This window comes from Rhodovulum steppense, assembly GCF_004339675.1.
In the GTDB taxonomy this organism is placed as follows: domain Bacteria; phylum Pseudomonadota; class Alphaproteobacteria; order Rhodobacterales; family Rhodobacteraceae; genus Rhodovulum; species Rhodovulum steppense.
Window position 1 is genome coordinate 1 of the sequence record NZ_SLVM01000012.1, and the last position, 52930, is coordinate 52930.

The 52930-nt window shown below is 68.7% G+C and carries 61 protein-coding genes, 1 other RNA gene and 1 pseudogene (1 of these 63 cut by a window edge); 23 read left to right on the forward strand and 40 right to left on the reverse strand.

Annotated elements, in window-relative coordinates:
• Positions 1–124: 124 nt before the first annotated feature.
• Together EV216_RS09435 and EV216_RS09440 are read left to right on the forward strand one after the other, a co-directional pair.
• Entirely contained in the window at positions 125–466 is a 342-nt protein-coding gene (locus EV216_RS09435; protein WP_132694913.1) for a hypothetical protein, read from the forward strand.
• Between the two features lie 322 nt (positions 467–788).
• Positions 789–1601, forward strand: coding sequence for a TIGR00282 family metallophosphoesterase (locus EV216_RS09440; protein ID WP_132694915.1), 813 nt, complete (start codon positions 789–791; stop codon positions 1599–1601).
• A gap of 4 nt (positions 1602–1605) precedes the next feature.
• Here EV216_RS09440 and EV216_RS09445 read toward each other — a convergent pair whose 3' ends face one another.
• Positions 1606–2460, reverse strand: a complete 855-nt coding sequence (locus tag EV216_RS09445) for a LysR family transcriptional regulator (protein WP_132694916.1) — start codon at positions 2458–2460, stop codon at positions 1606–1608.
• A 109-nt stretch (positions 2461–2569) separates the two neighbouring features.
• On the opposite strand from EV216_RS09445, the gene EV216_RS09450 reads away from it, so the two are divergent.
• Together EV216_RS09450 and EV216_RS09455 are read left to right on the forward strand one after the other, a co-directional pair.
• Positions 2570–2788, forward strand: coding sequence for a DUF1127 domain-containing protein (locus tag EV216_RS09450; protein ID WP_132694917.1), 219 nt, complete (start codon positions 2570–2572; stop codon positions 2786–2788).
• Positions 2789–2939: 151 nt separating this feature from the next.
• On the forward strand, positions 2940–3725 hold the full coding sequence (locus EV216_RS09455; RefSeq protein ID WP_132694919.1) for a Bax inhibitor-1/YccA family protein: 786 nt from the start codon (positions 2940–2942) through the stop codon (positions 3723–3725).
• A 73-nt stretch (positions 3726–3798) separates the two neighbouring features.
• On the opposite strand, the gene EV216_RS09460 is transcribed toward EV216_RS09455, so the two are convergent.
• The 9 genes from EV216_RS09460 to gatC all read right to left on the reverse strand — a co-directional run bounded on the left by EV216_RS09460 (position 3799) and on the right by gatC (position 10601).
• Positions 3799–4920, reverse strand: a complete 1122-nt coding sequence (locus EV216_RS09460; RefSeq protein WP_132694921.1) for a baeRF11 domain-containing protein — start codon at positions 4918–4920, stop codon at positions 3799–3801.
• Positions 4921–5124: 204 nt separating this feature from the next.
• Complete coding sequence (gene rpmG / locus EV216_RS09465; RefSeq protein WP_132694922.1) at positions 5125–5292, reverse strand: 50S ribosomal protein L33; 168 nt, start codon at positions 5290–5292, stop codon at positions 5125–5127.
• Between the two features lie 103 nt (positions 5293–5395).
• A complete protein-coding gene (locus EV216_RS09470) occupies positions 5396–6112 on the reverse strand; it encodes a DUF533 domain-containing protein (protein ID WP_132694924.1) in 717 nt (238 codons plus the stop codon).
• A gap of 117 nt (positions 6113–6229) precedes the next feature.
• Entirely contained in the window at positions 6230–6937 is a 708-nt protein-coding gene (locus EV216_RS09475; protein WP_132694926.1) for a DUF533 domain-containing protein, read from the reverse strand.
• Between the two features lie 94 nt (positions 6938–7031).
• An RNA gene (gene rnpB, locus EV216_RS09480) (RNase P RNA component class A) lies at positions 7032–7416 on the reverse strand.
• Positions 7417–7427: 11 nt separating this feature from the next.
• Positions 7428–8111 carry an N-acetylmuramoyl-L-alanine amidase gene (locus EV216_RS09485; protein WP_132694927.1) on the reverse strand — a complete coding sequence of 228 codons (684 nt, stop codon included), beginning with the start codon at positions 8109–8111 and terminating at the stop codon, positions 7428–7430.
• 4 nt (positions 8112–8115) lie between these two features.
• Positions 8116–8784, reverse strand: a complete 669-nt coding sequence (locus tag EV216_RS09490; RefSeq protein ID WP_132694929.1) for a hypothetical protein — start codon at positions 8782–8784, stop codon at positions 8116–8118.
• Positions 8785–8825: 41 nt separating this feature from the next.
• Positions 8826–10307: an Asp-tRNA(Asn)/Glu-tRNA(Gln) amidotransferase subunit GatA gene (gatA, locus tag EV216_RS09495; RefSeq protein ID WP_132694931.1), complete on the reverse strand. Its 1482-nt coding sequence runs from the start codon at positions 10305–10307 to the stop codon at positions 8826–8828.
• A 6-nt stretch (positions 10308–10313) separates the two neighbouring features.
• The gene (gene gatC / locus EV216_RS09500; protein ID WP_132694932.1) at positions 10314–10601 is read right to left on the reverse strand and encodes an Asp-tRNA(Asn)/Glu-tRNA(Gln) amidotransferase subunit GatC; all 288 of its coding nucleotides are present in this window, start codon (positions 10599–10601) and stop codon (positions 10314–10316) included.
• Positions 10602–10771: 170 nt separating this feature from the next.
• Here gatC and purU point away from each other — a divergent pair, with 170 nt between their 5' ends.
• Positions 10772–11632, forward strand: a complete 861-nt coding sequence (gene purU / locus EV216_RS09505) for a formyltetrahydrofolate deformylase (RefSeq protein WP_132694934.1) — start codon at positions 10772–10774, stop codon at positions 11630–11632.
• Between the two features lie 136 nt (positions 11633–11768).
• Here purU and EV216_RS09510 read toward each other — a convergent pair.
• Both EV216_RS09510 and EV216_RS09515 read right to left on the reverse strand, forming a co-directional pair.
• A pseudogene (locus EV216_RS09510) lies at positions 11769–12625 on the reverse strand (integrase core domain-containing protein).
• A gap of 49 nt (positions 12626–12674) precedes the next feature.
• Entirely contained in the window at positions 12675–13334 is a 660-nt protein-coding gene (locus EV216_RS09515) for a hypothetical protein (RefSeq protein ID WP_132694935.1), read from the reverse strand.
• 74 nt (positions 13335–13408) lie between these two features.
• Here EV216_RS09515 and EV216_RS09520 point away from each other — a divergent pair, with 74 nt between their 5' ends.
• Complete coding sequence (locus EV216_RS09520; RefSeq protein ID WP_132694936.1) at positions 13409–14101, forward strand: metal-dependent hydrolase; 693 nt, start codon at positions 13409–13411, stop codon at positions 14099–14101.
• A 42-nt stretch (positions 14102–14143) separates the two neighbouring features.
• On the opposite strand, the gene EV216_RS09525 is transcribed toward EV216_RS09520, so the two are convergent.
• From EV216_RS09525 to EV216_RS09535, 3 genes are all read right to left on the reverse strand, one after another.
• Positions 14144–14644 carry a GNAT family N-acetyltransferase gene (locus EV216_RS09525; RefSeq protein WP_132694938.1) on the reverse strand — a complete coding sequence of 167 codons (501 nt, stop codon included), beginning with the start codon at positions 14642–14644 and terminating at the stop codon, positions 14144–14146.
• 1 nt (position 14645) lies between these two features.
• A complete protein-coding gene (locus EV216_RS09530; protein WP_132694940.1) occupies positions 14646–14909 on the reverse strand; it encodes a YjhX family toxin in 264 nt (87 codons plus the stop codon).
• Between the two features lie 306 nt (positions 14910–15215).
• Complete coding sequence (locus tag EV216_RS09535; RefSeq protein ID WP_132694941.1) at positions 15216–15668, reverse strand: nucleoside deaminase; 453 nt, start codon at positions 15666–15668, stop codon at positions 15216–15218.
• 74 nt (positions 15669–15742) lie between these two features.
• Here EV216_RS09535 and EV216_RS09540 point away from each other — a divergent pair, with 74 nt between their 5' ends.
• From EV216_RS09540 to EV216_RS09570, 8 genes are all read left to right on the forward strand, one after another.
• Positions 15743–16546, forward strand: a complete 804-nt coding sequence (locus EV216_RS09540; protein ID WP_132694943.1) for a pseudouridine synthase — start codon at positions 15743–15745, stop codon at positions 16544–16546.
• 156 nt (positions 16547–16702) lie between these two features.
• Positions 16703–17617, forward strand: a complete 915-nt coding sequence (locus EV216_RS09545; protein ID WP_132694945.1) for a 5-bromo-4-chloroindolyl phosphate hydrolysis family protein — start codon at positions 16703–16705, stop codon at positions 17615–17617.
• 5 nt (positions 17618–17622) lie between these two features.
• Positions 17623–18801: a toxic anion resistance protein gene (locus EV216_RS09550; RefSeq protein WP_132694946.1), complete on the forward strand. Its 1179-nt coding sequence runs from the start codon at positions 17623–17625 to the stop codon at positions 18799–18801.
• 7 nt (positions 18802–18808) lie between these two features.
• Entirely contained in the window at positions 18809–19747 is a 939-nt protein-coding gene (locus EV216_RS09555; protein WP_132694948.1) for a DUF2927 domain-containing protein, read from the forward strand.
• A gap of 81 nt (positions 19748–19828) precedes the next feature.
• On the forward strand, positions 19829–20929 hold the full coding sequence (locus EV216_RS09560; RefSeq protein ID WP_132694950.1) for an SPFH domain-containing protein: 1101 nt from the start codon (positions 19829–19831) through the stop codon (positions 20927–20929).
• An 18-nt stretch (positions 20930–20947) separates the two neighbouring features.
• Entirely contained in the window at positions 20948–22084 is a 1137-nt protein-coding gene (locus EV216_RS09565) for a primosomal protein N' (replication factor Y) - superfamily II helicase (RefSeq protein WP_132694951.1), read from the forward strand.
• Between the two features lie 130 nt (positions 22085–22214).
• Entirely contained in the window at positions 22215–22358 is a 144-nt protein-coding gene (locus EV216_RS18260; protein WP_165899212.1) for a hypothetical protein, read from the forward strand.
• Positions 22359–22387: 29 nt separating this feature from the next.
• Complete coding sequence (locus tag EV216_RS09570) at positions 22388–22969, forward strand: YrbL family protein (RefSeq protein ID WP_243642034.1); 582 nt, start codon at positions 22388–22390, stop codon at positions 22967–22969.
• Positions 22970–22991: 22 nt separating this feature from the next.
• Here the strand turns inward: EV216_RS09570 and EV216_RS09575 are convergent, their stop codons facing one another.
• The gene (locus EV216_RS09575; protein ID WP_132694954.1) at positions 22992–23411 is read right to left on the reverse strand and encodes an Hsp20/alpha crystallin family protein; all 420 of its coding nucleotides are present in this window, start codon (positions 23409–23411) and stop codon (positions 22992–22994) included.
• A 154-nt stretch (positions 23412–23565) separates the two neighbouring features.
• On the opposite strand from EV216_RS09575, the gene EV216_RS09580 reads away from it, so the two are divergent.
• Genes EV216_RS09580 through pdeM form a run of 4 tightly spaced genes read left to right on the forward strand, consistent with a single transcriptional unit; the run spans position 23566 to position 28120 of the window.
• Positions 23566–24489, forward strand: coding sequence for a carbohydrate kinase family protein (locus EV216_RS09580; RefSeq protein WP_132694956.1), 924 nt, complete (start codon positions 23566–23568; stop codon positions 24487–24489).
• Positions 24486–24923, forward strand: coding sequence for a D-aminoacyl-tRNA deacylase (dtd, locus tag EV216_RS09585; protein ID WP_132694957.1), 438 nt, complete (start codon positions 24486–24488; stop codon positions 24921–24923). Before EV216_RS09580 ends, dtd begins: the two co-directional genes overlap by 4 nt.
• A 51-nt stretch (positions 24924–24974) precedes the next feature.
• The gene (locus EV216_RS09590) at positions 24975–27377 is read left to right on the forward strand and encodes a ligase-associated DNA damage response DEXH box helicase (protein WP_132694959.1); all 2403 of its coding nucleotides are present in this window, start codon (positions 24975–24977) and stop codon (positions 27375–27377) included.
• A 38-nt stretch (positions 27378–27415) separates the two neighbouring features.
• Positions 27416–28120 (forward strand): ligase-associated DNA damage response endonuclease PdeM, encoded by a 705-nt coding sequence (pdeM, locus tag EV216_RS09595; protein WP_132694961.1) that lies wholly within the window; start codon positions 27416–27418, stop codon positions 28118–28120.
• Here the strand turns inward: pdeM and EV216_RS09600 are convergent.
• Positions 28038–28823 (reverse strand): LytTR family DNA-binding domain-containing protein, encoded by a 786-nt coding sequence (locus EV216_RS09600; protein WP_132694962.1) that lies wholly within the window; start codon positions 28821–28823, stop codon positions 28038–28040. The two genes, pdeM and EV216_RS09600, sit on opposite strands and share 83 nt — an antisense overlap.
• A gap of 182 nt (positions 28824–29005) precedes the next feature.
• Between EV216_RS09600 and EV216_RS09605 the strand changes: the two genes are divergently transcribed.
• On the forward strand, positions 29006–29440 hold the full coding sequence (locus tag EV216_RS09605) for a PaaI family thioesterase (protein WP_132694963.1): 435 nt from the start codon (positions 29006–29008) through the stop codon (positions 29438–29440).
• Positions 29441–29446: 6 nt separating this feature from the next.
• Here EV216_RS09605 and folD read toward each other — a convergent pair whose 3' ends face one another.
• The 16 genes from folD to ruvC form a co-directional block, all read right to left on the reverse strand.
• On the reverse strand, positions 29447–30349 hold the full coding sequence (gene folD / locus EV216_RS09610; protein ID WP_132694965.1) for a bifunctional methylenetetrahydrofolate dehydrogenase/methenyltetrahydrofolate cyclohydrolase FolD: 903 nt from the start codon (positions 30347–30349) through the stop codon (positions 29447–29449).
• Positions 30346–30654, reverse strand: coding sequence for a chorismate mutase (locus EV216_RS09615; protein ID WP_132694967.1), 309 nt, complete (start codon positions 30652–30654; stop codon positions 30346–30348). Before EV216_RS09615 ends, folD begins: the two co-directional genes overlap by 4 nt.
• A gap of 73 nt (positions 30655–30727) precedes the next feature.
• The gene (locus EV216_RS09620) at positions 30728–32404 is read right to left on the reverse strand and encodes a formate--tetrahydrofolate ligase (protein WP_132694968.1); all 1677 of its coding nucleotides are present in this window, start codon (positions 32402–32404) and stop codon (positions 30728–30730) included.
• A gap of 190 nt (positions 32405–32594) precedes the next feature.
• The gene (gene ftsH / locus EV216_RS09625; RefSeq protein ID WP_132694970.1) at positions 32595–34505 is read right to left on the reverse strand and encodes an ATP-dependent zinc metalloprotease FtsH; all 1911 of its coding nucleotides are present in this window, start codon (positions 34503–34505) and stop codon (positions 32595–32597) included.
• Between the two features lie 78 nt (positions 34506–34583).
• Positions 34584–35795: a tRNA lysidine(34) synthetase TilS gene (gene tilS / locus EV216_RS09630; protein WP_207893996.1), complete on the reverse strand. Its 1212-nt coding sequence runs from the start codon at positions 35793–35795 to the stop codon at positions 34584–34586.
• Between the two features lie 5 nt (positions 35796–35800).
• Positions 35801–36631, reverse strand: a complete 831-nt coding sequence (gene ybgF, locus EV216_RS09635) for a tol-pal system protein YbgF (RefSeq protein ID WP_132694972.1) — start codon at positions 36629–36631, stop codon at positions 35801–35803.
• A 10-nt stretch (positions 36632–36641) separates the two neighbouring features.
• Positions 36642–37157: a peptidoglycan-associated lipoprotein Pal gene (pal, locus tag EV216_RS09640; RefSeq protein ID WP_132694973.1), complete on the reverse strand. Its 516-nt coding sequence runs from the start codon at positions 37155–37157 to the stop codon at positions 36642–36644.
• Positions 37158–37246: 89 nt separating this feature from the next.
• Positions 37247–38578 carry a Tol-Pal system beta propeller repeat protein TolB gene (gene tolB / locus EV216_RS09645; protein WP_132694975.1) on the reverse strand — a complete coding sequence of 444 codons (1332 nt, stop codon included), beginning with the start codon at positions 38576–38578 and terminating at the stop codon, positions 37247–37249.
• Positions 38579–39808, reverse strand: coding sequence for an energy transducer TonB (locus EV216_RS09650; protein WP_132694976.1), 1230 nt, complete (start codon positions 39806–39808; stop codon positions 38579–38581).
• A gap of 8 nt (positions 39809–39816) precedes the next feature.
• Complete coding sequence (gene tolR, locus EV216_RS09655) at positions 39817–40293, reverse strand: protein TolR (protein WP_132694978.1); 477 nt, start codon at positions 40291–40293, stop codon at positions 39817–39819.
• A gap of 1 nt (position 40294) precedes the next feature.
• The gene (gene tolQ / locus EV216_RS09660) at positions 40295–40990 is read right to left on the reverse strand and encodes a protein TolQ (protein WP_132694979.1); all 696 of its coding nucleotides are present in this window, start codon (positions 40988–40990) and stop codon (positions 40295–40297) included.
• Between the two features lie 108 nt (positions 40991–41098).
• Positions 41099–41506 (reverse strand): tol-pal system-associated acyl-CoA thioesterase, encoded by a 408-nt coding sequence (gene ybgC / locus EV216_RS09665; RefSeq protein ID WP_132694981.1) that lies wholly within the window; start codon positions 41504–41506, stop codon positions 41099–41101.
• Positions 41503–42144 carry a hypothetical protein gene (locus EV216_RS09670; RefSeq protein ID WP_132694983.1) on the reverse strand — a complete coding sequence of 214 codons (642 nt, stop codon included), beginning with the start codon at positions 42142–42144 and terminating at the stop codon, positions 41503–41505. The genes ybgC and EV216_RS09670 overlap by 4 nt, the downstream gene beginning before the upstream one ends.
• A gap of 72 nt (positions 42145–42216) precedes the next feature.
• Positions 42217–43245, reverse strand: coding sequence for a Holliday junction branch migration DNA helicase RuvB (gene ruvB, locus EV216_RS09675; protein WP_132694985.1), 1029 nt, complete (start codon positions 43243–43245; stop codon positions 42217–42219).
• Between the two features lie 3 nt (positions 43246–43248).
• Positions 43249–43905 (reverse strand): Holliday junction branch migration protein RuvA, encoded by a 657-nt coding sequence (gene ruvA, locus EV216_RS09680; RefSeq protein WP_132694987.1) that lies wholly within the window; start codon positions 43903–43905, stop codon positions 43249–43251.
• Complete coding sequence (gene ruvC / locus EV216_RS09685; RefSeq protein ID WP_132694989.1) at positions 43902–44408, reverse strand: crossover junction endodeoxyribonuclease RuvC; 507 nt, start codon at positions 44406–44408, stop codon at positions 43902–43904. The genes ruvA and ruvC overlap by 4 nt, the downstream gene beginning before the upstream one ends.
• A 326-nt stretch (positions 44409–44734) precedes the next feature.
• On the opposite strand from ruvC, the gene EV216_RS09690 reads away from it, so the two are divergent.
• The gene (locus EV216_RS09690) at positions 44735–44968 is read left to right on the forward strand and encodes a DUF1127 domain-containing protein (RefSeq protein ID WP_132694991.1); all 234 of its coding nucleotides are present in this window, start codon (positions 44735–44737) and stop codon (positions 44966–44968) included.
• A 224-nt stretch (positions 44969–45192) separates the two neighbouring features.
• Here EV216_RS09690 and EV216_RS09695 read toward each other — a convergent pair whose 3' ends face one another.
• The 5 genes from EV216_RS09695 to EV216_RS09715 all read right to left on the reverse strand — a co-directional run bounded on the left by EV216_RS09695 (position 45193) and on the right by EV216_RS09715 (position 48294).
• On the reverse strand, positions 45193–45543 hold the full coding sequence (locus tag EV216_RS09695) for a hypothetical protein (protein ID WP_132694993.1): 351 nt from the start codon (positions 45541–45543) through the stop codon (positions 45193–45195).
• A 62-nt stretch (positions 45544–45605) separates the two neighbouring features.
• Positions 45606–46481: a 50S ribosomal protein L11 methyltransferase gene (locus EV216_RS09700; RefSeq protein ID WP_132694995.1), complete on the reverse strand. Its 876-nt coding sequence runs from the start codon at positions 46479–46481 to the stop codon at positions 45606–45608.
• 33 nt (positions 46482–46514) lie between these two features.
• Positions 46515–47072: an AAA family ATPase gene (locus tag EV216_RS09705; protein ID WP_132694996.1), complete on the reverse strand. Its 558-nt coding sequence runs from the start codon at positions 47070–47072 to the stop codon at positions 46515–46517.
• A 12-nt stretch (positions 47073–47084) separates the two neighbouring features.
• Positions 47085–47735, reverse strand: coding sequence for a peptide-methionine (S)-S-oxide reductase MsrA (gene msrA / locus EV216_RS09710; protein ID WP_132694997.1), 651 nt, complete (start codon positions 47733–47735; stop codon positions 47085–47087).
• A gap of 67 nt (positions 47736–47802) precedes the next feature.
• Positions 47803–48294 carry a GNAT family N-acetyltransferase gene (locus EV216_RS09715; RefSeq protein ID WP_132694998.1) on the reverse strand — a complete coding sequence of 164 codons (492 nt, stop codon included), beginning with the start codon at positions 48292–48294 and terminating at the stop codon, positions 47803–47805.
• Between the two features lie 72 nt (positions 48295–48366).
• On the opposite strand from EV216_RS09715, the gene EV216_RS09720 reads away from it, so the two are divergent.
• The 3 genes from EV216_RS09720 to EV216_RS09730 all read left to right on the forward strand — a co-directional run bounded on the left by EV216_RS09720 (position 48367) and on the right by EV216_RS09730 (position 50600).
• Complete coding sequence (locus EV216_RS09720; protein ID WP_132695000.1) at positions 48367–48972, forward strand: flavin reductase family protein; 606 nt, start codon at positions 48367–48369, stop codon at positions 48970–48972.
• Between the two features lie 92 nt (positions 48973–49064).
• Entirely contained in the window at positions 49065–49937 is an 873-nt protein-coding gene (locus tag EV216_RS09725; RefSeq protein WP_132695002.1) for an S-methyl-5'-thioadenosine phosphorylase, read from the forward strand.
• A 123-nt stretch (positions 49938–50060) separates the two neighbouring features.
• Positions 50061–50600: an adenine phosphoribosyltransferase gene (locus EV216_RS09730; protein ID WP_132695004.1), complete on the forward strand. Its 540-nt coding sequence runs from the start codon at positions 50061–50063 to the stop codon at positions 50598–50600.
• A gap of 159 nt (positions 50601–50759) precedes the next feature.
• On the opposite strand, the gene EV216_RS09735 is transcribed toward EV216_RS09730, so the two are convergent.
• Positions 50760–52178, reverse strand: coding sequence for an FAD-binding oxidoreductase (locus EV216_RS09735; RefSeq protein WP_132695006.1), 1419 nt, complete (start codon positions 52176–52178; stop codon positions 50760–50762).
• A gap of 51 nt (positions 52179–52229) precedes the next feature.
• Positions 52230–52930, reverse strand: the 3' portion of a protein-coding gene (locus EV216_RS09740; protein WP_132695007.1) for an MBL fold metallo-hydrolase. Its footprint extends 130 nt past the window's final position; only the last 701 of its 831 coding nucleotides appear in the window; its start codon lies off the right edge, out of view; it ends in the stop codon at positions 52230–52232.

Genomic DNA, 52930 nt, shown 5'->3' on the forward strand with positions numbered 1-52930 from the left:
GCGAGGTTCAACAGCCGGGCGATCCGCGCCGTGAAGTTCTGCCCGGCGGCCATCGGGTCCTCCATCGAAGCGGCCAGGGGGGTGAGACGCAGGGCGGGCGTGTGCACATGTCCCGGCGCGGGTCTTGGAGACGGCCGAGAGCAATATGGTTGCGGTGCTGACGCCTCCGGTCGATTGGGGTCCATTCCAGAATTGGGCGTTTGGGTTGGCACTCCTGCGATATACGAAAGTGATGGCACACGAAGTTGATGGACTTGATTTGCATCAAGCCCTCAGAGCAGCAGGAGCCACACGCGCGTTCTTTGCCATTCTGGGCCAAGCTGAGGGGGCGATCCTCAATCACCAACAGAGGGCCAATGTCAGCTTCGAGACTGCAACAGCGATGGCCCTTCACGACGACTTGCGGGACCCGGAAGCCGCCTTGCAGCGCGACCTTCGCATGCTGCAGGAATACGACGCCCTCTAGCGTGTGGGGTGTGGGCGTATTTGCCCACACGTTCTGAATCGGTCTATTGATTTCATTGGTTTTTTGCTACTGCAAGATTGAGTGTCTCGCCCCGTTCCCGGCGCCGATCCTGCCCAGCGGTATCAAACCTTGTGAACCAGCCCCATCGCAACCCACTGAAAAGGCGATATATTTTTTCGGCCCGGTATCAAACCAACTGAACCGCGTCACCCGTCCTTGCGGACTCCCCCCGGGGTATTTGCACCAAGAAGAAGGACAGGGGCGGGCGCAGCGGCCCGGAACGCCTTGCCCTCGGGCGCGCGCCGTCCTAGGGGTTCTCACCATGAAATTGCTGTTTCTCGGGGATGTCATGGGCCGGGCGGGGCGCGATGGGGTGATCGCGCGGCTGCCCGGCTTGCGCGCGGACTGGGCGCTGGATTTCGTCGTGGTCAATGGCGAGAACGCGACGTCGGGGGCGGGGCTCAGCCCGGCCCATGCGCGCGCGTTGCTCGACGCCGGGGCCGATTGTCTGACGCTGGGCGATCATGCCTTCGACCAGAAGGACATGATGGCTTTCGTCGAGCAGGAGCCGCGCATCCTGCGGCCGCTGAACTATGCCAAGGGGGCGCCCGGCAAGGGCGCGCGGCTGTTCGAGGCGCGCGGCGGGCGCAAGGTGCTGGTGGCGCAGGCGCTGGGCCAGATCTTCATGAAGCGGCCCTTCGACGATCCGTTCTCGGCCATCGAGCCGGTCCTGAAGGCGCATCCGCTGGGTGGGCTGGCGCAGGCGGTGCTGGTCGACATGCATTGCGAGGCGACCTCCGAGAAGATGGCGATGGGCCATTTCTGCGACGGCCGCGCCAGCCTTGTGGTCGGGACCCATACCCATGTGCCCACGGCGGACGCGCAGGTTCTGCCGCGCGGCACGGGCTATCTGTCCGATGCGGGCATGTGCGGCGATTATGATTCGGTGATCGGCATGGAAAAGGACGAGCCGATGCGCCGTTTCATCACCGGCATGGCCAAGGGCAGATTCACACCCGCCGCGGGCGAGGCCACGCTGTCCGGCGTCTACATCGAGACCGACGACCGCACCGGGCGCGCCACGCGCATTGCCATGGTGCGCCAGGGCGGGCGGCTGGCGCAGGCCGGTCCCTGAACCCTCAGCCCGTGCGATAGGCCTGCCGGATCAGACCGGCCAGCGCCTCCAGCGTCGGGCCCGGCGCGACATCCGAGACATAGAGGTCGATCAGGGTGCGCGGCAGGTCGGGCAGCGCGCCGCCATGGCTGATGCGTTCGACATAAGGCGGCATCGCGCCTTCGACGACGGTGTGCACGGCCAGATCGGCGCTGACGCTGGCCTCGACCGTGCGGATCGAGTCGCTTTCGACGGCCATCTGCCAGGGGATGCCGGCCCGGTCCAGCGCCTCCTCGACGTCCTGGCGGAAGATGCAGGCATGTTCATAGGCCAGCCGCAGCGGGCGCTGCTTCCAGGCATGACCGCCGATCGCGCCGACCCAGACCAGCGGCAGTTCGGCCAGCGTCTCGCCGCCCGGGCCGCAGCGATCCTCGGTGGTCAGGATCAGGTCCACCTCGCCGCGGCGGAACTGCTCGCGCAGCCGCGTGGTGTAGGACGAGATCAGTTGCACCCGGACGCGGGGAAAATCGGCGGCAAAGCGGTTCAGCACCTGCGGGATCGCCGGATAGACGATGTCATGCGGCACGCCCAGAACGATCTCGCCCTCGTAATCCTGCGCCGTCATGCGGGCATAGACCTCGTCGTTCAGCGCCAGCAGGCGGCGGGCATAGCCCAGCAGCTGTTCGCCCGCCGCGGTCAGCCGCACCCGGCGTTCCGAGCGGTCCAGCAGGTCGAGCCCCAGCGCCTGTTCCAGCCGCTTGAGCTGCATCGACACCGCCGATTGCGTCAGGTTGAGAAAGCCCGCGGCGCGGGTCACCCCGCCCGCTTCGGCCACGGCCACGAAGGAACGCAGGGCGGTCAGGTCCAGATGGCGCGGCATATCACGATCCCTGATTAAAAGCATAACAATCATTCGTTTGAAGAATGAAACACGATGCGCGATAAGCTGCAAGCAGAGAGAACGGTCAGCACCACAAGGAGGCACGGCCATGGCCCATATCGGCACCGACACCATCCGGGGCGTCCGTCTTCCCGCGCTGCGGGGTCTGCTGCGCCGTATCGGACTTGGCCTTTGCGCCGCTCGCCAGCGTCACCGCCTGGCCGAGCTGGACGACACGATGCTGCGCGACATCGGCCTGACCCGGGACGAGGCCCTGGCCGAGGCCCGCCGCCCGGTCTGGGACGTGCCGCAGACCTGGCTGCGCTGAACCGCGCGGCAGGCTGACGGAAACGTTAAGGAACCACGCCCTTTTCACACGGGCGCGGGTTGAAAAGGTTTCTCCCTTCGCCGATATTCCCCCGCAATGGCGGGGCCCGGATTATCCGGTCCGCCGGGTGTGAAAATCTGAGGAGGCAGCGATGGCTGACTACAACACGAACACGATCCGCGCGGGCCAGACGGCGGGCATCCGCTCTGCGGCGCAGATCGACGCGGGCCTTCGCGCCCACATGAACAAGGTCTACGGCACCATGTCGGTCGGCATGGTGATCACCGCGCTGGCCGCCTGGGCGATCTCGGGGCTTGCGGTCACCGACGTGCCCAATGCGGCACAGATCGGGACCGACAAGTACCTGACCGGGCTTGGCATGGCGATCTACGCATCGCCGCTGAAATGGCTGATCATGTTCGCGCCGCTGATCATGGTCTTCGGCTTCGGCATGGTCGCGAACCGGATGTCGGCGGCGGCCGCGCAGCTTTACTTCTACGGCTTCGCCACGCTGATGGGCCTGTCGATCAGCTCGATCTTCCTGGTCTTCACCGGGCTGTCGATCGTGCAGACCTTCCTGATCACGGCGATCGCCTTCGCTGGCCTGTCGCTCTGGGGCTACACCACCAAGAAGGACATCTCGGGCTGGGGCTCGTTCCTGATCATGGGCGTGATCGGCCTGATCGTCGCCTCGATCGTGAACATCTTCCTGGGCAGCCCCGCGATCATGTTCGCGGTGTCGATCATCGGCGTGTTGCTGTTCTCGGCGCTGACCGCCTATGACACCCAGCGGATCAAGACCGACTACATCCAGCACGCGCAGTCGATGGACAGCGAGTGGCTGGCCAAGTCGGCGATCATGGGCGCGCTGAACCTCTATCTCGACTTCATCAACCTGTTCATGTTCCTGCTGCAGTTCCTCGGCAACCGCGAGTGACCTGAACGGGCGGACAACGCGAAAGGGGCCGGTGGTGACACCGGCCCCTTTTTTTCGTGCCCGAAGACCCGGTTCAGATCGCGTAGCGCAGGATCGCGGCCAGGTCGCCACCCTCGGGAATGTCGCCGCGCCGAAGCCCCAGGACCCGACCGCCATTGGCCAGCACCCGGCCCGCGATCTCGTCGATCACGCCGTAATTGGTGGCATCCAGCGCGTCGTGAATCTGGATCGCGCCGGTTTCCTCGTCAACCAGCCCCGGCACCACCACGTCGATATCCACCATCAGCGTCTCGATGGCGCCGAAGGTCGCGGCACGGGCGGCGCGCGCCAGTTGCGTCGTCGCGCGGCCCTCGTTCTCGCGGCGCGCATAGAGATCCTTCAGCCGCGCCACCTCGTCGGCATGGCGCGCATCCATCACCGCACGCGCCGCCTGCCCCAGATCGGCCGCGACGACCCGCGCCGGGCTGCCCTCGATGATGCGCTCCGCAAGGTTCGGATAGGTGCAGACTGCGCGGAAGAGCGTCGCCAGCGGCTCGGCCGCGGCCAGGATCAGCGGTTCGCTGCGGCCCGCCAGCACCGGACGCAGCGCGGCATCGACCTTGCGGCAGAACTGCGTCAGCAGCACTTTCTGCCCCTCGCTGCCGCCGATCCGCCCCGAATAGCTGCGCGAATTGACCGAGGCCGTCCCGACCGCCGAGGCCGCATCCTTAGGCATCCCCGGCACGCGGATCTCCACCCCCGCCTCCCCCTCGGTCACCTCGACCAGCCGCACCTCACCCTCGGCCAGCGCCAGCACGAAGGCGTGCTGCGGCACCGTGGTCGCGCGCAGAAGCGGCTTGAGGAAGAACCGATCCGAGACCTCGACCATCTCGGTCAGGTGGTTGGGCAAACGATGCGTAACGATCCGCTCGGGCGTCACGAAGATCGCCAGCGCATTGGCCTGATGCGCCCAGAAATCGTTGTCATCCATCAGGTCGTGGACCTGTCCGGCAATCGGCCAGATCGTGCGCTTGGCGGCCCCCGCCTCCTCCAGCTTCGCCTCGGCCTGCTTCAGCAACTGGCCCAGCCGGGTGCGCGCAGCGTCGATATTCTGCGTCTCGGGCGTGGTCGGCAGATAGACCGTGACGAAGGCCTCGCCCCGTGCCGCGACCAGCGCGGCAAGTTCGGTCGGGGTGGGAATGTCGACGTAAAGCATGAAATCTTCCCTTGCTGTGGCAATGCCTTTTCGGATCGCGTGATCCAGACCGAGAGTGGGCACCCGGTACCGCGGCTTCAACCCGCCCGGTTCGCAACGCGGCGTCGGCGACGGCCTTGCGGGCCATCCTCTGCCCGCCCCGCCGCAACGCAAAAGGGCCGCGCCAATGGCGCGGCCCCGTACAGGACACCCGGAAAGCAGGCGTTACTTGATCTTGCCTTCCTTGTACTCGACGTGCTTGCGCACGACGGGGTCGTATTTCTTGATCACCATCTTCTCGGTCATCGTGCGGGCGTTCTTCTTGGTCACGTAGAAATGCCCGGTGTCCGCGGTCGAGTTCAGGCGGATCTTGATGGTCGTCGGCTTCGCCATGTCTCATCTCCGTCTCGCGGGGAGCATCGCCGCCGCCCCACCAAATTCCATGAAGTCCGCCTTTTAGCGATCCCCACCCGCGAGTCAAGCGGCTTCGGCAGGTTCAGCCCAGCACCTGCGGCAGCCGCATCGCCTGGTGGATCCGGGTGCGCGCGGCGATGCCCAGATGCAGCGCGGCGGCGAGCCGGTCGAGATAGGCGATCCCGGCGGGGTCGGTGATGTCGATCATCAGCACCGAGGCCGCATAGACCGCCGTGCGCTGGTAGCTGCCGGTCTCGGCGGCCAGCGCGTCGATATCGACGGGCCGGGCCAGCTCGGCCTCGACATAGGCGCGCTCCTCCTCGCTCTGGTCGCCCAGCAGGTCGAACAGGCGTGCCCGTTCGCCCGCGTCGATCTGGCCATCGGCTTTTGCCGCCTGCACCATCGCCCGGATCATCAGCCGGGCCTGGCGTTCCAGCGTGGCGCCGGGCGGCGTGCCGCTGCCCATCGCGGCGCCGAGGTCGCGCGCATCGCCCGAGCCCGCCCATGTGGCCGCCCAGAGCGCCGACATCAGCCCGGCCACGCCCAGCACCGCGCTGTCGCCGGCCCCCCGCGCCCGCGCGCCGATCCAGCCCAGGTTCCGCTCCAGCCCGGACGCGCCGCCCTGGACCTGCATACGCTCCAGCAGCGCACCGACCTGGCTGGCGATCGCTGCGCGCGAGGCGGTGGATTGCATCGTGCGCGCCAGCCCCGCGCCGCCGCCGGTCTTCTGGAACCTGTCCATGCCCCTGGCCGCGGCATAGCCGACGACAAGGGTCGCCATCGTCCTGACAAAACTCATGCTCTCTCCATCCCGCTGTCCGGTGCGCCGTCGGGGAAGCCCCCCGGGCGCCAGACTAGCGGCAGGACCGCCCTGCCCCAACGGCCCCGATGTCGCGCATCGGGGCCGCAGGTGGGATCAGGCCGACAGCCCCATCATCTTGCGGATCTGCGCCACCTTGGCGTCATCGAGCCCCAGCGCCGAGGCAAGCGAGGCCAGATAGGCCTCTTCGGCGGGGCTGTCGATGCGGCCCATGCTGGCGGCCGAGGCATAGACCTGCGCGCGCATCGCCTCGGACGTGTCATTGGCCAGCGCGACGGGATCGACCGGCGCGGCCATCTGGGCCTCGACAAAGGCGCGCTCCTCGTCGGTCGCGTCGCCCAGCGCCTCCATGATCTTCGCGTGTTCCGCGTCGTCGATCTGGCCATCGGCCTTGGCCGACTGGATCATCGCCCGGATCATCAGCTTGGCGTTTTCCTCCATCGACGAGGTCGCCACCGAACTGCCGGTCATCGCGTCGATCATCTGGCTGGCCTGCGCCGTGCCCGCCGCCGCGGCACTGCCCAGCGCCGCCATCAGCCCGGCAACGCCCGCCGTCGCGGCCTCGCCGGTGCGGTCCATGCCGCGCCCCATGCTGGCCATCATCTCCTGCAGCTTCGCCGTGCCGCCCGGCAGGCCCATCCTCTCCATCATCGAGTCGAGCTGGCCGGTCATCTGCGACAATTGCTCGTTCGACTTCATCTTGTCCTGCAGGCCGGCCATGCCGCCCATCTTCCTGTACTGCTCCACCCCCTTGGCAGCGGCAAAGCCCGCAGCCAGCGTGGCCATGGTCCTGACGAAACTCATTGGACAATCCTCCTCGGCGAAAACGGCGCGACTGCGCGCGCACCCAGCCTAGCGGCTTTCGCATGCGTTAACGACGATTCGGCGAAGATCGAGGATGCGCGGACGGCCTGTAAGCCGGATTCTGTCCCCCCCGGACCGGGGTCCGGGGCTGGATGACCATTCCTCTACGCGCCGCGTTACCGCGCCGCTTGAGCTGCCAACCCGGACCCCTGGGCCGAAGCCGCCCTGCCACAGATGCGGCGCGGGGTCCCTATTTGGCATTGCTCCCGGTGGGGCTTGCCGTGCCGGTCCTGTTGCCAGTCCCGCGGTGGGCTCTTACCCCACCGTTTCACCCTTGCCGCCGGGCAAGCCCGGAGGCGGTCTCGTTCTCTGTGGCGCTTTCCCTGGGGTTGCCCCCGCCGGGCGTTACCCGGCACCGTTGCTCCGTGGAGTCCGGACTTTCCTCGGACGTCGCCGCCCGCGGCCATCCAGCCATCCGCGCCCTGTGTAGTTAGAAAGCCGCGCCCCCCCGGTCAACGGGAAAGCGCCGCGCCAGGTCCAGCATCGCGCCCATGTCGCCCGCTGACAGCGGCCCCGTGGCCCAGGGCCGGAAGCGTTGGCGAAAGGCGTCCAGCACCGCGTCCATGGGCCAGTCCGCGCCATAGCCGAAGCGCAAGGCCGCCGCGCGGAACGCCGCCGGGTCCGGCGCGGCGCTGCCGGGACCGGGCCAGACCGACAGCCCCGACCGCGCCAGTCGCCGCCAGTCGAACCGCCGCCCCGGATCGCCCTTGCGGCCCGGCGCCATGTCGGAATGGCCGATCACCCGTTCGGGCGGCATGGCCCAGCGCGCCATCACCCCGCCAAGCAACGCCTCCAGCGCGGCCATCAGCGGCGCGGCAAAGGGCTCGTCGCCCCGGTTGTCCAGTTCGATCCCGATCGAGCGGGAATTGACATCCCCGACCGTCCCCCAACATCCCGCCCCGGCATGCCAGGCCCGCTCTGCCTCGTCCACCAGATGATAGACCCGCCCATCGCGCGCGATCAGGTAATGCGCCGAGACCTCGGCCGCGGGATCGCAGAGCCGGTCCAGCGCACCCGCCAGCGGCATCGCGGTATAATGCAGAACGATCAGATCGGGCCGGGCGCCGTTCCGCCGTGGCCCGAAATTCGGAGAAGGCCGCCAGAGCGGCGCCATCACCCTAGCGCCGCACGGCCGCCCGGAACGGTGCGGGATCCCAGAAACAGGCGAACCCGTCGCCATCGGGGTCCAGCCCCAGCCGGTCACGCTCGGGTCCGCCTGCGGCCAGGAACGCCTCCTGCGCCAGATCGGCCGAGCCATATCTTGCGCAATTGCTCAGATAGCGTTCATGGCTGACGCGGCCCAGACGGCGATGGACCGGCTGACCCACCCGGTTCGTGGTGCTCAACGCATATTGCGCGATATTCGGCCCCGCGCCGGTCGGCCGCTCCGGCACCGGCTCGGGCGCGACCACGGCATATTGCTGGCGCTGCCGCTCCAGCCGCTCGCGGTCGCTCTCGATCGACTCGCGGGCCGCGACGGCGTCGAAATTCTGCTCGTCGGACAGACCGGGATTGCTGGACCGCGGCGCAGGATCGCCGGGGGCGGGCGTGATGACCGGCGCGGGCCCGGCCTCGTCGGGGCGCAGGGTCGCCAGCGCCTGCGCGGCGATCGCGGCCCCCTCGGACGCGGGCGCGGCGGCCACGCCGTCCCCGCCACGCAGGGCGCGTTCACGATCGACGCTGTAGGCGGCATAGCTTTCAAAGCCCACCCCGGCCGCGGAATCCGGCACCTGCGGGGCGCAGGCGGCCAATGCCAGCACCGCCAGCCCCGAAAGACCAACACGCATCCCGTTCATCCTGCTCTCCCGATCCATGTAGGGACGCGCTCTTACCACCATTTCGCGGGCCGGGAAACAAAGCCCGCGGCATCCTCAAGCACTTGTGCGGTGTTCAACAGATCGCCCTCCTCCCAGGGCCGGCCGATCAGTTGCAGGCCAAGCGGCAGCCCCTGCGCGTCCAGCCCCGCGGGCACCGCGATGCCCGGCAGCCCGGCCAGGTTGACCGTCACCGTGAACACGTCGTTGAGATACATCTCGACCGGATCGGCATCCTGCATCTCGCCCAGCCCGAAGGCGGCGGAGGGCGTCGCGGGCGTCAGGATCGCATCGACCCCTTGCGCGAACACTTCGTCGAAATCGCGCTTGATGAGCGCCCGCACCTTGCGCGCGCGGTTGTAATAGGCGTCGTAGAAGCCCGCCGACAGGACATAGGTCCCGATCATCACCCGGCGCTGCACTTCCTTGCCGAACCCCTCGGCGCGGGTCTTTTCGTACATCTGCACGATGCCGTCGCCTTCGGCCAGTTTCGCGCGATGGCCATAGCGCACCCCGTCATAGCGCGCGAGGTTGCTGGACGCCTCGGCGGGTGCGATGACGTAATAGGCGGGCAGCGCGTATCTGGTGTGCGGCAGGCTGATATCGACGATCCTGGCGCCCGCATCCTTCAGCATCTCGGCGCCGCGGCTCCACAGCGCCTCGATCTCGGCGGGCATGCCTGCCATACGATATTCCGATGGAATTCCGATGGTTTTTCCACGGATGTCACCGGTCAGCGCGGCCTCGAAATCCGGCACGGGAATGTCGGCAGATGTCGAATCCTTCGGGTCATGCCCGGCCATCGCACCCAGCATGATCGCCGCATCGCGCACGGTGCGGGTCATCGGCCCGGCCTGGTCCAGCGAGGACGCAAAGGCCACGATTCCCCAACGGGATACGCGCCCATAGGTCGGCTTGATCCCGACGATGCCGGTAAAGGCCGCGGGCTGGCGGATCGAGCCGCCGGTATCGGTGCCCGTCGCCGCCAGACACAGATCGGCCGCAACGGCAGCGGCCGAGCCCCCCGACGAGCCCCCCGGCGTCAGGTCGCGATCATCGACCTTCCACGGATTGACCGCATTGCCATAGGTGCTGGTCTCGTTCGAACTGCCCATGGCGAACTCGTCCATGTTCAGCTTGCCCAGCATCACCGCGCCGGCATCCCACAGCTTCTGCGTGACGGTCGATTCATATTCGGGCCGGAACCCGTTCAGGATATGTGACGCAGCCTGCGAGGGCACGCCCCTGGTGCAGAAAAGATCCTTGATCCCCAGAGGCATGCCGCACATCGCGGGCGCTTCGCCTGCCGCGATCCGGGCATCCGCCGCGCGCGCCTGATCCAGCGCGATCTCGGGCGTCACACGGACAAAGGCGTTCAGCCGCGCGGCGCCCTCGATCTCGGACAGGCAGGCCTCGGTCAGCGCCAGCGATGTCGTCTCGCCCTTCCTGAGCGCGTCGCGCGCCGCGGCCAGGGTCAGCTTGCTCAGCTCGCTCATCGGCCGTTACTCCACCACCTTGGGAACCGCAAAGAACCCCTCGCGCGCATCGGGGGCGTTCGACAGGATCTGTGCCGCATAGCCCCCGTCCGTCACCACATCCGCCCGCCGCTTCAGCCGCATCGGCGTGACGCTGGTCATCGGCTCTACGCCCGAAACATCGACCTCGTTCAACTGTTCCATGAAGGTCAGGATGCCCGACAATTGCTGCGCAAGCGCGGGCAGGTCCTCCTCGGCCACGGCGATCCGGGCCAGATGCGCCACGCGCCGCGCGGTGTCGATGTCGATGGACATGGGGCCGCCTTTCGTTCCGGGGAAAATCCGCCCCCGCGTTTAGCCCTGTGTCGCGCCCGCCGCAAGGGCGGCGCGACGGCAAGGCGCTTGCACTCGCCCGCCGTCTGGCCCAGACCGGCCGCGCCCGGTCCCGGGCGCCTGCCCTCCCGCATGAAACGAAAAGGCCCGCGATGCCCTCTACCCGGTTTATCCTGACGCTCACCTGCGACGACCAGCGCGGCATCGTCGCCGCCGTTGCCAACGCGCTGACCGCGCTCGGCGGCAACATCCAGGACAGCGACCAGTTCCGCGACCCCGAAAGCAACCGCTTCTTCATGCGCATCGCCTTCGAGACCGAAACCCCGGCCGAGCCAGACGCGATCCGCACCCGGCTGGCCCCGGTCCTTGCGGGCTACGGGATGCAGGCCGATCTGGTCGATGCCGACCGGCGGCCGAAGATCGTGCTGATGGTGTCGAAATTCGACCATGCGCTGCTGCACCTTCTGTACCAGATTCGGGTCGGCTGGATGGAGGCCGAGGTGGCGGCCATCGTCTCGAACCACGAGGACAGCCGCCCCACCGCCGAGGCGCATGGCATCCCCTATCATTGCTGGCCGGTGAGCAAGGCCAACAAGGCCGAACAGGAGGCCCGCCTGTTGGCGCTGGTCGCGGAAACCGGCGCCGAACTGGTGGTGCTGGCGCGCTACATGCAGGTTCTGTCCGACGATCTGTCCCGTGCGCTGGCGGGGCGGGTCATCAACATCCACCATTCCTTCCTGCCCTCGTTCAAGGGCGCGAAACCCTATCACCAGGCGCATGAGCGCGGCGTCAAGCTGATCGGCGCGACGGCGCATTACGTCACCGCCGATCTGGACGAAGGTCCGATCATCGAGCAGGAGACCGAGCGGGTGAACCACGCGCTGTCCGCCGAGGATTACGTCGCCGTGGGCCGCGACATCGAAAGCCGGGTACTGGCGCGCGCGGTGCGGCTCCATCTGCAACGGCGCGTGCTGGCGAACGGGCACAAGACGGTGGTGTTCATGCCGGGCTGACGGGGGCTGGGGCTGGGGGGCGCTCCCGCCACCGGCCTGCACGGGGCTTGCGCCCTGTGCAGGCCGGTGTTGGGCGTGGCGCGGCCTGACGGCCGCGCGGGGGTATTTGGACCAAGAAGAAGCAGAGGGCGGACACCTAGCTGTTCAGTCCCGGCATCTGGTGGATCGGGCCTAGGATGAATCGATCCGGCTCTGATGTCCAGATTTTGCAGATGTATTCGTAGGGCGTGAGGCCACCGAGCGTCTTGAGCCGGCGGGCGAAGTTGTAGGCTGCCATGAAGTCGGCGAGGTGGATGCGCAGCTGATCGTGGCTGTCGTAGTGGAAGCGTTTGACCGTAGCGTCCTTGATCGTCCGGTTCATCCGCTCGACCTGACCGTTGGTCCATGGATGGTTCGGTTTGGTCAGCCGGTGCTCGATCCCGTTCGCCTCGCAGATCATGTCGAAGCGCATCGGCCGGGAGTAGATGGTGTTCCGGTTCCGGGGTTGCTCGGCGTACCGGATGCCATTGTCAGTGAGGACCGTGTGGACCTGGTAGGGCACGGGCTGCAGGAACTCCCAGGCCGTCTTTCCGTCAGCCGTTGCAACGCGTTGAGCGACGGCGAACCTGGCCGTCCGGTCGATTCCGACGAACAGGTAGAGCTTGCCCTCGGCAGTCTGCACCTCGGCAATATCGATGTGAAAGAAGCCGATGGAGTAGCGCTTGAACTTCTGGCGCTTGGGCTTGTCGCCTTCGACATCCGGCAGGCGCGAGATGCATTCGCCATGGTGCTCGAACCAGTGGCGCACCATGGCTCAGCGATGCAGCGCCGACCGTGTCAGGTGCAGGATTGGCCGACTGCCGGTTTCGTGGACACGAAGATAAGATCGTGACCACGGAAACGGAGATCGGACATGGTAAGACGCAAGTTCACGAAGGAGTTCAAGTTTGAGGCTGTGAAGCTGGTGACAGAGCGGGGCGTTGCGGTGGCGCTGCCATGACGAACCTGTCCCATAGTGCCTCCTTCCATCCCTGCGAAAGGATCAAACCATGGGGTCAAACACCTAGGCTGGGCGCAGCCGGGTTTCGTCAGTGACATGTCGGCGATGGACCTCGATCATCCAGCCCAGCATCGCGGCGTTCAGGATGTGCCACAGGAAATGCGTCCCCAGGGGAAGCAATGCACAAAGCGGTTCGTCCAACGTGCGGAAGGTCAGCGACAGCACCAGAAGCCCGCCGCCCAGCGCCAGCCCCCGCGCCGTCGCGGGCGCCCGCCGTGCCAGCAGCCCCGCATGGATCAGGATCAGCAGCGCCACCGGCGCATAGCCCGCCGACGAGCCCAGAAAGCCAAGCTGTCCGAACAGCCAGCCCGCCCCCGCCGCATAGGGCAGGAACAGCGCCGTCAGCCCAAGCGCGGGCCAGAGCCCAAGCCCCCAGAAATCCCGATGCGCGGCAAACAGGTAAAGCAGGATGAAGCCAAGGATCGGCAGAACATCCGCCATCGCTGCCCAGACCGTCGCATGGGTGTGGAACAGGAAGCTTCCCACCCCGATCACCGCCAGCACCACGCAGAGCGCCCGGCCCAGCACCAGCCCGCCGGTCCGGCGCCACATCACCGCCGCCGCGACCAGGAAGGCCGCATTCGTCACCGCGTTCACCGGCTCGGACCAGTAGCCCGCATCGATGCGCTCGCAATAGGCGTTCACCTGGGCCATCCAGTCCATGGAAATCGCCTCCCGCTCTGCTAGTCTTGCCCCAGACCTAGGCCGCAGGGCCGCCAGATCACAGGGAGGCAGACATGAAAATCACCTGGCTCGGCCATTCCGGCTTCCGCATCGAGATCGCAGACCAGGTCCTGCTGGTCGATCCTTGGCTGGTCGGCAACCCCATGTTCCCCGAGGACCGCCGCGCCGAGGCCATCGCGGGCGCCACCCATATCCTTGTCACCCATGGTCATTTCGACCACATCGCCGATGCCGTCGCCATCGCGCGCGAGCTGTCGATCCCCTGCGTCGGCATCTACGACCTGATGAGCTGGTGGGAGGAAAAAGAGGGCATCGCCACCATCGGCTTCAACAAGGGCGGCACCGTGGCGCTGGGCGAGGTCCGCGTGACCATGGTCAACGCCACCCATTCCTCGTCGGTCTCGGGGCCGCAGGGGCCGGTCTATACCGGCACCGAGTCGGGCTTCATGATCGCGGGCGAGGGGCACATGATCTATGTCTCGGGCGATACCGATGTCATGGCCGACATGGAGCTGTTCAATGACCTGCACGCCCCAGATATCGGCATTCTCTGCGCGGGCGGGCATTTCACCATGGACATGAAACGCGCCGCCTATGCCGCCCGCACCTTCTTCGACTTCCGCATGGTGATACCCTGCCATTACCGCACCTTCCCGCTGCTGGAACAGAACGCCGACGCGCTGCGGCAGGGCCTGCCCGACGTCAGGGTGGTGGAACCCGAGGTGCTGGTGCCGATCGAAATCTGAGCGGTCGGACTGCACCGCCTGGGGATGCAGCCCGACCTTCTGTCACGCCTTCTGGCCCAGGCCGAATGCCGGGTGATGGATCAGCTCTCCGCGGGGCGCGATGCCGTCGAAGGGCAGGGCCTGAACCACCTCGGGCGGACATCCGGCGACGCCGAGGCCGGGAAAGGCCCGAAAGCCGAAGCGGCCATAATAGGCGGGGTCGCCCACCAGCGCCGCGCCCCGGCTTGTCGCCCGCAGCCTGCAAAGGGCGTCTTCCATCAGGGCCGTGCCGATACCCTGGCGATGCCGCGCCGGCAGGACGGCAAGCGGGCCGATCAGGCTCCACCCGTCCCGGATCCCGATCCGTGCGGGCGAGGCGGCCAGATACCCGACCACCTCGCCCTCCTCCTCGGCCACGAGCGAGAGGGTCAGCCCGCCCGCCGCGCGCAGCGCCTCGACGATGCCTGCCTCGGTTCCCGTGGATTGCGCGAGCATCGACAGGGCCCGGGTGACGACCCGGCCGATCGCCGCGACGTCGTCGGCTGTTTCATTGCGGATCAGCATGTCATGCCCCCTGATTGTCGAGTTGCGCGCGGACCGACATCCGGCCGCGTTTCGAGATGCGATAAGGGCCGCCTGACCGGGATTCGATCAGCCGCTTGCGCCGCAATCGTCCGAAGGTGGCCAGGTCGAAATCGGCAAGGATCATCCCCTCGCGCGTTATGCAGGCGACTGCGGTGACCTTGGGGCCGTCGTCCCGCTGGTGCCGGATGCAGCCGCCAAGGGCCAGAACGTGCAATGCACGCTGTTCGTGTCGTGAGATATTCATGGAGGTCTCGTGTGATGGACGTGACAAAAGCCCGGGCGCACATGCGCTCGGCGGTCCTGACTTCACGCGGCTCTCTGAAACTCAGAGAGCCCTGTCACACAAGCTCTGACATCCAGTCCCCATTGACCGAACGGCGCAGGCTGGGGCCGCTCGTGCTGGTGACCTAGCAACCGCGCAGCCCTGAAACAATTCCGAAAAATGACGCACCATGGCGCATGAGCGGCCGGTCCGGGGACTGGCCGCTCCACCCCGCGTCCCGAGCGTCGCCGCCCCCATCACCACCCGGCCAGCCCCGCAAGGGCTGGATCAACGGCGGGTAGCGAAGAAGGTCTTCAACAGGCGCTCGGCTTCGGCGGCATTGATTCCGTCATAGATTTCAGGGACATGGTGGCATTGCGGATGCTCGAACACGCGCGGGCCCTGCGCCACGCCGCCCGATTTCGGATCCGCCGCCCCGTAATACAGCCGCCCGATCCGCGCCTGGCTGATCGCCGAGGCACACATCGGGCAAGGCTCCAGAGTGACATAAAGATCACACCCCCCCAACCGCTCGGATCCCAGCACCCGACAGGCCGCCCGGATCGCCAGGATCTCGGCATGCGCCGTGGGGTCGCGCAACTCGATCGTGCGGTTGCCCGCGGCGGCGACCACATCGCCCCGGGGCGAGACGACCACCGCGCCCACCGGCACCTCGCCCCGTTCGGCGGCGGCGCGGGCTTCGGCAAGGGCGGTTTCCATATGGCTGCGAAACGGGCTCATGCGCCTTCATCGCCCCTGCCCTGCCCCCGCGCAAGCCGCTTTCCCACGCCCCGAAACCCGCGTAAACGGGGCGCATGGAACAGGATAACCCCCAGGGCGATCGCATCGCCAAGGTGCTGGCGCGGGTCGGCATCGCCTCGCGCCGCGAGGCCGAGCGCATGATCGAGGCCGGCCGCGTCGCGGTCAACGGCAAGCGGATCGACAGCCCCGCGCTGAACGTGACCGCCAGCGACCGGATCGAGGTCGACGGCCAGCCCATCGCCGAGGCCGAGCCCCCGCGGCTGTGGCTTTATCACAAGCCCAGCGGGCTGGTGACCACCGAGAAGGACGAAAAGGGCCGCCCCACCGTGTTCGACGCCCTGCCCGAGGACATGCCGCGGGTGATGTCGGTGGGTCGGCTCGACCTCAATTCCGAGGGGCTCTTGCTGCTGACCAATGACGGCGCGATCAAGCGACGGCTGGAACTGCCCTCGACCGGCTGGCTGCGCAAGTACCGCGTGCGGATCAAGGGCACGCCCTCGGACGAGACGCTGGCCCCCCTGCGCGCGGGCATCACCGTCGATGGCGAGCGGTTCCAGCCGATGGAGGTGAGCCTTGACCGCCAGCAGGGCGCGAATGCCTGGCTCACCGTGGGTATCCGCGAAGGCAGGAACCGCGAGATCCGCCGCGCGATGGAGGCGGTGGGGCTGGTCGTGAACCGGTTGATCCGCGTGGGCTATGGCCCGTTCCGGCTGGGCGATCTGAAACCCGGCGAGGTCGAGGAGGTCCGCTCGCGCGTGCTGCGCGACCAGTTGGGCCTTGACCGCGATTTCCAGCCGGCGACACCCCCGCGACCGAAGCGCACGGCGCGCAAGTCCGGGCCGCCGAAGCGGCGCTGAGGCTCGCGTCGGGCTTGCTTTTCGCAGCGCGCTCGCATCCCATATGATGGGGAGAGCGAAACGGGATGGGTCGATGTCCGAATCCGGGCTTCAGAAACTGGCGTTCTTCCTGCTGGTCGCGCTGGTCCTCTATGTCGCGATCGTGGGGGGCGGCTGATGGCACAGCGCTATGGCGGGAAATACAGCCCCGATCCGCGGCCCGGCGACGGGAGCGCGCCGCCGCCGCGTCACCCGTTCCAGGGCCAGCGCGCCGCCCGGTCCCGCGGCCGGGCCAACCTGATGTTCGTGGTGCCGCTGGCCCTTGTGCCGCGCGCCTTCCTGTCCGATCCGACCGGGATGGCGCTTACGCTGATGGCGCTGGGCGTGCTGCTGCTGGCGGCCTGGCTGACGCGCGAGGGGCTGAAGGCCGAGGATGTCTGGGCCGTGCGCAAGGTCGCCCGCCGCCCGGCGATCCCGCGCAAGATGTTCGGCTCGGCGCTGACCGGGGCGGGACTGTTCCTGGCGGGCATGACGCCCGGCGCCGGGTTCCTGGCGCCAGCGATCTTTGCCGTCCTGGGCGTCGTGCTGCACAGCGCCGCCTTCGGGGTCGATCCGATGCGCGACAAGGGGATCGAGGGCGCCGACAGCCTGCAACGCGAGCGCGTCGCGCGGGTGATCGACGAGGCCGAAAAGCACCTGCGCACGATGACCGATGCCATCGCGCGCGCAGGCGACCGGCGGCTTGAGGCGCGGGTCGAGCGGTTTCAGGGCACCGTGCGCGAGATGTTCCGCACCGTCGAGAACGACCCCCGCGACCTGACCGCCGCGCGGCGCTACCTGGTGGTCTACCTGCTGGGCGCGCGCGATGCGACGGTCAAGTTCGCCGAGCTTTATGCCCGGACCCGCGACGCGGGCGCGCGGGCGGATTACGAGGCGCTTCTGACCGATCTGGAGGAGAATTTCACCGCGCGCACGCGGACGCTCCTGCTGGATGACCGCGCCGATCTGGATATCGAGATTGAAGTGCTGCGCGACAGGTTGCAGCGTGAAGGCGTGCGCACCGCGTCCGCCATTCCAAATTCTGGAGAGTGAGAATCATGTCCGAGACCGTGAGACAGAAGGCCCAGGCCGCCCTTTCCGAGGTCGAGCAACTCAGCGCCGTGATCCTGCCCGCGCCTGCCGCCGAAGTGGTGCCGCTGGGGGCCGCCGACGACAAGCAGGCGCTGGGCATCCGCACCCGCATGGCCGAGATCGACATGGCCGACAGCGGCTCGATCATCGCCTTCGGCGCCTCGGCCCAGGCCGAATTGCAGCAGATCAGCCAGGCGATGCTGGCCGATGTGCGCAACAAGGATGCAGGGCCCGCGGGCGACAGCCTGCGCGAGATCGTGACCACGATCCGCGGCTTTTCGGTCACCGAACTGGATGCCGGGCGCAAGCGCAGCTGGTGGGAGAAGCTGACCCGCCGCGCCCGGCCCATCGCGAATTTCATGGCGCAGTTCGAGACCGTGCAGGGCCAGATCGACAAGATCACCGACGATCTGCTGACCCACGAACACCGGCTGCTCAAGGACATCAAGTCGCTGGACAAGCTTTATGAAAAGACGCTGGGCTTCTATGACGAGCTGGCGCTCTACATCGCGGCCGGGGAGGCCAAGCTGGCCGATCTGGACAGCCGCGACATCCCCGCGCGCGAGGCCGCGGTCAGCGCCGCGCCCGAGAACGACCAGGTGATCCGCGCGCAGGAATTGCGCGACCTGCGCGCCGCGCGCGACGACCTGGAACGGCGCGTGCATGACCTCAAGCTGACCCGCCAGGTCACGATGCAGTCGCTGCCCTCGATCCGGCTGGTGCAGGAGAACGACAAGTCGCTGGTCACCAAGATCAACTCGACGCTGGTCAATACCGTGCCGCTTTGGGAAACCCAGCTTGCCCAGGCGGTGACGATCCAGCGCTCGCGCGAGGCGGCCGAGGCGGTGCGCGCGGCCTCCGACCTGACCAATGACCTGCTGACGGCCAATGCCGAGAACCTGCGCGAGGCCAACAAGATCGTGCGCGAGGAGATGGAGCGCGGCGTGTTCGACATCGAGGCGGTCAAGAAGGCCAATGCCACGCTGGTCGCCACCATCGAGGAAAGCCTTCAGATCGCCGACGAGGGCAAGACCCGCCGCGCGAAGGCCGAGGAAGACCTCAAGAAGATGGAGGCCGAACTGCGCGACACGCTGGCGGCCGCGAAATCCCGGGCTCAGGCCGCGGGCGCCGTTCCGGGGGTCTGAAACCTCGGTGAAGCTGCGCCTCCGCCCCCTTCTGGTCCATGCTGTCGTCCTGGGGGCGCTGGCCGGCTGTCAGGTCGTGCCCCCGGCAACCAGCCCCCGCCCCGTGCCGCGGCCCGATCTGGTGCGCCCCGCGCCCTCGCCCGAAAGCGAGGCGATCGCCCAGCATTTCGCCCGGGTCGAGGCCGACCTTCTGTCACGCGGGCTGCTGCGCACCGACGCGACAGCCCCCGACGCGCCCTTCTCGCGCCGGGCGGTGGTCGAGAATTTCGTGCGCATCGCGCTTTACGACGAATATGTCGCGCGCGCGGGCGCGCTCGTGCCACGCGAAACCCCCAGCCGCCTGCGCCGCTGGGAACAGCCGATCGGGCTGGGTCTGGTCTTCGGCGAAACGGTGCCCGAGGCGCAGCGCACAAAGGACCGCGCCGAGATCGACGCCTATGCCCGGCGGCTGTCCGCGCTGACCGGGCTGGCGATACGGCGGGTCGAACCGGAGCAGGCGAATTTCCACGTCCTGATCCTGAACGAGGACGAACGCCGCGCCATCGGACCCCGCCTGCGCGCGATGGTGCCCGGCATCGACGCCACCGCCATCCGCACGATCGAGGGCATGCCGCGCTCGACCTTCTGCCTGGTGCTGGCGTTCTCGCGCGGCGAGTCGAGCGTCTATTCCCGCGCCGTCGCGGTGATCCGGGGCGAACATCCCGACCGCCTGCGCCGGTCCTGCATCCACGAGGAACTGGCCCAGGGGCTGGGGCTGGCCAATGACAGCCCCGCCGCACGGCCCTCGATCTTCAACGACGACGAGGAATTCGCGCTGCTCACACCGCATGACGAGCTGCTGCTGCGCATCCTCTACGACCGCCGCCTGCGCCCCGGCATGCGCGAAGCCGAGGCCCGCCCCATCGTCGAGACCATCGCAACGGACCTGATGGGCGGCGAAAGCTGAACGGCGGGATCGCGCTTGTGCGTGACCTGAGCGGGGCGTCGCGCGTATACTCGGGGCAACCCGACCCGAAGGACCAGACCCATGCGCATCTTCGACTTCCTGTCCGGCGAGTTCATCGACGTCATCCACTGGGTGGACGATACCCGCGATACCATGGTCTGGCGGTTCGAGCGGCAGGGCCATGCGATAAAGTATGGCGCCAAGCTGACCGTGCGCGAGGGGCAGGCCGCCGTCTTCGTCCATGAGGGGCAGTTGGCCGATGTGTTCACGCCCGGGCTCTACATGCTGGAAACCAACAACATGCCGGTGCTGACCACGCTTCAGCACTGGGATCACGGCTTCCGCTCGCCCTTCAAGTCCGAGATCTATTTCGTCGCCACCACCCGCTTTCCCGGCCTGAAATGGGGCACCAAGAACCCGGTGATCCTGCGCGATCCGGAATTCGGGCCGCTCAGGCTGCGCGCCTTCGGGACCTGCGCGATCCGGGTCAGCGACCCCGCCCGCTTCATGGTCGAGATCGTGGGCACCGATGGCGAGTTCACCCGAGACGAGATCGCCTTCCAGATCCGCAACATCATCGTGCAGGAATTTTCCCGGGTGATCGCGCGGTCCGGCATCCCGGTGCTGGACATGGCGGCGAATACCGACGATCTGGGCCGACTGATCGCGACCGAAGTCTCGAAGACGCTGGAGGCTTACGGGCTGAGCATGCCCGAATTCTACATCGAGAATATCAGCCTGCCGCCCGAGGTGGAAAAGGCGCTGGACAAGCGGACCTCTATGGGGATCGCGGGCGATCTGGGCCGGTTCACCCAGTATTCGGCGGCCGAGGCGATGACATCGGCGCAAGGCCAGGCGGGCGGCGGCATGGCGGCGGGGCTCGGCGCCGGGATGGGCATGGCGATGGGCGCACAGATAGCGCAGCAGGGGCCATGGGGGCCGATGCCCGGCACCGCCCCGCCGCCCCCCCCGGTCGAACATGTCTGGCACATCGCCGAGAAGGGCGCGACGACGGGGCCATTCTCCAAGGCCGATCTGGGACGGATGGCGATGGCCGGAACGCTCCGGCGCGAGAGTTTCGTCTGGACCCCGGGCCAGGACGGCTGGAAACTCGCCGAGGAGGTGACGGAGCTTGCCCAGCTTTTCACCGTCGCGCCTCCTCCGCCCCCGCCTGACGCCTGATCGCGCCGCCTGCGCCCGATGCCCGACACCGCGCCCCCGCCCGCGCCGCATGACCACCGCTTCCCCTGCGACCAATGCGGCGCGAACCTGCGCTACGATCCGGGCGCGCGGCAATTGGTGTGCGCCCATTGCGGCCATGCCGAACCGATCGCCGGGGCGGGACCGGACGCGCGGCACCTGCACGAGCTGGACTATCGCGCCGCGCTGGCCGCCGCCCTGCCCCCCGCCGAGATGGAAGAGGTGCGGCGGCTGAAATGCCCCAATTGCGGCGCCGAGGTCGAACTGGACGACCAGACCCATGCCGCTTCCTGTCCGTTCTGCGCGACCCCCGTCGTCACCGATACAGGCCGTCAGCGCCGGATCAAGCCGCAGGCCGTGCTGCCCTTCGCACTCAGCGAACGCGAGGCGCACAAGGCGATGACCGACTGGCTGGGGCGGCTGTGGTTCGCACCCTCGGGACTGACCGAATTCGCCCGCCGGGGCCGGCCGATGCAGGGCATCTATGTCCCCTTCTGGACCTATGACGCCCGGACGAGGTCACGCTATTCCGGCGTGCGCGGCACGATCCATTACGAGACGCGGATGGTCACACGCAACGGCCAGCGCCAGGCCGAGCGGGTGCAGACGATCCGCTGGAGCCCGGTTTCGGGCCGGTTGGCGCGGGATTTCGACGATGTGCTGGTGCTGGGCTCGACCAGCCTGCCGCGGCGGCATACCGACGGGCTGCAACCCTGGGACCTTGCGCAACTGGAACCCTACCGGCCCGACTATCTCGCGGGGTTCGGCGCCGAGGGCTATACCGTCGGTCTGGACCAGGGCTTTGCCACGGCGCGCGCGATCATGGACGGCCAGATCCGGCGCGACGTGATGCGCGACATCGGCGGCGACCAGCAACGCATCGACCGGCTGGAGACCGAGGTTTCGGACGTCACCTTCAAGCATATCCTGCTGCCGGTCTGGCTGGCGGCCTATCGCTATCGCGGCAAGAGCTATCGCTTTGTCGTCAACGGGCGCACGGGGCGGGTGCAGGGTGAACGGCCCTGGTCGGTCTGGAAGATCGCCCTTGCCGTCCTGCTGGGGCTGATCCTTGCGGGGGCGGTGGGCTATCTGGTGGCGCTCGATCAGGGGGCCGTGGGCATGGTCGACTGGCACTAGGGCAGGCAGCACCGCTTGCCGGTGGACAAGCCCCGCAGGCCGTGCAACATTTTCGTGACGTTTTACGCACGGAATTGTGACAGATGGCCCAACCAGAACAGACAGCCAGAGCGGGCCGGGGGGCCTGGCGATGAACCTCGTCCGGCTGCCGCAGACGGCTGAGCGGGCTGCCGACACCCCGTCCGACATGATCCGGCTCGACCCATCCAAGGCCATCGCCGAGGGTGGCGAACGCTGGGTGTTCCAGCACCCCCGGACCATCCCTTTCGGCTGATCAAGGTGATCAAGCCGCGCGGGACGGAGATGTTCGACCGCTGGAATTTCGGACATCTGTCGCAACGGCTGTTTCCGGCTGCACGCTACCGTTCGACCGCGAAACAATACGACGAATACCGCCGCCTGATCATGGAACGGCTTTTCGACACCGGTTTCGACCTGCCGATCTCGCATCTTTACGGGTTCGTGAAGACCAATCTGGGCTTTGGCTGCGTGACCGAGCGGATCACCGATGCCCAGGGCAACACCGCGCAGAACCTGCGCGAACGCGTGCTCGCCCGCAGCTTCACCGCAGATGATCTGGAGGGGCTGAACCGCTTCATCGCCCGCCTCTACGAGGTCAGCATCTGTGCCGCCGACATGGGACCGGCCAATTTCGTCCATGGCCACCGCCATATCGGCCCCGAAAACGCGCGCACCGCGCCGGGCTGGGTGCTGGTCGACGGGTTCGGCGACCGGTTCGCGATCACCATCCGCTCGGTCTCACGGCCGGCGCGGACGCGCGGGATGGACCGGCGTTTCATCCGAGGCAAGAAGGTCAAGGGCCTCGTCTGGCAACCCGACCAGCGCCGCTTTGCCTTTGCCGAGGATTACACGCCGATCCGCTGACCGCCCACCATTTTCGGACGCGTCAGCCCCGACCGATCGGGATCTCGGTGCCCGCGGGCGCGGCGCTTGCCGCTTTCCTGCCGACAACGACCGTCAGCACGCCATCCTTCAGGTCGGCCTTGACCGCGCCTGCATCGGCATCGGGCGGCAGCCGGAAGCTGCGCGAGAATGACCCATATTCGCGTTCGCTGAAATACCAGGTCTCGCCCTTTTCCTCGCGGCTCGACTGCTTTTCGCCGCGCACGGTGACGACGCCATCGGCCAGCGATACCTTGACGTCCTTTTCCTCGACCCCCGGCAGTTCCATCCGGATGCTGTAGCCGTCCTCGCCGACCGATGCCTCGGATGCGGGCGCGAACCAGTCGGCCATCCGCGCGCCAAGCCCGCGGAAGGGTTCGTAAAGCGAGGGCCAGAAGCCCGCGCTGTGCGATTTCTCGACCATCTCGACCTCCTGCCTTGTGGAATGCTGCAATGGCCGCAGGATTCCCCGCCCCCGCCCGCCTGTCGTTGACGGCCGTCAAGGCGCGACGCCGCGCGGCGGGTTTGCGCCGGGCCAAGGGGCCGGGTATGGCTGAGGCAGGGGAAGGAGATGCGCCATGATCCTTTGTGCGGGCGAGGCCCTGATCGACATGCTGCCCGGCCGGACCGGGGCGGGCGAACCGGCCTTCGTGCCGCATCCGGGCGGGTCGGTCTTCAACACCGCGATCGCGCTGGGCCGGCTGGGCGCACCGACCGGGTTCTTCTCGGGGCTGTCGGGGGATCTGTTCGGCCGGATGCTGGACCGGGCGCTGATCGCATCGGGTGTCGATGCGGGCTTCGCGATCCGCTCGGCCCGGCCGACGACGCTGGCCTTCGTGGCGCTGGACGACGGGCAGGCCAGCTATGCCTTCTACGACGAGAACAGCGCCGGGCGGATGCTGACCACTGCCGATCTGCCCACCCTGCCCGACCGGATCGAGGCGCTGTTCTTCGGCGGCATCTCGCTGGCGGTCGAGCCGTGCGGCGCGGCCTATCAGGCGCTGATGCTGCGCGAGGCGGGGGCGCGGGTGACGATGCTCGACCCCAATATCCGCCCCGGTTTCGCCGCCGACGAAGCCGCCCTGCGCGCCCGTCTTGCGGCGATGATCGCGGCGGCCGATATCGTCAAGCTGTCGCTTGACGATCTGGTTTGGCTTCTCGGGCCGGGCGATGCGGCGGAACTGGCCCGCGGTCTTCTGGAACGCGGCCCGAAATTGGTGGTCCTGACGCTGGGAGCCGATGGCGCCCGCGCCTTTGCCCGCACGGCCGAGGCCGAAATTCCCGCCCGCCCGGTCGAGCCGGTTGATACCGTCGGCGCGGGCGACACGTTCAACGCGGGGCTTCTGGCAGCACTCAGGGCCGGGGGGCATCTGTCGAAACCGGGGCTTGGCTGCCTGTCGCATGCCGCCCTTGTCGGCGCGCTGGATCTGGCCAGCCGGGCCGCGGCGGTCACGGTCAGCCGCGCGGGCGCGAACCCGCCCTGGCGCGAGGAACTGGCATGAGGGCGCTTGTCCAGCGGGTCAGCGAAGCGGCGGTGCGCGTCGAAGGCGAGGTGCTGGGCCAGATCGGCCCGGGGCTGATGATCCTGGTCTGCGCCATGGCCGCCGATACCGAGGCCGAGGCCGACCGTCTGGCCGCACGGATCGCCCGCATGCGTATCTTCCGCGACGCGGACGGCAAGATGAACCTGTCGGTTCTGGACACCGGCGGCGCGGCGCTGGTCATCAGCCAGTTCACGCTGGCCGCCGACACCTCGCGCGGGAACCGCCCCGGCTTTTCCGCCGCCGCCCCGCCCGAGCAGGGCGAAGGGCTTTACGAGCATTTCGCCCGCGCGCTGGCCGCGCAGGGCGTGCCGGTGGCCAAGGGGCGGTTCGGGGCGGACATGAAGGTGGCGCTGGTCAATGACGGGCCGGTGACGATCTGGATCGAGACCTAGACATCGCGAATGCGGCATGAAATCGGCCCCGCCTTGCGCTAGATCCGGCTGATGCTTATGCCCGAGACCTTCGAAGGCTGGTTTGCCGCGCGCGGCTGGACCATCCACCCCCACCAGCGCGCGATGCTGGACCGCGCCGGGGCGCCCGCGCTGTTGCTGATCGCGCCGACAGGGGGCGGCAAGACGCTGGCCGGGTTCCTGCCGACGCTGGCCGAGATTGCCAAAGATCCGGTGCCGGGGCTGCACACGCTTTACATCTCGCCCCTCAAGGCGCTGACCGCGGATATCGGGCGCAACCTGCGCCGCCCCGTCGAGGAGATGGGCCTGCCCATCCGCATCGAGGATCGCACCGGCGACACGACCCGGACCCAGCGCCGCCGCCAGCGCGCCGACCCGCCGCATATCCTGCTGACCACGCCCGAAAGCCTGGCGCTGCTTCTGTCCTACGAGGATGCGCCGCGCATTTTCGCGGGGCTGAAGCGCGTGATCGTGGACGAGATCCACGCGCTGGCGGAATCCAAGCGCGGCGATCAGTTGATGCTGGGGCTCTCGCGGCTGTCCTCGCTCTGCCCCGGGCTGCGCCGCGTCGGGCTGTCGGCCACCGTCGAGGATCCGCCCGCTCTGGCACGCTTCCTTGCCCGCCACCCCGACCCCTGCGAGATCCTGACCGCCGATCCCGGCCCCGCCCCCGATATCGCGATGCTCGACACCGGCGCGGCCCCGCCCTGGGCGGGTGGCGGCGGACGCTATGCGATCCCGGCGGTGCTGGACCAGATCGCGCGCCACCGCACGACGCTGATCTTTCACAACACCCGCGCGCAGGCGGAACTGTTCTTTCGCGACCTCTGGCTGGCGAACGAGGACGCCCTGCCCGTCGCGATCCACCATGGCAGCCTGTCGCGCGAGGCGCGCGAAAAGGTGGAACAGGCGATGGCGGCGGGCGCGTTGCGCGCGGTGGTCTGCACCGGCTCGCTGGATCTGGGCATCGACTGGGGCGATGTCGATCTGGTGATCCAGGTCGGTGCGCCAAAGAACGTCAAGCGGCTGGTCCAGCGGATCGGGCGGGCGAACCACCGCTACAACGCACCATCCAAGGCGCTGCTGGTGCCCGCGAACCGCTTCGAGGTGGTGGAATGTGTCGCAGCCCTCCAGGCGGTGCGCGAGAACGATCTGGATGGCGAAGCGCGCGGCCCCGGCCCCGGCGACGTGCTCTGCCAGCATATCCTGGCCACCGCCGCCGCCGGGCCGTTCGAGGCCGATGCCCTGTTCGCCGAGATCACCACCGCCGGTCCCTATGCCGGTCTGACGCGCGCGCGCTTCGATGCCTGCCTCGATTTCGCGGCGACGGGGGGCTATGCGCTGCGCGCCTATGACCGCTGGCAGCGGCTGAAACGCCAGCCCGACGGGCGCTGGGCGCTGCGCGACCCGCGCGCCGCGCAGGCGATCCGGATGAACCTTGGCACCATTGTCGAGGAGGAAAAGCTGAAGGTGCGCCTCAAGCCCGCGCGCGGCGGCGCGGCGCTGGGCGAGATCGAGGAAGCCTTTGCCGCCACGCTGACCCCGGGCGACAGCTTTCTGATCGGCGGGCAGGTCGTCCGCTACGAGGGCCTGCGCGAGATGGTGGTCGAGGTCAGCCGCAGCCCCGGGCGCGAGCCGAAGATCGCGGTCTTTGCGGGCACCAAGTTCGCCACCTCCACGCGCCTGTCGGACCGCATCCTGACCATGTTCCGCGCGCCCGACTGGCCCGACCTGCCCGCCCACACCGCCGAATGGCTGGCGATGCAACGCGATGTCTCGCGCCTACCCGAACGCGACCGGCTGCTGGTCGAGACCTTCCCGCATGAGGGGCGGCAGCATCTGTGCATCTACGGTTTCGCGGGCCGGAACGCGCAGCAGACGCTGGGCCTTCTGGTGACGCAACGCATGGAGGCGGCGGAACTGGCGCCGCTGGGTTTCGTCTCGACCGATTACGCCACGCTGATCTGGGGGCTGGACGAGGTCACGGCCCCGCAGGACTTGATGGATTCGAACGGGCTGCGCACCGCATTCGACGAATGGCTGGCGGGAAACGCGGTGATGAAGCGCACGTTTCGAACATCGGCGGTCATCGCGGGCCTGATCGAGCGCAACCTGCCCGGACGCCGCAAGACCGGACGGCAGGCGACGTTCTCCTCGGACATCCTGTATGACACGCTGATGAAATACGACCCCGGCCACCTGCTGCTGGAGATCACCCGCGAAGAGGCGATGAAGGGGCTGGTCGATTTCGGCCGGATCGAGGCGATGCTGGCACGCGTCAGGGGCCGGATCGACCATGTGCGCCGCCCCCGCGTCACCCCGCTGGCCGCGCCGCTGTTCCTGGAAGCCGGGCGCATCCCGGTTCAGGGCGCGGCGGAACAGCGCCTGATCGACGCCGCGGCGGAACGGCTGATGGCCGAGGCCGGGCTTGCCTGAACCCTTGCGGCGCGCGCGCTTTCGCGGGATGACGGGCCATGACCGCCCATGCCTTCACCCTCTCCGGCGCCCCGCTTTCCGCCCTGCCCACGGGCGCGCTTTACTGGGCCGAGGCGGGGGTGCTGGCGGTGGCGGACCTGCATCTGGGCAAGGCCGAGCGGCTGGCGCGGCGCGGCGGCGCGCTGCTGCCGCCCTATGACACCGCCGAGACCCTGACCCGGCTGGAGGCCGAGATCGCGCGCTGCGCCCCCCGGACAATCGTCTGCCTCGGCGACAGTTTCGACGACGATGCGGCCGCCCGCGCCCTGCCCCCCGGCGCCGAGGACCGCCTTTTGCGGCTGATGGCGGGGCGGCGCTGGGTCTGGATCGCGGGCAATCACGATCCCGGCCCGGTCACCCTGCCCGGAACCCATCTGGCCGAATGGCGCGAAGGCCCGCTGACCTTCCGCCACATCGCGCAGCCCGGCGAAACCGCCGAGATCTCGGGCCATTACCACCCCAAGGCACGGCTTTCCCTCGGCGGGCGACGCATCGCGCGGCCCTGTTTCCTGGCCGATGCGGCCCGCGTGATCCTGCCCGCCTTCGGCGCCTATACCGGGGGGCTGGCGACAGATGCCCCGGTGCTGGACGCGCTGATGGGACAGGAGGCCATCGCCATCCTTACCGGGGCTCGGGCGGTTCCCCTTCCGATGCGCCCGGCGCAAGGCCCAACGCCTCGACCTCTGCGCGGTGACGGCGGCTGACCGGCAATTCGGTCCCATCCGACAGCGTCAGGAACAGCCGCCCCTCCGCCCGCCGCGTCCCGGTCACCGCATCCAGCGCGACCCAGTGCGAACGATGCACGCGCAGCCCCTCGACCGCGCGCAGTTCCGCGATGGCGTCGGCGAAACGGATAAGGATCTGTGTCGTGCCACGCTCGGTCACGACCTGAACGTAATGGTCCGACGAACTCAGCCGGATCACCGCCCCGCGCCGCTCCGCAGGCAGACGCCGCAGCAAGGGGCAGTCCGCGCCCGCCGTCGCCGCCTCCCTCGCCTCCCTGCGCCGCGCCAGCGCGATATGCAGCGCGCTCAGCCCCAGCGACAGCCCGAAAACGCCCAGCGCGGCCTCGGCGACACCTTTCAGAGCGTCCCGCTCGATCACCTCGGGACCCAGACCCTCGGCCATCCGGAACACCGGCACTGCAAGAACCGCTGTCAGCACGCCCGCCTTGACCAGGGCACGCTGCCAAGCGCCCAGCCCGGGCAGACGATGGCGCAGGACCACACGCAACGCCGCCCCGCCGGCCAGTCCTGCCCCCGCCAGAAGCGGCCAGAGGGCCAGGCGCTGCGACAGGGACGCCGCATAGGTGCCGAACGGGCCGCCCAGCGCCAGCAGGAGCGACAGCCCGATCCAGAGCAACAGGGTCGAGGGATGAAACAGGACACGACCAAATTCTTGCGACATCAGAAACCGGATAACCTTAACCAGACCAATGAATTGCGGTAAACGCAAAGACGCCAATTCGTTAGACGGGCTCCAGAATGCCGCGCAAGGGCTGCACGCGCAAGCCCTGCCACGGCCCGCAGTTGCACAGCGCCGGGGGGCCGGGCTAGCCTCACTCCGACCCCGTCAACGAGGCCCTGCGCATGACCCACACCCCCCGCAATCCCGCCTATGATCGGGCCGTCAGGGACAGCTTTTCCCGGCAGGCCATGATGCGGACAATCGGGGCAGAGATCGTCTCGCTCGCCCCCGGTCTGGTCGAGATCGCCGCGCCGATCCGGCCCGAATTCGGCCAGCAGCAGGGCATGGCCCATGCCGGGCTGACCTTTTCGCTGGGCGACAGCGCGGCTGGCTATGCAGCGCTGAGCCTGATGGCGCCGGGGCAGGAAGTCGTGACCAGCGAAATGACGATCCACCTGCTGGCCCCCGCCATGGGCGCGCGGCTGATCGCCCGGGGCGAAGTGGTGCGCGCGGGGCGGCGGCTGATGGTGGCGCGCGCCGATGTCCATGCCGAGGCGGACGGCGCGCGCCGCCATGTGGCGACGCTGCTGGGGACGATGGTGCCGGTCAGCGCCTGACCGCGCTCAGGCGGTCAGCCCCTCGGGCTCGGCCAGACCATGCGCCCGGCAAAACGCGGTCAGGGTGTTGGCCAGCAGGCAGGCGATGGTCATCGGCCCCACGCCACCCGGCACCGGCGTGATCGCGCCCGCGACCTGCACGGCGCTGTCGAAATGCACATCCCCCACCAGCCGCGACTTGCCCTCGCCCTTCTCGGGGGCGGGAATGCGGTTGATGCCCACGTCGATCACCGTGGCGCCGGGCTTGATCCAGTCGCCCGGGATCATCTCCGGCCGGCCCACGGCGGCCACCAGGATATCGGCGCGGCGGCACACCCCGGCCAGGTCACCGGTGCGGGAATGGGCGATGGTCACGGTCGCACTGTCGCGCAGCAGAAGCTGCGCCATCGGCTTGCCCACGATGTTCGACCGGCCCACGACCACAGCATCCATCCCCGCAAGCGAGCCATGCCGGTCGCGCAACAGCATGAGACAGCCCAGCGGCGTGCAGGGCACCAGCGCCTTCTGCCCTGTCGCCAGCAGCCCGACATTCGAGATGTGGAAGCCATCGACATCCTTGGCCGGATCAATCGCGTCCAGCACCTTGGCCGAGTCGATATGATCGGGCAGCGGCAATTGCACCAGGATGCCATGCACCGCGGGCGCGGCATTCAGCCGGGCGATCAGCGCCAGCAAATCGGCCTCGGAGGTCTCGGCAGGCAGGCGATGCTCGAACGAGGCCATGCCGGACTCTTCGGTCTGCTGGCCCTTGTTGCGCACATAGACCTGGCTGGCCGGATCCTCGCCCACCAGCACCACCGCCAGCCCCGGCGTCAGCCCGTGTTCGGAATGCAGCCGCGCCACATGCTCGGTCACCTTGCCGCGGATCGTGGCGGCGAATGCCTTGCCGTCGATGATTTCCGCACTCATGCCTTCGTCTCCCCCTGTCCCATCGCCACCTCCTCGCGCGCAATCGACCATTCGATCAGCTCGCGCCAGAGCCGTTCCACAAGTTCGGGGTCAAGCCCCTCCGCTTCGGCCCGCGCCCGGACCCTGGCGATCACCTCGTCGATCCGCGGGCCGATCCGCGCGGGCAGCCCCTCGGCCGGTTTCAGTTCCGCCGCCCGGTCGATATAGCGCGCGCGTTCGGCCAGCAGCGCCACCAGATCGCCGTCCAGCGCGTCGATCTGGGCGCGCAGCTCCGCCATGCTCCGGCAGTCCTCGGGCGGGATCATCGGCATCTTTCCTTGCGTCGCTCCTTGGTCCCGCCCCTGTTATCGCGCCGCCCCGCGGGCTGCAATGCAGCCCTCAGAACAGCCCCTCGATCTGGCCCTCGGGGTTCAGCCCGATGGTCTCGGCCGCCGGTTTGCTGGGCAGGCCGGGCATGGTCATGATCTCGCCGCAGATCGCCACGACGAACCCCGCCCCTGCGGCCAGCCGCACCTCGCGGATCGGCACGGAATGGCCCTCGGGCGCGCCGCGGACATTCGGATCGGTGGTAAAGGAATATTGCGTCTTGGCCATGCAGATCGGCAGGTTGCCATAGCCCGCCTGTTCCCAGGCATGCAGCTGGTCGCGGATCTTCTTGTCGGCGATCACCTCGCCCGCGCGATAGATGCGTTTCGCGATGGTCTCGATCTTGTGGAACAGGCCCATCTCGTCGGGATAAAGCGGCGCGAACCCGTGATGGTCGGCCTCGGCCAGCGCGACGACGCGCTGTGCCAGCGCCTCGATCCCCGCGCTGCCATCGGCCCAATGCCTGCACAGGATCGCCTCGCTGCCCTGGTGCGCGACGTACTCCTTCACCGCGGCGATCTCGGCCTCGGTATCGTCGGCGAAATGGTTGATCGCCACGACCGCGGGCACCCCGAAGGATTTCACGTTCTCGATATGGCGGCCCAGATTCGCACAGCCCGCCGTGACCGCCGCGACGTTCTCGGCCCCCAGATCGGCCTTGGCCACGCCGCCATTCATCTTGAGCGCGCGCACGGTCGCCACGATCACCACCGCGGACGGCGCCAACCCGGCCTTGCGGCACTTGATGTTCATGAACTTCTCGGCGCCCAGATCGGCCCCGAAACCGGCCTCGGTCACGACGTAATCGGCCAGTTTCAGCGCGGTGGTGGTCGCCATGACCGAATTGCAGCCATGCGCGATATTGGCGAACGGCCCGCCATGGACGAAGGCGGGCGTGTTCTCCAGCGTCTGCACGAGGTTCGGCTGGAGCGCATCCTTCAGCAGCACGGTCATCGCACCGTCCGCCTTCAGATCGCGCGCATGCACGGACGCGCGGTCGCGGGTATAGCCCACGATGATGTCGCCCAGCCGCTTTTGCAGGTCATGGATATCGGTCGCTAGACACAGGATCGCCATGACTTCCGAGGCCACGGTGATGTCGAAGCCGGTCTCGCGCGGATAGCCGTTCGCCACCCCGCCCAGCGAACAGACCATGTCGCGCAAGGCCCGGTCGTTCATGTCCATCACGCGCCGCCAGCTTACGCGGCGCTGGTCGATGCCCAGCTCGTTGCCCCAGTAGATATGGTTGTCGATCATCGCCGCCAGCAGGTTGTGGGCGGACGTGATCGCGTGGAAATCGCCGGTGAAGTGAAGGTTCATGTCCTCCATCGGCACGACCTGCGCATAGCCGCCGCCCGCAGCACCGCCCTTCATCCCGAAGCACGGCCCGAGCGAGGCTTCGCGGATGCAGATCGCGGCCTTCTTGCCGATCCGCGCCAGCCCGTCGCCCAGCCCCACCGTCGTCGTGGTCTTGCCCTCGCCCGCGGGCGTCGGGTTGATCGCGGTCACAAGGATCAGCTTGCCATTCGGCCGGTCCTTGAGCCCCGCGATGAACTCCGCGCTGACCTTGGCCTTGTCATGGCCATAGGGCAACAGATCGGTTTCGGGGATGCCCAGACTGGCGCCGATCTCCTGGATCGGACGCTTCTGTGCCGCGCGGGCGATCTCGATATCGGATTTCGGGGCCATGTTCTTTTCCTCCCTCAAGGCCGGCTTGTGCCAGAGATAGCGGCAGCAGGCGGGCAGGACCAGCATACATAAGGATTAGGCGCCGAAGGGACCGAGCAGCGCGCGCCAGCCGACAAAGCGCGCCAGTCGCAAACGAAAACCCCGGAACCTTGTCCGGTTCCGGGGTTTCTGTCCGTCACATCGAAACGGGTCAGGCCAGCGGTTCGGGTTCCAGCCCCGATTTGGGCCGCGGCTTGGTCTTCGGGATCGCCGTGACCGAGGGCGTGTCGCCCCCCTTGGGCGGCACATCGCCATCGTCGCCGCGGTTCAGCGGCTCGCCCGCGATGACCCTCGTGATCTCGGAGCCGGTCAGCGTCTCGTATTCCAGCAGACCCTGCGCCAGGCGCTCGAGGTCGTCGCGCTTCTCGGTCAGGATGCGCTTGGCGGTCTCATAGCCCTGGTCCACCAGTTCCTTGACCTTGTCGTCGATCAGCTTCTGCGTGGCCGCCGAATGCTGCGCGCCGCCGCCATAGGTGCCCAGATAGCTTTCGCGCTCGTTCGCGTAGTCGATATAGCCCAGTTCCTCGGCAAAGCCGAACTGGGTGACCATCGCCCGGGCGATCCGGCTGACCTGCTGGATGTCGGAGGCCGCGCCAGAGGTCACGTTCTCCTTGCCGAAGACCAGTTCCTCGGCCACCCGTCCGCCCATCGCCATCGCGATCTTCGAGGTGTATTTGGTATAGCTGACCGAGAGCTGGTCACGTTCGGGCAGCGACAGCACCAGACCCAGCGCCCGGCCGCGCGGGATGATCGTCGCCTTGTGGATCGGGTCATGCTGGGGCACGTTCAGGCCCACGATGGCATGGCCGGCCTCGTGATAGGCGGTCAGCTTCTTCTCGTCCTCGGACATGACCATGGACCGCCGCTCGGCGCCCATCATCACCTTGTCCTTGGCGTTCTCGAAATCCTCCATCGTGACAAAGCGCCGACCGACGCGGGCGGCCATCAGCGCCGCCTCGTTCACCAGGTTCGCCAGATCCGCGCCCGAGAAACCGGGCGTGCCGCGGGCGATGATGCGCAGGTCCACATCGGGGCCCAGCGGCACCTTGCGGGCATGCACGCCCAGGATCTTCTCGCGGCCCTTGATGTCGGGGTTGGGCACCTGCACCTGCCGGTCGAACCGGCCCGGACGCAGCAGCGCGGGGTCCAGAACGTCGGGGCGGTTGGTCGCGGCAACGATGATGATGCCCTCGTTGGCCTCGAACCCGTCCATCTCGACCAGCAACTGGTTCAGCGTCTGCTCGCGCTCGTCATTGCCGCCGCCATAGCCCACGCCACGCGACCGGCCGACCGCGTCGATCTCGTCGATGAAGACGATGCAGGGCGCGTTCTTCTTGGCCTGCTCGAACATGTCGCGCACGCGGGACGCGCCGACACCGACGAACATCTCGACGAAATCGGACCCGCTGATGGTGAAGAAGGGCACGCCCGCCTCGCCCGCGATCGCGCGCGCCAGCAGCGTCTTGCCGGTGCCGGGCGGGCCGACCAGCAGCGCGCCTTTCGGGATCTTGCCGCCCAGGCGGCTGAATTTCTGCGGATTGCGCAGGAACTCGACGATCTCCTCAAGCTCCTCCTTGGCCTCGTCGATGCCCGCCACGTCGTCGAATGTCACGCGGCCATGCTTTTCGGTCAGCAGTTTCGCCTTGGACTTGCCGAAGCCCATCGCTCCGCCGCGTCCGCCGCCCTGCATCCGGTTCATCAGGAACAGCCAGATCCCGATCAGGATGATGAAGGGCAGCAGCGTGCCGATATAGGCCAGCAGGCCGCTTTGCTCCTGCGGCTCGGCGCGCACATCGACATTGCGGGCCAGCAGGCGGTCGGTGATGTCCGCCCCGCGCGGGATGATGGTCGTGACCGTGCTGCCGTCATTTGCGCGGATCACGGCGCGTTCGCCGTCCAGCGTGACGCTCGCCACCTCGCCGTTTTCCACGCTGCTCAGGAACTCGGTATAGCTGATCGAGCGCGAGGACATGGTCCCCTGGCCGCCGCTGAACAGGTTGAACAGGGCGAGGATCAGCAGGAACAGGACCACCCAGAATGCGATTTGTCGCGCGTTGCCCACGGCGTTCTCCTTGAAATGACGGCACGGACAGGCCTGGGGCATGTCCGTTGGCCTAAGATAGCGATCAGGCGATCATGTTCAATGCGAGATGATCCGCTGGCTTAACGTTGTCGTGAGCCGGGCCTGCCAGCCTTTGGACAGCCCCGCAAGCGGCGCCGCGACCAGCCGCTTGCCCTGCCAGATGCCCGGCGATGCCAGCAGCGAGGCACGCGGCAGGCCGGTCGCACGCCAGTCGGGGCAATCGCCCAGCCCGGCCTCGCCCAGCGCGCGGATCTCCAGCCCCGGCCCCCGGGGTCCGTCCAGCCGCCAGCGCCCGTCCCAGAGCGCATCCGCTTGCGCGACCGTTCCGGCCACCGCGGCAGGCTCCCGCGCGATGCGCAAGCCATCGGCTTCTCGCGCGATTAGGCAGCCATGCAGCGTGGCCCGCGGCGCGCTGTCCAGCGCGGCCAGCGTTTCGGCCAGCGCCTCGGCCCGCGGCGGATAGTCGGACGAGGCAACCCAGCACAAGGCCGCGACCAGCAGGCGGCGCGCGATCTCGTCTTGCAGCGCGTCCAGCCCCGCCCGGGCCAGAACCACATCGCCCCGATCCTCGCGCGCCACATGCTGCGCGGCCGCCAGCGTCGCCGCCTCCAGCGCCGCGCGGACCGAGCCCATGCGCGCAGCGGTCGCCGCAAGCCCCTCGGCGGTGATCCCCAGCGGCGCCAGCGTGGCCAGCGCGCGGCGGGCCTGCACCCGGTCGAAACGCGCATCCTCGTTCGAGGGATCCTCGATCCAGCCCTGCCCCCGCTCGGTCAGGAAGGCGCGCAGATCGGCCCGCGACAGGCCCAGAAAGGGCCGCAGCCAGGTCACCCCCAGCGCGTCGCGCTCAGGCGCCATCGCCGACAGCCCGTCCACCCCCGCCCCGCGCGCCAGCCGCATCAGCACCGTCTCGGCCTGATCGTCGCGCGTATGGCCCAGCGCAACCCGGCCGATCCCCTGCCCCGCCGCCCAATCGGCGATCAGCCGATATCGCGCCCGGCGCGCCGCATCCTGAAGATTGCCCTGCCCGTCCCAGCCCCGCCAGCGCAGCGTTTCATGCGGCAGGCCCAGCCGCGCACAGGTTTCGGCCACGAACCGCGCCTCGGCAGTGGCCTCGGGCCTCAGCCCGTGATCGACGGTGACCGCGTGAACGCGCCGCCCGGCCAGCGCCAGCAGCAGCGCAACGGAATCCCCCCCGCCCGAGACAGCGACCCCAAGCGGCGCATCGCCCGGGCAGGAGGCGGACAGGGCCGCCTCCAGCGCGCGGGCGATGGGGCTCAGTTGCACCCGATGGCGTCCAGCGCGGACTCGGCCTGCTGCGCCTCGACGCTGCCCGGAAAGCGGGTGCCGACCTCGACCAGCGTGACGCAGGCCTCGCGCCGCTGGCCCAGCCCGTCCAGCGCCAGCCCCAGCCGGTAAAGGGCGGTGGCCGCGCGCGGCCCGTCCGGGCTGCCCGAGAAACTGTCGAGATAGGCCCGCGCCGCGCCCGAGGTGTCGCCCTGCGCGGTCAGCGCCTCGCCGCGCAGGAAATGCGCCTCGCCCGACAGGGGACTGCCGGGATAGGCCTCGGTAAAGGCGGCGAATCCCGCAGCGGCCGTTTCGGCGTCCCCCGCGTCCAGCGCCGCCTTCGCCGCGTCGAAATCGGCCCGTTCCCCAACGGCAAGCTGCGCCCCGTTCGAGATCGCAGGCGCCGGCGAAGGGGCGGGCGCGGGACGGGCGAGGTCCGCGCCACCCAGCGTGCTGGTCTGGCCCAGCTTGCTGACATCGCCGCCCTCAAGCTCGACCAGCCGGAATTCCAGATCCCCGATCCGCCGCGTGCCATCCTCGACAATCCGCTGGATGCGGAACTCCAGTTCCTCGGTCTTCGAGGTCAGCCGCTGCAATTCCTGCTCGATCAGGTCGAGCCGCTGCAGCGCCGAACCGCCCCCGGCCGCGCCGCCCGGCGCCCCGGTGGTGGACAGCTCGCGCTTGAGGCGCTGGATCTCGACATGAAGGACCGACATTTCCTGCCGGATATCGGCCAGCGTTTCCTGGCGCGACTGGGCGGCGGCGGGAAAGGCCGCGCCCAGCGCAACGGAAACGGTCAGCAGAACGGCGAAACGGCGCATCGGGCGACCCTCAGACGCCCGCGCCCGCGGCGAGCACGGTCACGGAACGACGGTTCTGCGAATAGCAAGCCTCGTTCGAGCAGATCTCGATCGGCCGCTCCTTGCCATAGCTGACGGTGCGCAGCCGGGCGGACGAGACGCCGCGCGAGACCAGGTATTCCTGCACCGCGTTGGCGCGCCGCGCGCCCAGGGCAAGGTTGTATTCCCGGGTGCCCTGCTCGTCGGCATGGCCCTCGATGGTGGCGGAATATTCGGGATTGTCCATCAGCCAGCGCGCCTGACCGTCCAGCGTGGCCCGCGCGGTATCGCTGAGCGTGCTCTGGTCCACGGCGAACAACACGCGGTCACCCACCGTCTGGTTGAAATAGGCGACCGAGCGCGGATCGGACGCAACGCCGTCCATGCCGAAGCCGCTGCCGCCCGCGCCCATGCCGGCACCGCTGCCGGAACCGAAACGGTCGGGATTGGAACAACCGGCAACGGCCAAAGCGGCCACCACCATCAGGGTCTTGGAAATCGGGGTCATGCGGGTCTTCCTTGTGTCTTGCCTGATTGTCCGTGCCGGACCGATGGAGGCATCCTATCAGCCGGATCGCGGTTTGAAAACGTGGCCCCCTAGGGCAGAAGCGGTGACCAGGACGGGTCCGAGGCCGATCCCTGCACCGGCACACGGCGCAGGTTGCGGCCGGTGATATCGACCGAGAACAGCGCCGGTGCCCCCTCGGCCCCGGCACTTTCGCGGGTGAACATGATGACCCGCCCGTTCGGCGCCCAGCTCGGTCCCTCGTCCAGGAAGGACGCGGTCAGCAGCCGTTCCTCGGATCCATCGGTGCGCATCACGCCGATATGGAACCGGCCCTGATGCTGCTTGGTAAACGCGATGTAGTCGCCGCGCGGCGACCAGACCGGCGTGCCATAGCGCCCCTGCCCGAACGAGATGCGCCGCGCCTCGCCGCCCGAGGCGGGCATGACATAGATCTGCGGCACGCCCGAACGGTCGCTCTCGAACACGATCTGGCGGCCATCGGGCGAATAGCTGGGCGCGGTCTCGATCGAGGGGGCCGAGGTCAGCCGCGTGCGCCGCCCGCTGCCCAGGTCAAGCTCGTAAAGGTCGGTATTGCCGCCCTGCGCCAGCGAGAACACGACCCGCCGCCCGTCCGGCGCAAAGCGCGGCGCAAAGGTCATCGAGCCGGGCTGATCGTCCAGCCCCCGCCGTCCCCCGGTCGCAAGATCCAGCACATAGATCCGCGGGAACCCGGATTCGTAGCTGGTATAAAGCACCCGGTCGCCCGTCGGCGAAAAGCGCGGCGCCAGCACGATCGACGCGGCATCGGTCAGGTATTGCACGTTCGCGCCGTCGTAATCCATGATCGCCAGCCGCTTCTGGCGGGCATTCTTGGGTCCTGTCTCGGCGACGAAGACCACGCGGCTGTCGAAATAGCCGCCTTCGCCGGTGATCCGCGCATAGACTTGGTCGGCGACCTTGTGCGCCACGCGGCGCCAGTTCGCGGCCGAACCGCCGAATTGCAGCCCGTCGCCCAGCGGCGCCTCGGAATAGATGTCGAACAGGCGGAACTTGACGTTCAGCCGCCCGTTGCCATCGACCGACACCGCACCGGTGATCAGCGCCTGCGCATTGATCGCCTTCCAGTCGGAATATTGCACGGGGCTGGCGAAATTCGTCACCCGCGCCAGATGCGCCTCAGCCGGGATTTCCCGGAACAGGCCCGTCCCGGCCAGATCGGCGGCCACGACCCGCGCGATGTTGCGCGCGAACTCCGCCGCGGCCGCGTTCTCGGCCACGAAATCCGGCACGGCGAAGGGCAAGGGCTCGATCACGCCCTCGTCGATCTCGATGCGCAGCGGACCGCCCTGGGCCAGCCCCGCGGCGGGGACCAGCATGGCGCCAAGCGCAAGGGCAAGAAGCGGGGTCAAAACGCGCAACATCTACCGGATCCTCATGTTCTCGGGATTGAAGGTCATCTCGATCTGCCGCCACTGGTCATATTTTTCCACCGGTAACGGAAAGCCCGACGAACCGCACATCACGATCGCGCGCCGCGCCGAATCGAAAACCTGCCGCGCCGCCATGTCGGACCCGCCCGACGAGGACACAAGCCGGATCGACTCGATCACCGGGCGACCATCCTCGCGCATGTCCAGCGCCACGACGACGCTGGTCATCAGCGCGTCGGTCGACAGCGCGCCCACATTCCAGCAGCGCGAGACCGCGACGCGCAGCGCGTCGCGCTCGCCGGCGGTCATCGGCGGGCCGGAGGCGGCGGTGCCGGTGCCCGCCCGCGGCGTCTCGTCCGCGCCCGAGGCCAGCGCATCGGCCACGGCACCGGCCACCGCATCGGCAAGGTTGTCCTGGGCGGGCGGCGCCGCCGGTTCGGGGGTTCGGACCGGCTCGGGCGTGGGCGCGGGGGTCGGGGCGGGTGTTGGCGTGGGTGTGGGTGCAGGCGGCGGCGCGGCCGCGGTCTGGGTCTCGCGCACCGGTTCGGGCGGACGCTCGGGGCGCACGCGCGGGCGGGGCGAACTGGCCAGGATCTGCCCGGTCTCGACCCGCTCCTCGGCCTCGGTCACGATCTGCGGCGCGGCCTCTTCGGGCGCGGCGGCCTCGACCTCGGGCGCAGGGCTCGGCGCGGCGGCATCGGGGCGCACCGCCTCGCGCGGCTGGGGCGCGACCGCCACATCCTCGGGCCGCGGCGCGGCCGGTTCGGGCGCCACCCGCGGCGCGGGGCGCGGCGGTGCGGTATCGGCCATGGGGGCCTCCGGGCCGGTGGTGCTGACCGGGGGCGGGGCGGCCAGCGGCGGCAGCGTATCGGTCACCTCGGCCTCGGGCGGGGGCTGCAACGCACTGGTATCGGGCGCCGGATCGGGCGCGGGGCTGTCCTGCGGGGGCGGCGGCGCGGGCGGTTCGGGGCGGCGTTCGGGCGCAGGCGCGGGCCGGGGCGACGTGGTCACCACGGGGCTGCGCGGCGTCTCGACCTGCTGGGCGGGGGCTTGCGGCGCGGCCGCGGGGGCGGTCAGCGCGGCGAATTCCTCGCCCGACAGGATGGTGACATCCGTCACCTGCATCGGCCGCGGCTTCGGCGTGGTGAACAGCCCGCCGAACAGCACCCATGCCACCAACAGGAGGTGCACCGCCCCCGAAATCTGGGTGCCCCGGTCCATGCCCTCACCTAGCCGTCCGACCCGTCGAGCCGCGGCCCGCCGCTGTCGGTCACAAGCCCGATATCGCGGAATCCCGCGGCATTGAGCGCACCCATCACCTGCACCACGCGCTCATAGGAAATCGCGCCATCCGCGCGCAGATAGACCTTGTTGTCCCGCCGCTCGGCCGCCACGGCGCGCAGCTTGGGGATCAGCCCGTCGGCCTCGACCTCGGCCTCCTGCAACAGGATGCGGCCATCCGCCGTCAGCGTCACCGCCAGCGGTTCCTCCTGCGCGGCAGGCAGCGCCTCGGCGGCGGTGCGCGGCAACTCGACCGGCACGCCCACCGTCAAGAGGGGTGCTGCCACCATGAAGATGATCAGAAGCACCAGCATCACGTCGACAAAGGGCGTGACGTTGATCTCGGACATCGCGGGCGGATGCCGCCGATGGCGCCGCACGCGCTTGCCGCCCGAGTTCTGGCGCGGGGTAAGCGTCGCCCCCATCTCAGGTATCCAGCTGGCGCGAAAGGATGGTCGAGAATTCGTCGGCGAAGGATTCGTAGCCGCCCACGATCCGGTCGCTGTCCGAGGACAGCTTGTTGTAGAAGATCACCGCCGGGATCGCCGCCAGAAGCCCCAGCCCGGTCGCCAGCAGCGCCTCGGCGATACCGGGCGCCACGACGGCAAGGTTGGTGTTCTGCTGCAACGCGATCTGCTCGAAGGCGTGCTTGATCCCCCAGACCGTGCCGAACAGCCCGACGAAGGGCGCGGTCGAGCCGACCGTGGCCAGGAAGGACAGCCCGCCATTCAGTTCCTCGGCCTCCTTGGCGATGGCCACATCCATCGACCGGTCGATCCGCGCCGCGGCCCCCGCGATCAGCCCGCCATCCTGCCGGTGGCTGCGCCGCCATTCCATCATGCCCGCGGCAAATATCCGCTCGGGCGCAGCCTGCGGCTCGGGGCCGATCTTGTCGAACAGTTCGTCCAGCGGCTCGCCCGACCAGAACGCCTCGTCGAAGCCCAGCGCCTCGACGCGCGCCTTGCGGAAATTGATCGTCTTCTGGATGATGATTGCCCATGACCAGAACGAGGCCAGGACCAACATCAGCATCACGACCTGCACCGTAAAGGTCGCGCGCGCGAAAAGGGCGAGCAAGGAGAAGTCAATCTCCTGCGCCAACGCAAGGGTTTCGGTTTCCATTCTGCCTGCTCGTTGCTGAGGGCCGTGTTCTCCCGGCCTCCTTAACGTGATTCTACCCGTTTTTCATGGGGAATGCCAACACAACCGCATCACCGCGCCGCGATCCGGTCACCCCGCCGCCGATGGGGCCGCTGCCACCTGGCAAAGCTCCGCCGGCAAGCGCACCGGCTGGCCGGTCGCGCCCAGCGCGACAAGGGTCACGCGCGCCGAAAACAGCACCGTTTCCCCGCGCAGGACCCGCTGGTCCAGAATCAGCCGGGCGGGCGTGATCCGGGCCAGATCGGTCTCGACCTCCAGCAGATCGTCGAAACGCGCGGGCGACAGGTAATCCGCCTCGACCCGGCGCACGGCAAAGACCACCCCCCGCTCGGCCTTCAGGCGGACCTGGTCCACGCCCAGGTCGCGCACCCATTCGCTGCGCGCGCGCTCGATGAATTTCAGGTAGTTCGCGTAATAGACGATGCCCGCAAGATCGGTGTCCTCGTAATAGACGCGGACCGGAAAACGATGCGTCATTGCCCGCCCCCCAGATCTTCGCCCGACAGCCGCGCCGCCAGCCGCAGCGCATGGGCCGGATCGCTGGCCACCGGCGGCATCGCCGGATCATAGCCCGCCCGGATCACCCCGGCGATCTCGGGGCGCAGGACCAGCCTGCCATCGGGCAGCCGGGCCAGCGGGCTGCGCTCGGCAAAGGCGGTCTCGGACCACAACAGGATCACCTGCACCATCTGGTTCAGCGCGATCGCCTCGGCGGGCAGCGCGGCAATCGCGTCATCGACCCGCTGAAAGACAAAGGCCGCGCGGATCGCCCCACCCGCATCGAAGCGGAACAGCCGGTACTGCGTCGCCCCCGCCGCGGCCAGTCGTTCGACCAGCGGACCAAGATCGGGCACCAGCCGATCCAGATTGGGCACAAGCGGCAATTCGGACCAGTCGCGAAAGAAGAAGACCATCAGGTTCGCGCCCAGTTCGGGGTCGGTCTCGGCCATCTGATGCCCGGCCAGCGCCACGACCGCCTCGCAGGCGCCCTTGAGCGTGGCCAGCGTCTCGTCGCTGACGCCAAAGACCACGGGCGCAATCGGACGGCCCCAGCGGGCGAACCGATAGCCGCCGTCCTGCCCCGTGAACAGCGCGCGCAGATCGTCCGGCGTCATGCCCGGTCCTTCTTCTTGGCGAAAATACCCATGGCCCTGCCCTATCCGCCTGCCCGCCGCCGGGCAAGGGCCTCAGCCGTCGAACAGGCCCGGCTGTCCCGGCGGGCGCGGGGCGGGCAGGCCCAGATGCGCCCAGGCCTTCGCGGCCAGCATCCGCCCGCGCGGGGTGCGCTGGATCAGGCCCTGCTGCAACAGGTAGGGCTCGATCACCTCCTCCAGCGCATCGCGCGATTCCGACAGCGCGGCCGACAGCGTCTCGATCCCGACCGGCCCACCGGCGTAATTCTCGGCGATCAGCCGCAGATAGCGCCGGTCCGCGCCATCCAGCCCGAGCCCGTCCACCTCCATCCGCGTCAGCGCATGATCGGCCACGGCGCGGGTGATCCGCCCGTCGCCCTCGACCAGCGCGAAATCGACGACCCGGCGCAACAGCCGCCCCGCGATCCGCGGCGTGCCGCGCGCGCGCCGGGCGATTTCCTTCAGCCCGTCCGCATCCGCCGGCACCCCCATCAGCCGCGCACCCCGCGCGACGATCAGTTCCAGTTCCTCGACGGTATAGAACTGCAACCGCACCGGAATGCCGAAGCGGTCGCGCAGGGGCGTCGTCAACAGCCCCAGCCGCGTCGTGGCCCCGACCAGCGTGAAGGGCTGCAACTCGATCCGCACGGTGCGCGCGGCCGGTCCCTCGCCGATCACCAGATCCAGCGCGAAATCCTCGAGCGCGGGATAAAGCACCTCCTCGACCGCGGGGTTCAGGCGGTGGATCTCGTCGATGAACAGCACATCGCGCGCTTCCAGATTGGTCAGGATCGCCGCCAGATCGCCCGCCTTGGCCAGCACCGGGCCAGAGGTCATGCGGAAATTCACGCCCAGTTCGCGCGCGACGATCTGCGCCAGCGTGGTCTTGCCCAGACCGGGGGGGCCGTGGAACAGCGCGTGATCCATCGCCTCGCCCCGCTGGCGGGCGCTTTGCAGGAAGACCCGCAGGTTCGCCCGCGCCTCTGCCTGGCCGACGAACTCGTCCAGCGTCTCGGGCCGCATCGCGCGGTCGGCATCCTCGGGGCGCTTGTCGGGGCGCAGGGTGGGGTCGGGCTCGGTCATCTCCTACCCCTTGGGCGCCAGAAGCTTCAGCGCCGCGCGGATCAGGGCGGGCGTATCGGCCTCGGGCGCCTCGTTCGCGGCGCGGGCGACGGCCTGCACCGCATCGGCCGGGGCATAGCCCAGATTGCCCAGCGCCGACAATGCCTCGGCCTGCGCCGCGGCCGAGGGCGCGGGGCGCGGCGGTGCCGTGCCGACCGGCCCGGCCTGCGCGGGTGCGGCACCCGCAGCTTCGACCAGCGTGCCGCCCAGCGCCATGATGCCCGGCGCCTTGCCCTTCAACTCGTTGACGACGCGCTGCGCGATCTTGGGGCCGACGCCCGGCGCGGCCTTGACCGTGTTCCAGTCGCCCAGCGCGATGGCGCGGCCCACACCCTCGGCGCCCAGCGTGCCCAGGATCGCCATCGACGCCTTGGCCCCGATCCCCTGCACGCCCATCAACAGCCGGTGCCATTCGCGTTCCAGCAGCGTCGGAAAGCCGTAAAGCTGCAACAGATCCTCGCGCACCAGCAGGTCGGTATACAGCGCCACCGCCTCGCCCGGGCCGGGCATCGCGGCAAGCGTCCGGTCCGAGACCTGCACGATATAGCCCAGACCGCCCACGTCGATCATCACATGATCGGGGCCGCGATGGATCAGCCGCCCGGCAACCCGCCCGATCATGCGCCCGCCCTCGCCAGCGCCGCGGCCAGCCGCCCGCCCGCCGTCAGGTGAAACGCATGGCACAGCGCGATGGCCAGCGCGTCGGCCGCATCCGGGCCCGCGATCTGGATGCCGGGGAATTGCAGCCGTACCATGTGGTCGATCTGCCGCTTGTCGGCATGGCCCACGCCCACCACCGCCTTCTTGACGGCGTTCGGGGCGTATTCCCCCACCGCGATCCCCGCCCGCGCGGGCACCAGCACCGCGATGCCGCGCGCCTGGCCCAGCTTCAGCGTGCCCGCCCCGTCGCGGTTGACAAAGGTCTGCTCCACCGCCGCCGCCTCGGGCGCATGGCGGGTCACGATCTCGCAAAGCTGGTCATGCAGCGACAGCAGACGCTCGGCCAGCGCCCCGTCGCCCGAACGGCAGATGCCGTTCGCCACATGGGCCAGCCGCCCGTTCGCCTGCTCGATCACGCCCCATCCGGTGCTGCGAAGGCCGGGATCAATACCCAGAACACGCATGCGCACCCCGCTTTGTTGTGTCTTTTCCGACCGATTAGCACGAAAAGCGAACATCGGCCAGCGGCAATCGGATCGGGCCGGGTCCGGCCACGTCGGTTACAGCGTATCGGGACGGTCTGGAATCGCCGTTCCAGCACCCGAAAACGACATTTTTGAACCCGCTTTTTCCATTTATCACCAATGCGTTACGGATCGTTATCGCCATGCAGCGACTGCATGTGTCCCTTGCGTTTTTTGTGGATTGCGAATGGCGGTGCGTGCGCTTACCTCGCCCATCGCAGTCGTGCGGCAAGGTTGCCGCGCGGGCCTCGCAAGGACAGCGCAAGATGACCGTCATCCCCCTGAACCGTCGGCCTCCCGCCACCCACCATCCCAGCGGCGGGCTGCGTGCGCAGATCGCCGGGCTTGTCGGGCGGCTGGCGGCGTGGAACGACGCCCGCGCCACCCGAAAGCTGCTCTCGCGGCTCTCCGACAGGGAACTGGACGATATCGGGCTGAACCGGGCCGAGATCGACCGTATCGCGCGCCGGGCGCCGTCCGACCGGCGGGCTGCGATGTAAGCCCCGAACCACACACCCGGATCCGGAGCACGCGGCCTTAACCCCCCCGGGTCGCGCCTTGCTCCGGTCTCGACCGGCTCGTTCCGGACCGCCATTTCGCGGCAGACGGACGGGTCGGCCCTCCCGCCAACTCACGGACGGGAAGACGCCCCGGCAGGATCTCCTGCCGGGGCGTTCGCATTCAAGCCCTGCGAAGCGGGATCGCGCGAAGATCTCCCCTAGGATTAGCCGAACAGGCCCAGCACCCGGCGCATCTCGCCCGCCAGCCAGTCGGTGATCGGGTCGATCTGCATCACGAAGACCGTGACCTTCTGCACGATCCCGTCGCCCGCGGCGCGGTCCAGATGCGCGCCATAGGCATCCGGCCCGATCTGCATCAGGATCAGCGCCTTCACCATCAGCATGCACAGCGCGATCATGCCGATCACGCGCCAGACCGGAACCCCGTCATGGGCGCGGCGACGGTAGAACGACCGGCCAAGCGTCCCCGGCGCCTCGAACCCGTAGCCCTGCCGGTGCATGCGATCCAGCCGCGCAAGGCGGTCGCGGAATTCCTCATATTGCGGATCGTGCATGACCTTGCCCCATTCACCTCAACCAAGGCGATACTGCGACGAAAACGGGGCGAAATTGCGGCCTACAGCGTCGATTTCCGCAGACAAAGGGTGATCCAGTCGCCGATTTCCTCGGTTTCGTGGACGATCAGCCCGTTTTCAGCATAGCGCGCCGCCACTTCGGGGCCTTGTTCGATCAACAGCCCCGACAGGATCGCATGGCCGCCCGGCGCGATTCGCTGCGCAATCCCGGGCGCCAGTTCCAGCAGCGGCGCCTTGAGGATATTGGCGAAAACAAGGCCAAAGGGCGCCGCAGCCTCCAGATCGGGATGATCGAGCCCCGCAGCCTCCAGGCACTGCACCCGGCCCGCCAGACCATTGGCCGCGATATTCTCGGCCGCCACCTCGACCGCGACCGGGTCGATATCCGAGGCCAGCACCGGCACATCCCACAACCGCGCCGCCGCCATCGCCAGCACCGCCGTTCCGCAGCCGATATCGGCCACCGCGCGCGGCGTGGCGCCCTGCGCCGCCAGCCGGTCCAGCGCGCGCAGACAGCCCTGCGTGGTGCCGTGATGGCCGGTGCCGAACGCCATCGACGCCTCGATCAGCAGCGCGATCCGGTCCTCGGGCACGCGGTCGGCATCATGGCTGCCATAGACGAAGAAGCGCCCGGCCTCGACCGGCGCCAGTTCGCGCTTCACCTTGGCCACCCAATCGGTCTCGGGCAGTTCCGAAACGGCGAAATCGCGCGCCCCGTGCATCGCGGCCAGCAGCGCCAGCCCCGCGGCATCGGGGGCTTCGGTGAAATAGCCGCCCACCTCCCACAGGCCCGAGCCGTCCTCGATCTCGAACACGCCTACGCCGGTGGGCTCGGGGTCGAGATCCTCCATCGCCTCGCCCAGCGCCTCGGCCTGGTCCTTGCCGGAAAGGGTGGTCAACGCGGTGAAGGTGGGCATGGGCGGGTCTCCTGCGGTGGCTTGGCCCAGCGCCTAGGCCCCCTGCGCCGCCGGGTCAAGCGCGGCAAGCGCCCGGTCGGCCAGCACACCGGGCGGTTCGCTGCCGTCAAGCCGGATCACCGGGCAGGCCAGCGCCGCGAGCCACGCCTCGTGCTGCACCCGGCTGCGCCCGGCAAAGGCGGGATCGTCATAGCCCGAGGCATAGTCGAGAAACGCCCGGAACTCCTGCGCCCGCGCGCCGCCCGGGGCCACCGCCGCGCCGTGGCGCTGGCGTTCGCGGCGGCGCAGGCGGATGATCCGGGCCTCGGTCGGCGCGGTCAGGAACAGCACCTGCGTCAGCCGCGGGATCAGCGCATCGCCCCAGCCGCAGATCGCCCCCGCCAGCACCCAGTCCGAGCGCGGCGCGAACATCGCCTGCATCAGCGCCACCCGCTCGTCCGGCGGGCGGGTCTTGCGAAAGGGCGGCTCGGTCGGCTGCCACAGGAAATCGTCGGCGTCGAAAACCTGCGAGGACAGCCGGTCCGCCAGCGCGCGGGCCAGCGTGGAACTGCCCGCCCCCGCAGCGCCCAGGATCAGGATGCGCCGGCCCATGGCCGCAGGGGATCAGGCGCCGATGCCCACCGGGCAACTGACCCCCGTGCCGCCCAGCCCGCAATAGCCGCCCGGGTTCTTGGCCAGGTATTGCTGGTGATAGCCCTCGGCATAAAAGAACGGCGGCGCCGCCCGGATCTCGGTGGTGATGGCGCCAAAGCCCGCCTTGCGCAGACGTTCCTGATAGGCGGCGCGGCTGGCCTCGGCCGTGGCCTCCTGTGCCGCGGTAAAGGTGTAGATCGCAGACCGATACTGCGTGCCCCGGTCATTGCCCTGCCGCATCCCCTGCGTCGGATCATGCCCCTCCCAGAAATGGCGCAGCAGCGTTTCATAGCTGATCTCGCCCGGGTCATGGACCACGCGCACCACTTCGGTATGGCCGGTCTTGCCGGTGCAGACCTCCTCATAGGTCGGGTTCGGGGTAAAGCCGCCCGCATAGCCCGCCGCCGTCATCCACACCCCCGGAAGCTGCCAGAACTTGCGCTCGACGCCCCAGAAACAGCCCATGCCGAAGACGGCTTCCTCCATCCCCTCGGGGATCGGCGCCTTCAGCGGGCGGCCAAAGACGAAATGCGTCTCGGCGGTCGGGATCGGATCGGGGCGGCCGGGCCAGGCATCGGCCTCGGCGACCATGTCGGTCTTGCGGCTGAGAAAGGAAAACATGCGGCGAACTCCCTCTTGGGTCGTGGCTCGATATAGAACGCCGGGCCGCGCCGCCCAGATCGCCGCGTCAGCCTTCGGCCGCCCGCGTCACCGGCCCCGCGACCCCCTCCCAGGCACCCGGCACCAGCGCAATCCCCAGCACGCGGTCGGGGTTGGTGGGCGGCGGCATCTCGACGCCCTCGAGTTTCTCGAACCCGAACCGTCCGTAATAGGGCGCGTCGCCCACCAGCATCACCCGGCCGAACCCCAGCAGCCGCGCGCGCTCCAGCGACTCGCGGATCAGCAGCGCCCCCAGCCCCTCGCCCTGCCGCGTCGGGTGCACCGCCACCGGCCCCAGCAGCAGCGCGGGCGCCCCGCCCACCAGAACCGGCCAGTAGCGGATCGCGGCAGCGAGGATCCCGTCCCCGTCCCGCGCGGTCAGGCACAGGCCCGGGACCGGATCGACCCCCTCGCGCAACCGGTAGGACGACAGCGCCGAGCGCCCCGGGGCAAAGCAGAGGTCGTAAAGCGCCTCGACCTCCCACCAATCCTCCGCCGTTTCCTCGGCCAGCCGGATCACCCGCCCCTCCCTGCTTCTGGAAACGGCCCTAGCACGGGGCTAAGTCGGGGGCAAACGCGCGAAAGGATCGCCATGTTCTACCGCCCCGAGGACGGCCACCCCTTCCCCCACAACCCGTTCAACGCCATCGTCACCCCGCGCCCGATCGGCTGGATCTCGACCCGCGGCGCGGACGGGGCCGACAACCTCGCGCCCTATTCCTTCTTCAACGCGGTCGCCTATGTGCCGCCGCAGGTGATGTTCGCCTCGACCTCGGCCAAGCCCGACCGCGACGGCACCAAGGACAGCGTGGCCAATATCCGCGAGACCGGCGTCTTCTGCGTCAACATCGTCGAAATCGCGATGAAGGACGCGATGAACCTGACCTCCGGTCCATGGCCGCGCGAGGTGGACGAGTTCACCGCGGCGGGCATCGCGAAATCCGACTGCGAAACCATCGCCTGCGCCCGCGTCGCCGCCGCCCCCGCCAGCCTGGAATGCCGGCTCACGCAGATCGTGCACTTGCCGGGCGAGGCCAATTTCGCCGTCTTCGGCGAGGTGACCGGCATCCACCTGCGCGACGATTGCGTGGTGAATGGCCGCTTCGACGTGACCCGCTTCCAGCCGCTCGCACGCATGGGCTATCGCGATTATGCCGTGATCCGCGAGGTTTTCGAACTCCGCCGCCCCGGAGAATAGCCCGCCCGGCCTGCGGCCAAGCATGGGCTTTCCGTCGCACGCCCCGCCCCCTAAAAGGGGCCGACTCGTGAAACCGGAAAGAGGGACGGACCATGGAACGGATGATCGCGGTGATCGGCGGCTCGGGCGTCTATGACATCGAGGGGCTGGAGGATGCGCGCTGGCAGGCGGTGGACAGCCCCTGGGGCACACCGTCCGACGAGATCCTGACCGGCACGCTGGGCGGCGTGAAGATGGCCTTCCTGCCGCGCCACGGGCGGGGCCATGTCCATTCGCCCTCGACCGTGCCCTACCGCGCCAATATCGACGCGCTGAAACGGCTGGGCGCGACCGATGTGGTCTCGGTCTCGGCCTGCGGCTCGTTCCGCGAGGAACTGGCGCCGGGCGACTTCGTGGTGGTGGACCAGTTCATCGACCGCACCTTCGCCCGCGACAAAAGCTTCTTCGGCCAGGGCTGCGTGGCGCATGTCAGCGTCGCGCACCCGACCTGCGGGCGGCTGTCGGCCGCCTGCCTTCAGGCCGCCCGCGACGAGGGCATCACCATCCACCAGGGCGGCACCTATCTGGCGATGGAAGGGCCGCAATTCTCGACGCTGGCGGAATCGAAGCTCTACCGCGAGAACTGGGGCTGCGACGTGATCGGCATGACCAACATGCCCGAGGCGAAACTCGCCCGCGAGGCCGAGCTTTGCTATGCCTCGATCGCCATGGTCACCGATTACGATTGCTGGCACCCCGATCACGACGCGGTCGAGGTCGCCGATATCGTCAAGACCCTGATCGGCAATGCCGAAAAGGCCCGCGCCATGGTCACCCGCCTGCCCGGCCTTCTGGGCGCGCACAAGCCCTGCGACAAGGGCTGCGACACGGCGCTGGAATACGCGCTGATCACCGCGCCGGAAAAGCGCGACCCCGCGCTGGTCGCGAAACTCGACGCGGTCGCCGGGCGCGTGCTGAACCGCTAGGCGCACCCCGGCGCGGGGACGGGGTCTGGCCCCGCCCCCGCCCTTGCGGCAAACCGCAATCTTGCACCACCCGCCCCGCCTGGGCGACACCCGGACCAGGCACAGACCGAAAGGGCCCCCGCCATGCCGTCGAACAATTCCGTCAAGGATTACATCCGCACCATCGTCGATTTCCCGCATGAAGGGATCATGTTCCGCGACGTGACCACGCTCTTCGCCGATCCGCGCGGCTTCCGCATGGCGATCGACCAGATGCTGCATCCCTATGCGGGCCAGCAGATCGACAAGGTCGTGGGGCTCGAGGCGCGCGGCTTCATCCTGGGCGGCGCCATCGCGCACCAGCTTTCCAAGGGTTTCGTGCCGGTGCGAAAGAAGGGCAAGCTTCCGGCCGCCACCATCGCCGAGGAATACCAGCTCGAATACGGCTCGGCCGTGGTCGAGATCCATGACGACGCGCTTGTCGCGGGCGACAAGGTGCTGATCGTGGACGACCTGCTGGCCACCGGCGGCACCGCCGAGGCCGGGATCAAGCTCTGCGAACGGCTGGGCGCCAGCATCGTCGGCTGCGCCTTCGTGGTGGACCTGCCCGATCTCGGCGGCCGCCGTCGGCTCGAGTCGATGGGGATCGAGGTTCACGCGCTCTGCGACTTCGCAGGCCACTGAGGACCGCGCCCCGACCACAGGGCGCGCCCGGTCGCAAGCGCGGGATCCGGGTATTTTTTCCAAGAAGAAACACAGCGCGGCCCGGCGGTTTCCGGGCGCGCGCCCTGCTTCTTCTGGCCATAAATATCCATGTCCCGACGCCACCGCCGGGCGCGCCCGTCAGGCAGGGGCGCGCAGCAGGACGCCGGGGTTCATGATCCCCGCGGGATCCAGCGCGGCCTTGATCGCCCGCATCGCCGCCAGCCGGGCCGGATCGCCATAGCGTTCCAGATCCTCGACCTTGAGCCGCCCGACCCCATGCTCGGCGCTGACCGATCCGCCGAGCGCATGCACCAAGTCATGCACGCAACGCTTGATCGCGGCGCGCTTGTCCTCGTGATCGGCGCGCGTCTCGCCCTTCAGGGGGAAGACATTGTAGTGCAAATTGCCATCGCCCACATGGCCGAAGCAGTTGATCCGGAACCGCCCCAGCCCGGCCAGCGCGGGGCCTGCCGTCGCGATGAACTCGGGAATCGCCGACAGCGGCACCGAGATGTCATGCGACGAGATCGCGCCGATCCTGCGGTTGGCCAGCGGCAGGCTTTCGCGCAGCGCCCAGAACGCGGCCCTCTGCGCCTCGGATTGCGCGATCAGCCCGTCGCTGACCAGCCCCGCCCCGGCCGCCTCGGCGAACAGTCCCTCCAGCGCCGCGCCCGGATCCTGCCCCGCGCCCAGGCCAAGGTCGATCAGCACGCACCATTCGGGCGGATCGGGCCAGGGCAGGCGGATCTCGGGCAGGGTCTCGGCCAGGAAATCGAACCCCTGCCGATGGATCAGTTCGAAGGCCGAGACCCCTTCTCCGATCCGCCCCTGCGCCAGCGCCAGCAGGTCGAGCGCCGCCCGCGGGTCCGTCACCGCCAGCAGCGCCGCGCCGGTCCGGGCGGGCGGCGGCACCAGTTTCAGCGCCGCGGCGGTGATGATGCCCAGCGTCCCCTCGGCCCCGATCAGCAGGTGGCGCAGATCATAGCCCGTGTTGTCCTTGCGCAGCCGCTTCAGCCCGTGCAGCACGGACCCGTCGGGCAGCACCGCCTCCAGCCCCAGACAAAGATCGCGCGCATTGCCGTAGCGCAGCACGTTCACCCCGCCCGCATTGGTCGCCAGCACGCCCCCGATCCGGGCAGAGCCTTCCGAGGCCAGCGACAGCGGGAACAGCCGCCCAGCCCCCTCGGCCGCCGCCTGCACCTCGGCCAGGATCGCGCCCGCCTCGGCCACCAGCACATTCTCGGCCGGATAGACCGCGCGGATCGCCCGCATCCGTTCCAGCGTCACGATCACCGGCGCGGGACCGCTCTCCATCACCTGCCCACCGACCAGCCCCGTGCCGCCCCCATAGGGCACCACCCCCACCCGCGCGGCGGCACAGGCGCGCACGATTTCGGCCACTTCCTCGACCGTCCCCGGCGCCAGCAACAGCCCGCCCTGCCCGCGATAGCGCCCGCGCGGTTCCTCCAGATAGGCGGGTGTCAGGTCACGGAAACAGGCCGCGGGCAGGCGGGCGCGCAGATCGGCGGAAAAGGCGTCGGTGACGGGGGTCAGCATGGGCGGTCCTTTCGCCCAAGCTCAAAGCACAGAGCCCGCGCGGCTGGCAAGTCACTCCGGATCGCGCAGCGGCTGCGGGTCCAGCACGATCACCGTGGGCCGGTCGGGCAGCGTGCGCAGCGAGATCTCCAGATATCCCGCCCCTTCGCGCCGGATCGCGAACTCGCCGGACATGCCCGCCAGGAACCGCTCCAGCGACTGCGCCCCGAACCAGTGCATCGGGATCACGACCGAACTGCGCAGCCGTTCCAGCACGCGGATCATCGTCGGCAGATCCAGCGTCAGCCCGCCATCGACCGGCGCCATCACCACGTCCAGCCGACCGAGCGAGGCATATTGCATCTCGTCGGGCTCGTGATGCAGATGCCCCAGATGCCCGATGCAGAGCCCGGCAACCTCGAAGACGAAGATCGAGTTGCCATTCTCGCGCACCACCGAGCGGTCGAAGCCGCGCACATCGGTCGGCACGTTGCGCACCAGCATCTCGCCCAGATCGAGGTGATGATCGGCGGCCACGCCATCCCTGGCCCAGCCTTCCAGCACATGCGGGATCGCGGGATCGGGGAAGGCGGTGAAATGGGTCTGATGGGCGTTGTTCATCGTGACCACATCGGGGATCAGCCGGGTCGTGCCCAGAAAACCCGTGAAATCGGTCGCCGCACTCAGCCCGCCCGCCGTCTCGATCACGAAGGTCGCGTGATCGACAAAGCTGATGCGCACACTATGCGGATCGGGCAGCGGCATGCCGAAAC

What these genes read in the sequence shown, in the direction of transcription:
- EV216_RS09440 (WP_132694915.1), top strand. Translation starts at nt 789, where the DNA reads ATGAAATTGCTGTTTCTCGGGGATGTCATGGGCCGGGCGGGGCGCGAT.
- EV216_RS09445 (WP_132694916.1), bottom strand. Translation starts at nt 2,460, where the DNA reads ATGCCGCGCCATCTGGACCTGACCGCCCTGCGTTCCTTCGTGGCCGTG.
- EV216_RS09450 (WP_132694917.1), top strand. Translation starts at nt 2,570, where the DNA reads ATGGCCCATATCGGCACCGACACCATCCGGGGCGTCCGTCTTCCCGCG.
- EV216_RS09455 (WP_132694919.1), top strand. Translation starts at nt 2,940, where the DNA reads ATGGCTGACTACAACACGAACACGATCCGCGCGGGCCAGACGGCGGGC.
- EV216_RS09460 (WP_132694921.1), bottom strand. Translation starts at nt 4,920, where the DNA reads ATGCTTTACGTCGACATTCCCACCCCGACCGAACTTGCCGCGCTGGTC.
- rpmG (WP_132694922.1), bottom strand. Translation starts at nt 5,292, where the DNA reads ATGGCGAAGCCGACGACCATCAAGATCCGCCTGAACTCGACCGCGGAC.
- EV216_RS09470 (WP_132694924.1), bottom strand. Translation starts at nt 6,112, where the DNA reads ATGAGTTTTGTCAGGACGATGGCGACCCTTGTCGTCGGCTATGCCGCG.
- EV216_RS09475 (WP_132694926.1), bottom strand. Translation starts at nt 6,937, where the DNA reads ATGAGTTTCGTCAGGACCATGGCCACGCTGGCTGCGGGCTTTGCCGCT.
- EV216_RS09485 (WP_132694927.1), bottom strand. Translation starts at nt 8,111, where the DNA reads ATGGCGCCGCTCTGGCGGCCTTCTCCGAATTTCGGGCCACGGCGGAAC.
- EV216_RS09490 (WP_132694929.1), bottom strand. Translation starts at nt 8,784, where the DNA reads ATGCGTGTTGGTCTTTCGGGGCTGGCGGTGCTGGCATTGGCCGCCTGC.
- gatA (WP_132694931.1), bottom strand. Translation starts at nt 10,307, where the DNA reads ATGAGCGAGCTGAGCAAGCTGACCCTGGCCGCGGCGCGCGACGCGCTC.
- gatC (WP_132694932.1), bottom strand. Translation starts at nt 10,601, where the DNA reads ATGTCCATCGACATCGACACCGCGCGGCGCGTGGCGCATCTGGCCCGG.
- purU (WP_132694934.1), top strand. Translation starts at nt 10,772, where the DNA reads ATGCCCTCTACCCGGTTTATCCTGACGCTCACCTGCGACGACCAGCGC.
- EV216_RS09515 (WP_132694935.1), bottom strand. Translation starts at nt 13,334, where the DNA reads ATGGACTGGATGGCCCAGGTGAACGCCTATTGCGAGCGCATCGATGCG.
- EV216_RS09520 (WP_132694936.1), top strand. Translation starts at nt 13,409, where the DNA reads ATGAAAATCACCTGGCTCGGCCATTCCGGCTTCCGCATCGAGATCGCA.
- EV216_RS09525 (WP_132694938.1), bottom strand. Translation starts at nt 14,644, where the DNA reads ATGCTGATCCGCAATGAAACAGCCGACGACGTCGCGGCGATCGGCCGG.
- EV216_RS09530 (WP_132694940.1), bottom strand. Translation starts at nt 14,909, where the DNA reads ATGAATATCTCACGACACGAACAGCGTGCATTGCACGTTCTGGCCCTT.
- EV216_RS09535 (WP_132694941.1), bottom strand. Translation starts at nt 15,668, where the DNA reads ATGAGCCCGTTTCGCAGCCATATGGAAACCGCCCTTGCCGAAGCCCGC.
- EV216_RS09540 (WP_132694943.1), top strand. Translation starts at nt 15,743, where the DNA reads ATGGAACAGGATAACCCCCAGGGCGATCGCATCGCCAAGGTGCTGGCG.
- EV216_RS09545 (WP_132694945.1), top strand. Translation starts at nt 16,703, where the DNA reads ATGGCACAGCGCTATGGCGGGAAATACAGCCCCGATCCGCGGCCCGGC.
- EV216_RS09550 (WP_132694946.1), top strand. Translation starts at nt 17,623, where the DNA reads ATGTCCGAGACCGTGAGACAGAAGGCCCAGGCCGCCCTTTCCGAGGTC.
- EV216_RS09560 (WP_132694950.1), top strand. Translation starts at nt 19,829, where the DNA reads ATGCGCATCTTCGACTTCCTGTCCGGCGAGTTCATCGACGTCATCCAC.
- EV216_RS09565 (WP_132694951.1), top strand. Translation starts at nt 20,948, where the DNA reads ATGCCCGACACCGCGCCCCCGCCCGCGCCGCATGACCACCGCTTCCCC.
- EV216_RS18260 (WP_165899212.1), top strand. Translation starts at nt 22,215, where the DNA reads ATGAACCTCGTCCGGCTGCCGCAGACGGCTGAGCGGGCTGCCGACACC.
- EV216_RS09570 (WP_243642034.1), top strand. Translation starts at nt 22,388, where the DNA reads ATGTTCGACCGCTGGAATTTCGGACATCTGTCGCAACGGCTGTTTCCG.
- EV216_RS09575 (WP_132694954.1), bottom strand. Translation starts at nt 23,411, where the DNA reads ATGGTCGAGAAATCGCACAGCGCGGGCTTCTGGCCCTCGCTTTACGAA.
- EV216_RS09580 (WP_132694956.1), top strand. Translation starts at nt 23,566, where the DNA reads ATGATCCTTTGTGCGGGCGAGGCCCTGATCGACATGCTGCCCGGCCGG.
- dtd (WP_132694957.1), top strand. Translation starts at nt 24,486, where the DNA reads ATGAGGGCGCTTGTCCAGCGGGTCAGCGAAGCGGCGGTGCGCGTCGAA.
- EV216_RS09590 (WP_132694959.1), top strand. Translation starts at nt 24,975, where the DNA reads ATGCTTATGCCCGAGACCTTCGAAGGCTGGTTTGCCGCGCGCGGCTGG.
- pdeM (WP_132694961.1), top strand. Translation starts at nt 27,416, where the DNA reads ATGACCGCCCATGCCTTCACCCTCTCCGGCGCCCCGCTTTCCGCCCTG.
- EV216_RS09600 (WP_132694962.1), bottom strand. Translation starts at nt 28,823, where the DNA reads ATGTCGCAAGAATTTGGTCGTGTCCTGTTTCATCCCTCGACCCTGTTG.
- EV216_RS09605 (WP_132694963.1), top strand. Translation starts at nt 29,006, where the DNA reads ATGACCCACACCCCCCGCAATCCCGCCTATGATCGGGCCGTCAGGGAC.
- folD (WP_132694965.1), bottom strand. Translation starts at nt 30,349, where the DNA reads ATGAGTGCGGAAATCATCGACGGCAAGGCATTCGCCGCCACGATCCGC.
- EV216_RS09615 (WP_132694967.1), bottom strand. Translation starts at nt 30,654, where the DNA reads ATGATCCCGCCCGAGGACTGCCGGAGCATGGCGGAGCTGCGCGCCCAG.
- EV216_RS09620 (WP_132694968.1), bottom strand. Translation starts at nt 32,404, where the DNA reads ATGGCCCCGAAATCCGATATCGAGATCGCCCGCGCGGCACAGAAGCGT.
- ybgF (WP_132694972.1), bottom strand. Translation starts at nt 36,631, where the DNA reads ATGCGCCGTTTCGCCGTTCTGCTGACCGTTTCCGTTGCGCTGGGCGCG.
- pal (WP_132694973.1), bottom strand. Translation starts at nt 37,157, where the DNA reads ATGACCCCGATTTCCAAGACCCTGATGGTGGTGGCCGCTTTGGCCGTT.
- tolB (WP_132694975.1), bottom strand. Translation starts at nt 38,578, where the DNA reads ATGTTGCGCGTTTTGACCCCGCTTCTTGCCCTTGCGCTTGGCGCCATG.
- EV216_RS09650 (WP_132694976.1), bottom strand. Translation starts at nt 39,808, where the DNA reads ATGGACCGGGGCACCCAGATTTCGGGGGCGGTGCACCTCCTGTTGGTG.
- tolR (WP_132694978.1), bottom strand. Translation starts at nt 40,293, where the DNA reads ATGGGGGCGACGCTTACCCCGCGCCAGAACTCGGGCGGCAAGCGCGTG.
- tolQ (WP_132694979.1), bottom strand. Translation starts at nt 40,990, where the DNA reads ATGGAAACCGAAACCCTTGCGTTGGCGCAGGAGATTGACTTCTCCTTG.
- ybgC (WP_132694981.1), bottom strand. Translation starts at nt 41,506, where the DNA reads ATGACGCATCGTTTTCCGGTCCGCGTCTATTACGAGGACACCGATCTT.
- EV216_RS09670 (WP_132694983.1), bottom strand. Translation starts at nt 42,144, where the DNA reads ATGACGCCGGACGATCTGCGCGCGCTGTTCACGGGGCAGGACGGCGGC.
- ruvB (WP_132694985.1), bottom strand. Translation starts at nt 43,245, where the DNA reads ATGACCGAGCCCGACCCCACCCTGCGCCCCGACAAGCGCCCCGAGGAT.
- ruvA (WP_132694987.1), bottom strand. Translation starts at nt 43,905, where the DNA reads ATGATCGGGCGGGTTGCCGGGCGGCTGATCCATCGCGGCCCCGATCAT.
- ruvC (WP_132694989.1), bottom strand. Translation starts at nt 44,408, where the DNA reads ATGCGTGTTCTGGGTATTGATCCCGGCCTTCGCAGCACCGGATGGGGC.
- EV216_RS09690 (WP_132694991.1), top strand. Translation starts at nt 44,735, where the DNA reads ATGACCGTCATCCCCCTGAACCGTCGGCCTCCCGCCACCCACCATCCC.
- EV216_RS09695 (WP_132694993.1), bottom strand. Translation starts at nt 45,543, where the DNA reads ATGCACGATCCGCAATATGAGGAATTCCGCGACCGCCTTGCGCGGCTG.
- EV216_RS09700 (WP_132694995.1), bottom strand. Translation starts at nt 46,481, where the DNA reads ATGCCCACCTTCACCGCGTTGACCACCCTTTCCGGCAAGGACCAGGCC.
- EV216_RS09705 (WP_132694996.1), bottom strand. Translation starts at nt 47,072, where the DNA reads ATGGGCCGGCGCATCCTGATCCTGGGCGCTGCGGGGGCGGGCAGTTCC.
- msrA (WP_132694997.1), bottom strand. Translation starts at nt 47,735, where the DNA reads ATGTTTTCCTTTCTCAGCCGCAAGACCGACATGGTCGCCGAGGCCGAT.
- EV216_RS09720 (WP_132695000.1), top strand. Translation starts at nt 48,367, where the DNA reads ATGTTCTACCGCCCCGAGGACGGCCACCCCTTCCCCCACAACCCGTTC.
- EV216_RS09725 (WP_132695002.1), top strand. Translation starts at nt 49,065, where the DNA reads ATGGAACGGATGATCGCGGTGATCGGCGGCTCGGGCGTCTATGACATC.
- EV216_RS09730 (WP_132695004.1), top strand. Translation starts at nt 50,061, where the DNA reads ATGCCGTCGAACAATTCCGTCAAGGATTACATCCGCACCATCGTCGAT.
- EV216_RS09735 (WP_132695006.1), bottom strand. Translation starts at nt 52,178, where the DNA reads ATGCTGACCCCCGTCACCGACGCCTTTTCCGCCGATCTGCGCGCCCGC.